Annotated in this window: 52 protein-coding genes (1 of these 52 cut by a window edge); 21 read left to right on the top strand and 31 right to left on the bottom strand. The window is 64.5% G+C overall.

Annotated features, from left to right (window positions below):
* The 5 genes from AC5P9W_RS13470 to AC5P9W_RS13450 all read right to left on the bottom strand — a co-directional run.
* On the bottom strand, positions 1–920 hold the 5' portion of the coding sequence (locus AC5P9W_RS13470; RefSeq protein WP_021202860.1) for a glycosyltransferase family 4 protein. 187 nt of this gene lie to the left of the window's left edge; the window shows 920 of its 1107 coding nt (coding positions 1–920); the start codon lies at positions 918–920; its stop codon lies beyond the left edge, outside the window.
* A gap of 58 nt (positions 921–978) precedes the next feature.
* The gene (locus tag AC5P9W_RS13465) at positions 979–2418 is read right to left on the bottom strand and encodes a lipopolysaccharide biosynthesis protein (protein ID WP_193743836.1); all 1440 of its coding nucleotides are present in this window, start codon (positions 2416–2418) and stop codon (positions 979–981) included.
* A gap of 92 nt (positions 2419–2510) precedes the next feature.
* Positions 2511–4721: a polysaccharide biosynthesis tyrosine autokinase gene (locus tag AC5P9W_RS13460; RefSeq protein ID WP_021202862.1), complete on the bottom strand. Its 2211-nt coding sequence runs from the start codon at positions 4719–4721 to the stop codon at positions 2511–2513.
* Between the two features lie 58 nt (positions 4722–4779).
* Complete coding sequence (locus AC5P9W_RS13455) at positions 4780–5214, bottom strand: low molecular weight protein-tyrosine-phosphatase (protein ID WP_031269871.1); 435 nt, start codon at positions 5212–5214, stop codon at positions 4780–4782.
* A 152-nt stretch (positions 5215–5366) separates the two neighbouring features.
* A complete protein-coding gene (locus AC5P9W_RS13450; RefSeq protein WP_021202864.1) occupies positions 5367–6734 on the bottom strand; it encodes an undecaprenyl-phosphate glucose phosphotransferase in 1368 nt (455 codons plus the stop codon).
* Between the two features lie 514 nt (positions 6735–7248).
* Between AC5P9W_RS13450 and amaB the strand changes: the two genes are divergently transcribed.
* The 7 genes from amaB (at position 7249) to AC5P9W_RS13415 (ending at position 13906) form a co-directional block, all read left to right on the top strand.
* Positions 7249–8781, top strand: coding sequence for an L-piperidine-6-carboxylate dehydrogenase (amaB, locus tag AC5P9W_RS13445; RefSeq protein WP_019661365.1), 1533 nt, complete (start codon positions 7249–7251; stop codon positions 8779–8781).
* A 40-nt stretch (positions 8782–8821) separates the two neighbouring features.
* Positions 8822–9631, top strand: coding sequence for an SDR family NAD(P)-dependent oxidoreductase (locus tag AC5P9W_RS13440; protein WP_134735664.1), 810 nt, complete (start codon positions 8822–8824; stop codon positions 9629–9631).
* Positions 9632–9792: 161 nt separating this feature from the next.
* Complete coding sequence (locus tag AC5P9W_RS13435) at positions 9793–10077, top strand: DUF4190 domain-containing protein (RefSeq protein WP_019661363.1); 285 nt, start codon at positions 9793–9795, stop codon at positions 10075–10077.
* A 4-nt stretch (positions 10078–10081) separates the two neighbouring features.
* Entirely contained in the window at positions 10082–10852 is a 771-nt protein-coding gene (locus AC5P9W_RS13430) for a class I SAM-dependent methyltransferase (RefSeq protein ID WP_180832247.1), read from the top strand.
* Between the two features lie 8 nt (positions 10853–10860).
* Complete coding sequence (locus AC5P9W_RS13425) at positions 10861–11916, top strand: quinone-dependent dihydroorotate dehydrogenase (RefSeq protein ID WP_049483210.1); 1056 nt, start codon at positions 10861–10863, stop codon at positions 11914–11916.
* Positions 11917–11924: 8 nt separating this feature from the next.
* The gene (gene murB / locus AC5P9W_RS13420) at positions 11925–12986 is read left to right on the top strand and encodes a UDP-N-acetylmuramate dehydrogenase (protein ID WP_180832249.1); all 1062 of its coding nucleotides are present in this window, start codon (positions 11925–11927) and stop codon (positions 12984–12986) included.
* Positions 12987–13018: 32 nt separating this feature from the next.
* Positions 13019–13906, top strand: coding sequence for a DMT family transporter (locus AC5P9W_RS13415; protein ID WP_019661359.1), 888 nt, complete (start codon positions 13019–13021; stop codon positions 13904–13906).
* 118 nt (positions 13907–14024) lie between these two features.
* Here AC5P9W_RS13415 and AC5P9W_RS13410 read toward each other — a convergent pair whose 3' ends face one another.
* The 3 genes from AC5P9W_RS13410 to AC5P9W_RS13400 all read right to left on the bottom strand — a co-directional run bounded on the left by AC5P9W_RS13410 (position 14025) and on the right by AC5P9W_RS13400 (position 16750).
* Positions 14025–15029 carry an aminoglycoside phosphotransferase family protein gene (locus tag AC5P9W_RS13410; RefSeq protein WP_019661358.1) on the bottom strand — a complete coding sequence of 335 codons (1005 nt, stop codon included), beginning with the start codon at positions 15027–15029 and terminating at the stop codon, positions 14025–14027.
* 99 nt (positions 15030–15128) lie between these two features.
* Positions 15129–16163 (bottom strand): DUF418 domain-containing protein, encoded by a 1035-nt coding sequence (locus tag AC5P9W_RS13405; protein ID WP_111103731.1) that lies wholly within the window; start codon positions 16161–16163, stop codon positions 15129–15131.
* Positions 16160–16750: a TetR/AcrR family transcriptional regulator gene (locus tag AC5P9W_RS13400; RefSeq protein ID WP_206621813.1), complete on the bottom strand. Its 591-nt coding sequence runs from the start codon at positions 16748–16750 to the stop codon at positions 16160–16162. The genes AC5P9W_RS13405 and AC5P9W_RS13400 overlap by 4 nt, the downstream gene beginning before the upstream one ends.
* A gap of 142 nt (positions 16751–16892) precedes the next feature.
* On the opposite strand from AC5P9W_RS13400, the gene AC5P9W_RS13395 reads away from it, so the two are divergent.
* A complete protein-coding gene (locus AC5P9W_RS13395; RefSeq protein ID WP_188249773.1) occupies positions 16893–17318 on the top strand; it encodes a DoxX family protein in 426 nt (141 codons plus the stop codon).
* On the opposite strand, the gene AC5P9W_RS13390 is transcribed toward AC5P9W_RS13395, so the two are convergent.
* Positions 17291–18094 carry an APH(3')-II family aminoglycoside O-phosphotransferase gene (locus AC5P9W_RS13390; RefSeq protein ID WP_111103743.1) on the bottom strand — a complete coding sequence of 268 codons (804 nt, stop codon included), beginning with the start codon at positions 18092–18094 and terminating at the stop codon, positions 17291–17293. The genes AC5P9W_RS13395 and AC5P9W_RS13390 overlap by 28 nt on opposite strands.
* 90 nt (positions 18095–18184) lie before the next feature.
* Between AC5P9W_RS13390 and AC5P9W_RS13385 the strand changes: the two genes are divergently transcribed.
* The gene (locus AC5P9W_RS13385) at positions 18185–18901 is read left to right on the top strand and encodes an SDR family NAD(P)-dependent oxidoreductase (protein ID WP_005413133.1); all 717 of its coding nucleotides are present in this window, start codon (positions 18185–18187) and stop codon (positions 18899–18901) included.
* 96 nt (positions 18902–18997) lie between these two features.
* Complete coding sequence (locus AC5P9W_RS13380; RefSeq protein WP_495219313.1) at positions 18998–20944, top strand: EAL domain-containing protein; 1947 nt, start codon at positions 18998–19000, stop codon at positions 20942–20944.
* Here the strand turns inward: AC5P9W_RS13380 and AC5P9W_RS13375 are convergent.
* Positions 20941–21552, bottom strand: a complete 612-nt coding sequence (locus AC5P9W_RS13375) for a TetR/AcrR family transcriptional regulator (protein ID WP_021202877.1) — start codon at positions 21550–21552, stop codon at positions 20941–20943. The two genes, AC5P9W_RS13380 and AC5P9W_RS13375, sit on opposite strands and share 4 nt — an antisense overlap.
* 104 nt (positions 21553–21656) lie before the next feature.
* Here AC5P9W_RS13375 and AC5P9W_RS13370 point away from each other — a divergent pair, with 104 nt between their 5' ends.
* The gene (locus AC5P9W_RS13370) at positions 21657–22733 is read left to right on the top strand and encodes an MBL fold metallo-hydrolase (RefSeq protein WP_456115607.1); all 1077 of its coding nucleotides are present in this window, start codon (positions 21657–21659) and stop codon (positions 22731–22733) included.
* Between the two features lie 165 nt (positions 22734–22898).
* Positions 22899–26018, top strand: a complete 3120-nt coding sequence (locus AC5P9W_RS13365; RefSeq protein WP_495219312.1) for a discoidin domain-containing protein — start codon at positions 22899–22901, stop codon at positions 26016–26018.
* Positions 26019–26077: 59 nt separating this feature from the next.
* Here the strand turns inward: AC5P9W_RS13365 and AC5P9W_RS13360 are convergent, their stop codons facing one another.
* The 9 genes from AC5P9W_RS13360 to AC5P9W_RS13320 all read right to left on the bottom strand — a co-directional run bounded on the left by AC5P9W_RS13360 (position 26078) and on the right by AC5P9W_RS13320 (position 36735).
* Positions 26078–27055, bottom strand: coding sequence for an ABC transporter substrate-binding protein (locus tag AC5P9W_RS13360; protein ID WP_111103763.1), 978 nt, complete (start codon positions 27053–27055; stop codon positions 26078–26080).
* Positions 27056–27071: 16 nt separating this feature from the next.
* Positions 27072–28817, bottom strand: coding sequence for an amino acid ABC transporter permease/ATP-binding protein (locus tag AC5P9W_RS13355; protein WP_456115605.1), 1746 nt, complete (start codon positions 28815–28817; stop codon positions 27072–27074).
* Positions 28814–29365 (bottom strand): GNAT family N-acetyltransferase, encoded by a 552-nt coding sequence (locus AC5P9W_RS13350; RefSeq protein WP_021202883.1) that lies wholly within the window; start codon positions 29363–29365, stop codon positions 28814–28816. Before AC5P9W_RS13350 ends, AC5P9W_RS13355 begins: the two co-directional genes overlap by 4 nt.
* The gene (locus AC5P9W_RS13345) at positions 29362–30582 is read right to left on the bottom strand and encodes a M20 aminoacylase family protein (RefSeq protein WP_456115604.1); all 1221 of its coding nucleotides are present in this window, start codon (positions 30580–30582) and stop codon (positions 29362–29364) included. Before AC5P9W_RS13345 ends, AC5P9W_RS13350 begins: the two co-directional genes overlap by 4 nt.
* A 4-nt stretch (positions 30583–30586) precedes the next feature.
* Positions 30587–31930: an LLM class flavin-dependent oxidoreductase gene (locus tag AC5P9W_RS13340; RefSeq protein ID WP_227854321.1), complete on the bottom strand. Its 1344-nt coding sequence runs from the start codon at positions 31928–31930 to the stop codon at positions 30587–30589.
* 18 nt (positions 31931–31948) lie between these two features.
* Positions 31949–32926 (bottom strand): MsnO8 family LLM class oxidoreductase, encoded by a 978-nt coding sequence (locus tag AC5P9W_RS13335; protein ID WP_206621825.1) that lies wholly within the window; start codon positions 32924–32926, stop codon positions 31949–31951.
* A 14-nt stretch (positions 32927–32940) separates the two neighbouring features.
* Complete coding sequence (locus AC5P9W_RS13330) at positions 32941–33303, bottom strand: DUF3088 family protein (protein WP_346474552.1); 363 nt, start codon at positions 33301–33303, stop codon at positions 32941–32943.
* A 157-nt stretch (positions 33304–33460) separates the two neighbouring features.
* Entirely contained in the window at positions 33461–34042 is a 582-nt protein-coding gene (gene msuE / locus AC5P9W_RS13325; RefSeq protein ID WP_346474553.1) for an FMN reductase, read from the bottom strand.
* A gap of 116 nt (positions 34043–34158) precedes the next feature.
* Positions 34159–36735 (bottom strand): TonB-dependent receptor plug domain-containing protein, encoded by a 2577-nt coding sequence (locus AC5P9W_RS13320; RefSeq protein WP_495219311.1) that lies wholly within the window; start codon positions 36733–36735, stop codon positions 34159–34161.
* A gap of 337 nt (positions 36736–37072) precedes the next feature.
* On the opposite strand from AC5P9W_RS13320, the gene ftrA reads away from it, so the two are divergent.
* The 3 genes from ftrA (at position 37073) to AC5P9W_RS13305 (ending at position 39178) form a co-directional block, all read left to right on the top strand.
* A complete protein-coding gene (gene ftrA / locus AC5P9W_RS13315; protein ID WP_495219310.1) occupies positions 37073–38074 on the top strand; it encodes a transcriptional regulator FtrA in 1002 nt (333 codons plus the stop codon).
* 95 nt (positions 38075–38169) lie between these two features.
* Complete coding sequence (locus AC5P9W_RS13310) at positions 38170–38613, top strand: BLUF domain-containing protein (RefSeq protein ID WP_495219309.1); 444 nt, start codon at positions 38170–38172, stop codon at positions 38611–38613.
* A 97-nt stretch (positions 38614–38710) separates the two neighbouring features.
* Positions 38711–39178 (top strand): chemotaxis protein CheW, encoded by a 468-nt coding sequence (locus tag AC5P9W_RS13305; protein WP_495219308.1) that lies wholly within the window; start codon positions 38711–38713, stop codon positions 39176–39178.
* A gap of 11 nt (positions 39179–39189) precedes the next feature.
* Here AC5P9W_RS13305 and AC5P9W_RS13300 read toward each other — a convergent pair whose 3' ends face one another.
* Positions 39190–39690 carry a hypothetical protein gene (locus AC5P9W_RS13300; protein WP_495219307.1) on the bottom strand — a complete coding sequence of 167 codons (501 nt, stop codon included), beginning with the start codon at positions 39688–39690 and terminating at the stop codon, positions 39190–39192.
* A gap of 92 nt (positions 39691–39782) precedes the next feature.
* Complete coding sequence (locus AC5P9W_RS13295) at positions 39783–40370, bottom strand: TetR/AcrR family transcriptional regulator (protein ID WP_495219306.1); 588 nt, start codon at positions 40368–40370, stop codon at positions 39783–39785.
* Between the two features lie 233 nt (positions 40371–40603).
* Here AC5P9W_RS13295 and AC5P9W_RS13290 point away from each other — a divergent pair, with 233 nt between their 5' ends.
* From AC5P9W_RS13290 to AC5P9W_RS13275, 4 genes are all read left to right on the top strand, one after another.
* Positions 40604–41059: an SRPBCC family protein gene (locus AC5P9W_RS13290; protein ID WP_495219305.1), complete on the top strand. Its 456-nt coding sequence runs from the start codon at positions 40604–40606 to the stop codon at positions 41057–41059.
* 11 nt (positions 41060–41070) lie between these two features.
* On the top strand, positions 41071–41385 hold the full coding sequence (locus AC5P9W_RS13285; RefSeq protein WP_005416268.1) for an ArsR/SmtB family transcription factor: 315 nt from the start codon (positions 41071–41073) through the stop codon (positions 41383–41385).
* 2 nt (positions 41386–41387) lie between these two features.
* Positions 41388–41846, top strand: coding sequence for an SRPBCC family protein (locus tag AC5P9W_RS13280; RefSeq protein ID WP_180877269.1), 459 nt, complete (start codon positions 41388–41390; stop codon positions 41844–41846).
* A 109-nt stretch (positions 41847–41955) separates the two neighbouring features.
* A complete protein-coding gene (locus AC5P9W_RS13275; RefSeq protein WP_495219304.1) occupies positions 41956–42327 on the top strand; it encodes a DUF4180 domain-containing protein in 372 nt (123 codons plus the stop codon).
* Here the strand turns inward: AC5P9W_RS13275 and AC5P9W_RS13270 are convergent.
* The 4 genes from AC5P9W_RS13270 to AC5P9W_RS13255 all read right to left on the bottom strand — a co-directional run bounded on the left by AC5P9W_RS13270 (position 42324) and on the right by AC5P9W_RS13255 (position 46700).
* Positions 42324–43106 (bottom strand): 3-hydroxybutyrate dehydrogenase, encoded by a 783-nt coding sequence (locus AC5P9W_RS13270; protein WP_495219303.1) that lies wholly within the window; start codon positions 43104–43106, stop codon positions 42324–42326. The genes AC5P9W_RS13275 and AC5P9W_RS13270 overlap by 4 nt on opposite strands.
* A 1365-nt stretch (positions 43107–44471) precedes the next feature.
* A complete protein-coding gene (locus AC5P9W_RS13265) occupies positions 44472–44951 on the bottom strand; it encodes a hypothetical protein (RefSeq protein ID WP_258392452.1) in 480 nt (159 codons plus the stop codon).
* A gap of 79 nt (positions 44952–45030) precedes the next feature.
* On the bottom strand, positions 45031–45762 hold the full coding sequence (locus AC5P9W_RS13260) for a hypothetical protein (protein WP_495219325.1): 732 nt from the start codon (positions 45760–45762) through the stop codon (positions 45031–45033).
* A 98-nt stretch (positions 45763–45860) separates the two neighbouring features.
* The gene (locus tag AC5P9W_RS13255) at positions 45861–46700 is read right to left on the bottom strand and encodes a type 1 glutamine amidotransferase domain-containing protein (RefSeq protein ID WP_495219302.1); all 840 of its coding nucleotides are present in this window, start codon (positions 46698–46700) and stop codon (positions 45861–45863) included.
* Between the two features lie 96 nt (positions 46701–46796).
* Here AC5P9W_RS13255 and AC5P9W_RS13250 point away from each other — a divergent pair, with 96 nt between their 5' ends.
* Both AC5P9W_RS13250 and AC5P9W_RS13245 read left to right on the top strand, forming a co-directional pair.
* Positions 46797–47714, top strand: a complete 918-nt coding sequence (locus tag AC5P9W_RS13250; protein WP_495219301.1) for a LysR family transcriptional regulator — start codon at positions 46797–46799, stop codon at positions 47712–47714.
* Positions 47715–48264: 550 nt separating this feature from the next.
* A complete protein-coding gene (locus tag AC5P9W_RS13245; protein WP_159360045.1) occupies positions 48265–48621 on the top strand; it encodes a hypothetical protein in 357 nt (118 codons plus the stop codon).
* A 139-nt stretch (positions 48622–48760) separates the two neighbouring features.
* Here AC5P9W_RS13245 and AC5P9W_RS13240 read toward each other — a convergent pair whose 3' ends face one another.
* From AC5P9W_RS13240 to guaB, 6 genes are all read right to left on the bottom strand, one after another.
* Positions 48761–49702: a 5'-nucleotidase gene (locus tag AC5P9W_RS13240; protein WP_100053213.1), complete on the bottom strand. Its 942-nt coding sequence runs from the start codon at positions 49700–49702 to the stop codon at positions 48761–48763.
* A gap of 283 nt (positions 49703–49985) precedes the next feature.
* Entirely contained in the window at positions 49986–51140 is a 1155-nt protein-coding gene (locus AC5P9W_RS13235; RefSeq protein WP_495219300.1) for a Shedu immune nuclease family protein, read from the bottom strand.
* Positions 51141–51214: 74 nt separating this feature from the next.
* Complete coding sequence (locus tag AC5P9W_RS13230; RefSeq protein WP_495219299.1) at positions 51215–51541, bottom strand: hypothetical protein; 327 nt, start codon at positions 51539–51541, stop codon at positions 51215–51217.
* Between the two features lie 108 nt (positions 51542–51649).
* Entirely contained in the window at positions 51650–52201 is a 552-nt protein-coding gene (locus tag AC5P9W_RS13225) for a hypothetical protein (RefSeq protein WP_071305778.1), read from the bottom strand.
* Between the two features lie 1088 nt (positions 52202–53289).
* A complete protein-coding gene (gene guaA, locus AC5P9W_RS13220) occupies positions 53290–54855 on the bottom strand; it encodes a glutamine-hydrolyzing GMP synthase (protein WP_099474709.1) in 1566 nt (521 codons plus the stop codon).
* Between the two features lie 111 nt (positions 54856–54966).
* On the bottom strand, positions 54967–56424 hold the full coding sequence (gene guaB / locus AC5P9W_RS13215; protein ID WP_005416248.1) for an IMP dehydrogenase: 1458 nt from the start codon (positions 56422–56424) through the stop codon (positions 54967–54969).
* Positions 56425–56842 lie beyond the last annotated feature (418 nt).

The raw sequence follows: 56842 nt of genomic DNA, 5'->3' as shown, positions 1-56842 counted from the left end.
AATCCATCCTGTCCATGCTGCACAATTTCGGTCAGGCCCCCATGCGCGGCCGCAATCACCGGCTTACCATACGAGAACCCCTCGATTGCCACCCGCCCGAACGGCTCGGGACTGGTGGAGGGAACGACCACGTAATGGCACCAGCGATAGTGCTCCGAGGGGTCCTCGCAGAAGCCGAAGAACTCGCAGGTCACGCCATCTGGCAGCGAACGGGCGATGTGATGGAGCTCTTCCACCAGATGTACCTGCGCATCGATCGCCGACCCGACGATTCTCAGCCGGATGCGCCTCTGACTGCGCAGCAAGGCCTGGAGAAGGAACTTCTGTCCCTTCCAGGCATTGATGCGGCCGATCATCAGCAACCGTACCCCATCATCCCCGCCAAGCTCCTGCGTGCATGCCGCAGGACCAGGAACGCCGTTGTAGACGACAGTGCCGGGCAGGCCAATGGCAAGCCGGGTTGCCTGCGAGTTGTACACGACCTCCACACCAGACAGCCTGATCAACACGCGAAAGAAGGCAAGCTCCTTGCGCCCGGGGATTTCCCGGACATGCAGAATTCGGCGTGCGCGGCGCGTGGACAGCGCGCATGCCAGCAGGGCAGACGCACAGACCAGGGTGTTCACATAGATCACATCGGCGCCACGGAAGCGATGCAGAAGGCGCCGGGTAGCAGCCAGCAGCCCCGCAGCGAACGTGAGAGGCCTGCGCAGCAGGCTTCTTCTCAGGTAACCTTCGGATTCGAAGTGCACCGAGCCACCGGCCTCTGAAATACGAGCCGCCAATGGCCCATGCTCGGGAAGAATGACTTCAACCTCCGCAGGCGTCGGCGCGTGTTGGACAATCGCCTCGACGGCGGCCAGGAAGCTCCGGTCAGAGCCGTACAACTCGGCACTCTGGTGTACGCAGACAATCTTCATGAGTGTGGTCCAGGAACGTCCATGTAGTGAGATCGCATCGGCAGGAACATGCTGCCCGCTAGGCCGCCTTCGTGGCGCGCCTGAAGACACTCAATGCGGAGAGCGCCCGTCGCCGCCACTCCCGGGAGAATGCAAGCGCCAGAACTACGTACCATGCTGCCGATGCCATGATGGCGAGCGTCAGCGAGACCGCGTCCTGCGCGAAATCTCCGTACCGCATGTACAGTTCGAGCGTGCCTCCCATGATCAGCGCCGCAATGAGTGGTGGGATCATCGGCTGAGTCACCTCAGACGGGCGGGCCCCCAGCACCCGCGCGCAGACCAGCATGACGGGAATGAAGTTGAGCAGGTTGGCCAGCAGATACAGTGCGGCCATCACCACGACGCCGTGCGTGATGCCCAACGCGAAGGCGCCTACCTGCAGCATTGCGCCGATCACTCCAAGGTGAAGCAGTGTCCTGGTGCGACGCGCGGCCATCAGAACCACACCGGTGACGCTCATGACCGACTGCAGCAGGGCGGTGGGAGCGAACCAGGCAAGCAGCTGCACCGCCAGATTCCAGCCTTCGCCAAAAGCCAACCTGATGAACGGCTCGCGTAGTACGTACAACCCGACCATCATGGGAGCGACGACCAGAGTGATTCCGCCTACCGCGATCTGATAGACCTCAACCCTGCCCCTGCGATCTGACTGGAGACGCGAAAGGACCGGAAGAAGCGATCGCGAGACCACCAGCGTGATGCTCTGCAACGGGAAAAGCATCAGCCTATAGGCCAGCGAGTAGTTTCCCAGCACGGTCGAGGAATAGAAGCGCCCGACAAGGATGCTGTCCAGATTGCGCGACAAGTAGTTGACCAGATTGAAGCCGAGCACGCCCGAGCCGAACTCGGCCAACCCGCGGTACCCGAGCCCGCGCGAGGCAGTCGGCCGCCATTCCGAGGCAAGCCAAAGCTGGACACTGGTTGCAATCGAAACGAACGCGAGCTGGACAACGAGACTCCAGGCACCTGCACCCGCCAGCGCGGACACTAGTCCGAGCGCCCCACCCACTAGGTTGCTGCTTCCTTCGATGCGGGCAATCGTGCGGAAATGCCCTGCTCGCTCAAGCAAGGCCTGGTGGACGATTCCACAGCCCGCAATGGGAAAGCTCAGTGACAGCACCGCGAGCAATGGCGCCAGCCCTGGGGCAGAGAAGTACGTAGCGAGCGGAACGGCTGCGAGCAGCACCAGCAGGCACACCAGGCTCCCGGCAACGAGCGAGACGCGGAAGGCCGCGTCAATGTCGCCATTGCCAAGATCCTGCTTCTGGATGATCGCCGCGCCCAGACCCATGTCACGGAACATCAGCGAAAAATTGACCACCACCGTTGCCATCGCCACAACGCCGTACTCGCCCGGCTCAAGCAGCCGCGCGAGCATGAAGACGACAACGAACTGTGCGCAGAGCTTGGAGATCTGCGCCAGTGATGTCCACTTCAGATTGTGACCAAGCTTCATGGAAAGATCGTTCGGGGCGTGTTCGGTTATGCCCTCCTGCCAATTGCAGATCATGGGCTCGAGGCGCGTCCAGGCACCTGCCGTTCCGGCAGTTACTCGGTCGACTTGTACTCGTAGTAACCGTAGCTGTAGTAGCCGGTTGCGCGCTTCTGTACCGCATTGAAGATCGCACCACGGATGACCGCGCCGTTCTGCTCGAACCGCTTCCTGGCCAGTGCGATTTCCTTCTGCTGGTTCAGACCGAATCGGGCCACCAGCAGCGACGTTCCCGCCTGGGCGGCGAGGATGGCTGCGTCGGTGACAGCCAGGATCGGCGGCGTATCCACGATGACCAGGTCATAGCGGGAGGAGACTTCCTCCAGCAGTCGCGTCATGTTCGGATGCATCAGCAACTCGGACGGATTGGGTGGAACCTCACCGCGGGCGATGAAATCCAGACCATCGACAGGACCAAAGGAGCGGATGGCATCGCTGATCTGTGCCGCACCGACGATTACCTCGGACAGGCCTGGCGTCTGAGTGACGCCGAAGGCCCTGTGCATGGTGCCCTTGCGCATGTCGGCATCGATAATCAGTACGCGCTGACCGGACTGGGCAACGACCGTGGCCAAGTTCGTAGAAACGAACGTCTTGCCGGCGTTCGGGCTCGCGCCTGAGATCAGTACGATGTTGTTCTTGGCTTCCAATCGCGCGAAGTGGAGACTCGTCCGCAGGCTGCGCAGCGCTTCGATGGCCAGATCCGCAGGATCCTTTACGGCCAGTAGGTGCAGATTGCCATCCTGCCGGAACTTGCCACGGACAGAGTCCTTGGCCTGGTTCTCGCTCGCGGGGATGGAGGCGTACACCGGGATGCCCAGTTCCTCGATCAGGCCTGGATCCTCGATGCCACGGTTAATCATCTGGCGCAACAGAATCGCAAGCACAGCCAGCAGGAAACCAGCGCATGCGCCGATCAACGCGATTACCTTCCTCTTCGGCTTGACGGGCGTGCTGTCATCAACACGTGCAGCATCCACGATGCGTACATTGCCAACCGTGCCCGCCCGCGCCACATCCAGCTGCTGGGCCTGGCTCAACATGACGGTGTACATCTCGTTTGCAACCGTAAGATCTCTGGTCAGTCGCAACAGCTCCTGCTGTGCCTTGGGAAGCTGTTTCACTTCACCTTGGAAGCCGTTCTTCCTGGCCTCAAGGTCACCGATCTGACGCATCAGCGCCTGATAGGCCGGATGGTCACGGGTAAACTTGCGATCCATCTCTGCCTGCTGCAGCCGCAACTGCTGGATACTGGTCTCAACGGCCACCCCCTGATCAAGAAGACCCTTCGTCTGCAGAGAGAGGTCCACCGAGTTCTCGCGCATCTGGAACTCGCTCAACGCCTTCTGCGAAGTTTCCACCTGCATCCGGATGCCGGGCAATTGCTCCTTCACGAAGCTCAGCTGGGCCGATGCCTCGGCAGAATTCCGCTCTACGTTCTGGCGAACATAGGCTAGCGCAACCTGATGCAGGAATGCCTCCGCCGCCACAGGGTCGCGATTCTCGTAGAAGAGGCCCAGGATGCCCGAATCCTTGCCGATCTCGGCAACACCGATTCGCTCCTGCAACTCATTGATGACGGCCAGCTGGCGCCGCTTCATCACCGTGAAACGCATTCCCGGGTTAGCGCGCAGTGCGGCGACCTCCAGAGTCACTCCCCTTGCTTTTGCAGGCTGTCCCAGCTGACCGCCAAGGATCTTCTCACCGTCTGGGCCCAGCAGCTCGAACGCACCTTTTTCGCCGGCGACCAACGTCAGCGCTTCTTCAACCAGTCCGCGTGGCACGTCAAGACGGTGAATCTGAAGAGTATCCCCACCCCAACCATAACGGCTCAGCCCAAGAATCGGCGACGCCAGGCCAGCAGGATCGACCGCCTCGGCGCGACGTGCGAGAAATCCACCAATCAACGGAAAACGCTTCGGAGCAATCTCGATATCCAGCTTCAGCGCATCGACGGCACTGCCGACAACCGCCCGTGACTTGATCAAGGCGATTTCAGTAGTGGCCTCGCCGGATCCGGATCCGAGTCCCAGGGATTTGCTCAGATCGGTCAAACCTGGAATCGACGGCATCTTCGATTCCACCTGGATCACCGCGTCAGCCCGATAGATCGGAGCAGCAAGCAGGGCGTAGGCTGCGGCCACCGCAAAGAACAGCAGCGTGCTTGCCAGAATCCACCAGCGATGATCGAGAAGTGTTCCCAGAAGCTGTCGCAGATCGAGCTCGTCGCTTCCGTCTTCCTGGGTGGTGCGGGAATTGGTTTTCATTCTTTCTATTCAGTTATGCGATTTGCCGGACGGCGACACATACAGGTGCGGGCAGCAATCAAAGATGACGCGCCCAGCTCTCCACACCCTCGGCCATCAACTTGTAGACATGCTCAAACGCCGGGCGTTGCTGGCGGTACGGATCGGGAATCTCCCGATCCTGCTGCCACTTGCCCAGCAGGAAGGTTTTCCCGGACGCCTGCGGCGCGATCTCGGCGATGCGGCGCACGTGCTTGCGCTCCATGGTCAGCACCAGATCAGCGGCCCCCAGGATGGCGTCATCGATCTGGCGCGCGCGATGAGCCAGGCCATCCATGCCCTGCTCAACCAGCAGCTCCTGCGCCGTGGCATCAATGCCATGCCCAACCAGCGCGCCGAGACCAGCGGAGGACACCTGGATCCCCTTGCCCTTGACCGCCTGACGCAGCATCACTTCTGCGGAGGGGCTGCGACAGATGTTGCCGACACATACAAATAGAACGTTCTTGAACACTGATCTGGATCCTGTGGCATTCCTTGCGGCGCACGCGACCAGAACATCCGGAGTCGGCGGCAGCCGCACAGCATACCTTACAAACGCATTACAGGCGATGAAATCACCAACAGATTCATGGGATTACGTCGCAGTTTCAGAAATCGACCATCCTAGTACGCCGACTTCTGCCCCAGCACCTTCAACGCCGTCAGCACGATGATCCGCACGTCCAGCGTCGGGCTCCAGCGTCGGATGTAGTCGATGTCGTACTGGACGCGCTTCTTCATCGAGCGCAGCTCCGGGGTCTCGCCGCGCAACCCGTGCACCTGCGCCCAGCCAGTAATCCCCGGCTTGACGTAGTGGCGGTGCATGTAGCGTTCGATCACCCGCTCGTAGTGATTGTTGTGCTGGATCGCGTGCGGCCGCGGCCCCACCACCGACATGTTCCCACCCAGGACATTGAAGAACTGCGGCAGTTCATCCAGGCTGCTGCGACGCAGGAAGGCGCCAAACCGGGTGACGCGTGGATCACCGCGCGTTGCCTGGGTGATCTGCCCCTCCCCCTCCGCGTGCACACGCATGGAGCGGAACTTGAGCATCCAGAACTCTTTACCGCCAAGGCCATGACGCTTCTGGCGGAACAACACCGGCCCCGGCGAACTCAGCTTCACGCCGATGGCCAGCACGGCAAACAACGGCGCCAGCAGGATCACCGCCGCACCCGCGACGACAATGTCCTCGACCCGCTTGAACACGCGGAACCGATGATCCACCAAGCCTTGACGTACGCCGATCATCGGCACATCACCCACTTGGTGCAGACCGGGGTTGAGCGCCCCCAGGCCCGTGGTATCAGGGATCAGACGCACAGGCACCGGAAATCGCTCGATCTGCTTGAGCATGTCCCTGACCGCGGCGGCATCCCCCATCGGCATCGACACCCAGACCTGATCGAATTCGCCGCGGTGCTGATCCATGTACTGCGGAACCTCAGCCAGCAAGCCCAGTCGGCGCGGCGCATCACCGCCACGGCGGGTGGCGATATCGCCTGCACCGGCGAAGTAGCCAATGACTTCCTTGCCCAGCTCCGGCTTGCCACGCAGCAGGCGGTGCAGTTTCAGGGCCGGGGCGCGAAGTCCGACCAGCAGGACCCGCTCGCGGTCCATCCCACGCGAGCGCAGCCGATGCAACTGCACCCTCAGCAGCACACGCAGCGCCGCCATCGATCCCAGGCCAAAGGCATACCAGCCAATCAGCCACGTCGACGGCACCACATCGGCAAGCCCGACCAGGACGACGTAGAGCGAGAACAACGCAAAGGTGGCAGACCACGCCAACAACAGCAGCCAGAGGTCGGCCAGCAACCCGCGCATCCGCCAGTTCCGATACAGCGGCGCGACAGAGAAGCAGACGATGGCGCTGAGAATCACCGCACCGAACACGATTCGCTGGGAGGAATCCGGCACTGCCGCGCCATACAGAACGATGTGGGAGAGCACCGCCATACCCGGCAGCAGCAGCAGATCGCCCAGCCGCAACCCCAACTCCAGAGCAGCCCGGGCTTCGACGCGGCGGCGGCCTACCCGATTCCGCTCTGCGGAAAGATCTTCTACTGATCCATGTAGCAACGCACTTCTCCATTCTCGGCTCGGCGGGACGCGGAATTGCCATGCATCCACGTGCATGGACTCCCCAGCCAGCACGGAATCATCGAGGTTGTGTCAATCAAATGTGGACGAATTGTGAATGAAGATTGAGCCAAAAGATAGAAATTTCGACAGAGTGCGCGCCCACCCAATCACCCCAAAATAGCACTAACGTGCTGAAATGATTAATGAATTTTCATTTGTCAATTTGAATCAACATGCGTCATTTCGCGTCAATAAAGGAACGCGATTGCGCGCCTCATGTCGGTCCGCTGGCGCCGGGGGGCCACCCCGCACCGCACCAAAGCCCAACCACCACCCTCTGCTACCATCGGCGGTTCTGTTCATCGCGTCCCCCACCTGCCCGCGATGGCGCCAAACAACGTAACGAAACACAGGAGTCTGCATGTCTTCCGAGCTGCTCAAGTCCCTTGGCCTGGACGCGATCAACGCTGGCACGTACCTGGGCAACGGGGAGTGGTCGAGCGCGACCAGTGGTGAGCTGATCACCCCGGTCAACCCGACCACCGGCGAGCCGATCGCACAGGTCCGCGCGACCACCGAGGCCGAGTACGAGACCGTCGTCGCCCGCGCGCAGGAAGCCTTCAAGGTCTGGCGCACCACGCCTGCCCCGCGCCGCGGTGAGGCCGTGCGCCTGTGCGGCGAAGCGCTGCGCAGGCACAAGGATGCGCTGGGTTCGCTGGTCGCCCTGGAAATGGGCAAGAGCAAGCCGGAAGGCGACGGCGAAGTGCAGGAGATGATCGACATCGCCGATTTCGCCGTGGGCCAGAGCCGCATGCTGTACGGCTACACCATGCATTCCGAGCGCCCCGGCCACCGCATGTACGAGCAGTACCACCCGCTGGGCCTGGTCGGCATCATCTCGGCCTTCAACTTCCCGGTGGCGGTGTGGAGCTGGAACTCGTTCCTGGCGGCCATCTGTGGCGACGTGTGCATCTGGAAGCCGTCCAACAAGACGCCGCTGACCGCCATCGCCTCGCTGAAGATCTGCAACGAGGCCCTGCGCGAAGCCGGTTTCCCGGACATCTTCTTCCTCATCAACGATGCCGGCACCGCGCTGTCGGAGAAGATGGTCGATGACCGTCGCGTGCCGCTGATCAGCTTCACCGGCTCGACCCAGGTCGGCCGCACCGTCAACGAGAAGGTTGCGCGCCGCCTTGGCCGCTGCCTGCTGGAACTGGGCGGCAACAACGCCATCATCCTGGACGAAACCGCCGACCTGAAGCTGGCCGTGCCGGGCATCGTGTTCGGTGCGGTCGGCACCGCCGGCCAGCGCTGCACCACCACCCGCCGCCTGATCGTGCACCGCTCGATCTACGCCGACGTACTGGCCACCCTGGTCAAGGCTTACAAGCAGGTGGAAGGCAAGATCGGCGACCCGACCGATGCCGCCAACCTGATGGGCCCGCTGAACAGCGAAGGCGCCGTACAGCAGTTCCTCGATGCCATCGCCCAGGCCAAGGCCGCCGGCGGCACCATCGAAACCGGCGGCACCCGCATCGATCGACCGGGTAACTTCGTACTGCCCGCCATCGTCTCCGGTCTGAAGAACAGCGACGCCGTGGTCCAGCACGAGACCTTCGCGCCGATCCTGTACGTGATGCCGTACGACACCCTCGACGAAGCCATCGAGATGCAGAACGGCGTGCCGCAGGGCCTGTCGTCCTCGATCTTCACCCAGAACCTGAAGACCGCCGAGAAGTTCCTGTCGGCGGCCGGCAGCGACTGCGGCATCGCCAACATCAACATCGGCACGTCCGGTGCGGAGATCGGCGGTGCCTTCGGTGGCGAGAAGGACACCGGCGGTGGCCGCGAGTCCGGTTCGGATGCGTGGAAGGTCTACATGCGCCGCCAGACCAACACCATCAACTATTCGGACTCGCTGCCGCTGGCCCAGGGCATCAAGTTCGACCTGTAACGCAATCTGTAGTGCGGGGCCATGCCCGGCAGGATGCGCCATGAACACCGCAGGAAATGCAGCCGAGCATGGCTCGGCGCTACAGGGTGGCAAGCCGGTGATTGATTTCACCGGCCGCCGCGTGCTCATCGCCGGCGGCAGCAAGGGCATCGGCCGTGAAATGGCGCTGGCATTTGCCGGCGCCGGTGCGCAGGTCTCGGCCTGCGCCCGCGGCCAGGCCGGCCTGGATGCCCTGCGTGCCGATGCACGGGCGCAGGGCTTCGAACTGCACGCGTTCTCTACCGATCTGGCCGATCCCGGCCAGATCCAGGCCTGGCTGCAGGCCGCCGCCGATGCCCTCGGCGGTATCGATGTACTGGTCAACAACGCCACCGGCTATGGCATGGCCGATGACGAGGACGGCTGGGCCGCCAGCCTGCAGATCGACCTGATGGCGGCGGTACGGGCCTCGCGCCTGGCACTGCCGTGGCTGCGCGCATCCAGCGATGCCTGCATCCTCAACCTGTCCTCGATCGCCGCCCAGCAGCCGCGTCCCGGTGGCGCGCCCTACGCTGCCGCCAAGGCCGCGCTGTCGCACTACACCACCTCGCAGGCACTGGCGCTGGCCAAGGACCGGATCCGGGTCAATGCCATCGCCCCGGGCTCGATCGAGTTCGATGACGGCCTGTGGGATCGCCGCCGCACCGAAGATCCCGCCCTGTACCACGGCACCCTGGCGAAGATCCCGTTCGGCCGCTTCGGCCACCCGCGCGAGATCGCCGACGCTGCCCTGTTCCTGTGCTCGCCGCTGGCGCGCTGGATCACCGGTCATGTGCTCAACGTGGATGGCGGCCAGGTGTTGATGGGCTGAATCTGTAGAGACGAGCCCATGCTCGGCTTGCGCGCAAGACGCGGTCGATCCCGCATCAGCCCAAGGGGGCAGCCGAGCATGGGCTCGGCTCTACAGGGCACTGCCCATGGGATTGCCCGGGCAGACGCACTATCATGTGCACACTGCCAAGGAGGACCCCGATGAGCGTGGCACCCCGACAGACAAGCGCCCTGGCCGTGGTCAGCCTGGTCATGGGCATCGCCAGCTGGACCGTCCTGCCCTTCGTGGCCAGCATCGTGGCCATCATCACCGGCCACATGGCCCGCGCCGAAATCCGGCGCCGCCCGCTTGAACTGGAAGGCGATGGCATGGCCGTTACCGGCCTTGTGCTGGGCTGGGTCATGGTCGGCGCCGTGCTTGCCGCCATCCTGGTCTTCATCCTGTTCTTCGGCGGCCTGGCATGGCTGGCGGCAGTGTCGAAGTGACGCCATGACTGCCTCCGACAGCACTGAACGCTTCAGCAGCCGCGTCGCCGACTACGTCCGCTACCGGCCCGATTACCCGCCCGCCCTGTTGGAGTGGCTGCATGGCCCGATGGGCGTCAGCCACGAGGCCGTGGTCGCCGACATCGGCGCCGGCACCGGTATTTCCAGTCGCCTGTTCCTGGCCAGCGGCCATCCAGTAGTCGCGGTTGAACCCAACGCCGCCATGCGGGGCGCGGCCGAGGAATGGCTGGCACCGCAGTACCCGCAGTTCCGTGCGGTGGACGGCCGCGCCGAGGCCACCACACTGGACGATGCCAGCATCGATCTGGTCAGCGTCGCGCAGGCCTTCCACTGGTTCGACACCGTGGCGGTGCGCGCCGAGTGGCAGCGCATCCTGCGCCCGGGTGGCCTGGCACTGATCTACTGGAACTCGCGCCTGCTCGATGCCAGCCCGTTCCTGGTCGGCTACGAGCAGCTGCTGCTGGACTACGGCACCGACTACACCGCCGTTGCCGAGCGCTACCAGGACGACGCCACCATGCAGGCCTGGTTCGGCCCCGGTCTGCGCGGCATGGTGGAGCTGCCGAACGTGCAACATCTGGATTTCGACGCCCTGCGCGGGCGCCTGCTCTCCTCCTCCTACGCCCCGCAAGCCGGTCATCCGCGCCATGCGCCGATGATCGCCGCCCTGCAGGACCTGTTCGCCGCCCACGCGGTCGACGGCCAGGTTGCTTTTGAATATCGAACCCGAGCCTTCCTTGGCACGCTGGACTGAACCGACGCATGTATTCGCTTGCCCGCCCCTTCCTGTTCTCGCTCGACGCCGAGCGCGCCCACGGCCTCGGCCTGTCCGCACTGGACCTGGCCTATCGCACCGGCACCACGCCGCTGCTGGCCGCACGCATCGCGCCGATGCCGAGCACCGTGTTCGGGCTGACCTTCCCCAATCCGGTCGGCCTGGCCGCCGGCCTGGACAAGAATGGCGAGCACATCGATGCATTGTTCGCGCTGGGTTTCGGCTTCGTCGAGATCGGCACCATCACCCCGCGTCCGCAGGCCGGCAATCCGCAGCCGCGCCTGTTCCGCCTGCCGGCGCACAACGCAATCATCAACCGCATGGGCTTCAACAATGCGGGCGTGGACGCGCTGGTGCGCAACGTCGAACGCGCGCGCAACCGTCGCGGCCTGCTCGGCATCAACATCGGCAAGAACAAGGACACCCCCAACGAACAGGCGGTGGACGATTACATCGCCTGCCTGGACAAGGTCTATCCGCTGGCCGACTACATCACCGTCAACATCTCCTCGCCCAACACCGCCGGCCTGCGTGAGCTGCAGGAAGAAACCGCGCTGCGCCAACTGGTCAGCCAGCTGCGTGACCGCCAGGAAGCCCTGGCCGCGCAGCATGGTCGCCGCGTGCCGATGCTGGTGAAGGTGGCACCGGACCTGAGCGAGCGCGACATCGATGCCGCCGCCCGCGTGCTCGGCGAGCTGCAGGTGGACGGCGTGATCGCCACCAATACCACCATCGACCACAGCAAGGTGGCCGGCGATCCGCTGGCCAACGAAGCCGGCGGCCTGTCCGGCGCGCCGGTGCTGGAGCAGTCCACGCTGGTACTGCGCCGCCTGCGTTCGCGCCTGCCCGAATCGGTCCCGCTGGTCGGCGTCGGCGGCATCCTGTCCGGTGCCGATGCGGTGGCCAAGATGGCCGCAGGCGCGGCGCTGGTGCAGTGCTACAGCGGCTTGATCTTCCGTGGCCCGGCGTTGGTCTCTGAATGCGTGGAGGCGATCCGTCGCCGCCGCGAAGCGCCGAGCCGCGGCGCGGTGGCCCCACTGTGAGCGCGCCCATGGATACCGTCGACGGCAACGCCCCGCTGCGCTGGACGCTCACCCGCAATGCGCCGCTGCAGGCGCTGAACACCTTCCACGTGCAGGCCAGCGCCACGCAGCTGCTGGAACTGCACGATGCCGCACTGCTGCCGGACGTGCTGGCGCTGCCCGAGGTGGCCAGCGGCCCGCTGCTGGTGCTGGGCAGCGGCAGCAACGTACTGATCGCCGAAGACCTGCCTGGCACCGTGCTGGTGTTCGGCAACCGGGACATCAGCTTCCTGGAGCACCGCGCCGACCATGCGGTGATCCGCGCCGGCGCTGGCGTGTCCTGGCATGGCCTGGTGATGTGGTCCCTGCAGGAAGGCCTGTCCGGCCTGGAGAACCTGGCGCTGATTCCCGGCACGGCCGGTGCCGCGCCGATCCAGAACATCGGTGCCTATGGCGCGCAGGTCGGCGAGTTCATCCAGGCCGTTGAAGCCTGGGACTGCCAGGAGCAGGCCTGGGTGCGGCTGGACAACGAACAGTGTGGCTTCGCCTACCGCGACAGCGTTTTCAAGCAGCAACCCGATCGCTACCTGATCACCGCCATCGAGCTCAGGCTGCCGCTGCTGCACGACCTGCGCATGGACTACGCCGGCATCCGTGAGGAACTGCGGGCACAGGGCGTGGAGCTGCCCAGTGCCGTGGACGTGGCCAATGCGGTGATCGCGATCCGCCGCCGCAAGCTGCCCGATCCGGATGTGCTGGGCAACGCCGGCAGCTTCTTCAAGAACCCGGTACTGCCACTGGAACAGGTGGACGTACTGCTGCAGCACTTCCCCGAGCTGCCGGTGTTCCCGGCCGAACAGGACGACAAGCGCAAGGTCTCTGCGGCCTGGATGATCGAGTCCTGCGGCTGGAAGGGCTTCCGCGAAGGCGATGCCGGCGTCGCGCCGAGCCACGCGCTGGTGCTGGTCAATTACGGCAACGCCACCGGTGCTGAGCTGCTGGCGCTGGCGCGACGCATCTCGGCCTCGGTGCTGGAAAAGTTCGGCGTGCCGATCGAACCGGAGCCCCGCCTGCTCGGCGCACAGTGGTGAACACCCCCGCCCTCTCCCCCAGCGCCACCCCGATGCGGGCGGCGCTGCTGATGCTCGGCAGCACGATGGCATTCGGCCTGATGGCCGTCGCCATCCGCTACGCCACCCGGTACGTACCAACCCAGGAAGTGGCGTTCTTTCGCAATGCCTTTGGCCTGCTCGCGTTGCTGCCGATGCTGCTGCGCCCCGGCCATGCACCACTGAAAACGCAGCAGCTGCCGCGTTATTTCGTGCGCAGTGCGATTGGCCTGGGTTCGATGCTGTGCGCATTCTGGGCACTGGGCCATCTGCCACTGGCGCAGGCGGTTTCCCTCTCGTACTCCACGCCGTTGTTCGTCACCATCGCCGCCGTGCTGTGGCTGGGCGAGACCGTGCGTGTACGCCGCTGGGCTGCGGTGGTGGTTGGATTCATCGGTGTGCTGGTGATCGTGCGCCCCGGTACCGCCGGCTTCACCGCGGGCAGCCTGGTAGCGGTGGCAGCCGCCGTGCTCAGCTCATTGGTGGCGATCCAGATCAAGCAGCTGACCCGTGTCGACAGCGCTGACACCGTGGTGCTCTACACCTACGTGTTCTGGGTGCCGCTGTCGCTGGTCCCGGCACTGTTCGTCTGGGTCTGGCCCTCCGGCATGGCGTGGCTGTGGCTGCTGGCCACCGGCGTGCTCGGCACCGTCGGCCAGCTGTTGTGGACCCGCGCGCTACGGCTGGGCGAAGTCTCCGCCCTGACCCCGATCAGCTTCCTGCAGCTGCCACTGGTAACGCTGTTCGGCTGGCTGCTGTTCAACGAAACGGTGGACCGCTGGACGATCATCGGTGCCGGCATCATCCTCGCCGCCAACGCCTACATCGCCCACCGCGAAGCCGTGCTGTCACGCCGCGCTGCAAGCGCGGCGGCCTCTGCAGCGGCCAAGCCCGCCGAGTAGATCCACGCCACACGTGGATGACGCTGCACTCCTCTGTAGAGCCGAGCCTACGCTCGGCTGCTCTTCGCGCCTCCACCGTTGACTGAGCGCGCAGGGTTCATCCACGCATGGCGTGGATCTACAGTGCGCGATACACCCGCTCCGCCGCATCGAACACATTGCCCGGCGCGAACTGCTCGCCCAGATAGTGCAACGACTGCCGGCGCAACTGCGGCGAACGCTCCTCGCCATCGCTGCCCAACAGCACCTGCTGGAACTCGATCAGGTCCTGCAGGATGCGCCAATGCCGGTACCAGGCGATCCAGCGCGGATCGCCGCGGTCGCTGCCGTAGCCCTCCTCGAAGCCCAGCGGATTCTCGCGCCCCCAGCGCCCACCAACCGCCGCACCAATGAACATCAGGTCGCGCTCGCGCGGGGCCAGCGAAAGGCCGTCCCAATCGATCAGGTGCAGGCCCCCGTCATTGCCCATCAGCAGGTTGCCGGCATGCAGGTCGGTGTGACACAGATGCAGATCTACCGGTACGTCCTGCAATGCCACGAGCAGCTCCCGTGCCTGCGCATGCAGCGCCGCGATGCGCGCATGCTGCTGGTCCCATACCGAAACAAATGCGCGGCCCAGCCCGTCCTTCGCGGCCGCCAGGCCTTCGCCGGCCAGCCATTGACCGACCGTCTCCAGCGCCGCGGTTTCCAGCCGTACGATCGGCAGCGCCTGCTGCAGTTGCGCTGGCAGTTGCGCGCCGTGCAGGCGCCGCAGTACCTCGCCCAACCGCTTCCACTGCGTGCGGCTCAACGCCGCCTCGAATCCGGACTGCCCTTCCACATAAGGGAACAGGGTGAACTGCAGCCCCCACCGCTGTACCGATGCGCCGCCGGTCAATGCTGGCCACGGCGCAACGATCTCATCGATACCCAGCGTGCCGCGCAGCCAATGCAGGCTGTCCCACACCGCTGGGGCGACCTGGTAGGTGCGGCATTTCAACCACCACTGCCCGTGCCGCGCATCGACGCGATACACGCTGGCATTGGCGTCGGCACCCACCGGGCGTGGCACCACGGCGGTGGCAGTGATGCCATAGGATTGTTGCAGGACTTCGCCGAGATGCTGCGCCGAAGCGAATGACATGGATGCAAGCGGAAAGTATTGCCTGCTGCCACTATCGCAGATGCATCCGCCGCGACACAGACATGTCCGTCACAACATCAGCTCGCCGCGACCAGAGAACTAGCCTGCGATGCGTCGCATCACCATCTCCAGGGGGCCGCGTGCGAACTGCCACGACCACAGCCAGGCCGCGCCGGTCGCCAGCATCAGGAACAGCATCGCCCACAGCAGCACCGATGCGAGCGACGCGCTGCCATCGAGCAGGCCCAAGCTTTCCAGCGTGCCCATGCCCAGCAGGATGTGGCCCACGTACAGGGTCAGGGTCATGCGTCCGGCCGCGATGAACGGCTCCAGCCAGTCCCCGGGTTGCACACGCGTCAGCCACAGGCAGGCGGCAATGACACTGCAGGCCGCACCCGCACCCGTGAGCACATAAGCCGGTCCCGGCGGCATCGGCTGCGTTCCCAGCCACACCTGCCAAGGCGTTCCCTGCGCAAGCTGCTGCACGCCATGGCCGGCCGCGATCAGCAGCAGCCCCAGCACCAGCAATGCTCGCTGCACCCGCGGTTGCGACAGCTGAAGGCGTGCCAGCAGCATCCCCAGCAGGAAGAAGCACAGCCACGGCAGCAGCGGATGGAAGCCGTTGAACAACAGGTTGCGGGCCGCGCCCGGCCATTGCCACAGGTCGGCGTATTCCAGCGTCTGCCAGTTCCATCCCTGGCTGTAGTCCCAGCGCAGCAACGCCCAGAACGAACACGCCGCCAGGCCCACGATGCTGGCCAGCAACACCCGCGGCGACGCACGCAGCCACACCACCGCCAACGCGAAATACACCGCGTAGTAGTGCAGGATATCGGCCGGGAACAGAGTCAGGTTGAGCAGGCCCAGCACCATCAGGAACAGCGCGCGCCTCCAGGTCTGCACGCTGGCCGGCCACCACCCCTGCCGCTGCGTGGCCAGCACCAGGCCAAGACCGGCCAGAGTGACGAACGTCGCCGAGGCTTTGCCTTCCAGCAGATGGAAGAACCCTGCCAACCAACTCTCACCCTCTGCCGGCACGGCCATCGCCAGGCGGAAGTTGACCAGCACCATGCCGGCCAGGGCCAGGTAGCGCGCCAGATCAAGGCCGTGCAATCGCCGGTCAACGGCACTCATGCGCGTGCCCCGAGCAGCAGCGCGAGCAGGCCAAGATCCAGCGAGGCCTCATCGATGCCATCGGCTTCGCCCAGCCCCCGACGCAGCGCATCGCTTTCAATGGCATCCAGCAGCACCTGCGCCTGCAATGCCGGGGCCAGCACGGGACGCCGACGTTCGCGCCGTGCCACCTGCTGCAGGGCTTCGGCCAGGGTCGCCTGCAATTGCCTGCGATTGGCCGCAAATGCCTCGGCCACGGCCGGATTGCGTGCGCTCTCGGCCAGCACTTCGACGGCAAGCGTCGCCCATTCCGGCTGGCGGCACAGTGCGTGGAAGTCCTGAAGGAAACTCAGTACCTGTGCGCGCTCGCCTTCGGACGCGGCCAGTCGACGCAGCAACGGTGCCAGTTCTTCGCTCTCGGCCACTGCCACTGCAAGGATGATCGCTTCCTTGCCCGGGAAGTGGTTGTAGAGGTTGCCCAGGCTGACGCCAGCCGCCTGCGCGATGTCACGCATGCTGGTCTGGTGGAATCCCTTGGCGAGGAAGCACCGCAGGGCCGCCTGCAGGATCAGGGTCACGCGCTGCTCGTTGCGGTCGATTCGGCTCATGCCACAATCATGAACGAACGTTCGTCCATTTTGTAGATGTCGACCTGGCCACCATCGGACTCCGTTCAGCCGGCCTTGACCTCAACTGCGGTTGAGGCCCGATGCTGCGCGACCTGTTCCATGCCCAACCCGGAGTTCCTGCATGCCACGGATGATCACCACCCTGCTCGACAGCCGCGTGCTGTGGTTCCTCGCCCGGCTGCTGCTGGCCGTGGTGTTCCTGTCCTCGGGCCTGGCCAAGCTGCTGGCGTGGGACAACAGCGTGGCCGAAATGCAGGCCGCCGGGCTGCAGCCGCCTGTGCTGTTCAACCTCGCCAGCGCGGTGGTGCTGCTGGGCGGCGTACTGTGCCTGCTGCTAGATCGCCTGCTCTGGCTGGGCAGCGGCGCGCTGGCAGTGTTCATGCTGCTGACCATCGCCGTCGTGCATACCTTCTGGACCAAGCATGGCGCGGAACAGCAGCTGGCCCTGTTCTTCGCGCTGGAACACTTGAGCGTGGTCGGTGGCCTGATCTGCGCGGCCATCGCCAGCCATGCGCGGGCTCAAAAGAACTCGTCGAGCAACCGGTAGAACGCCAGCCGACGCTCGTCGGCCAACGCGCCGTAGCGCTGGAACAACGGCGCCACCCAACGCGTGTCGCCGAAGTTGTGGACCAGGCTGCGCGCGGCCAGCGCCAGGTCCTGGTAGCGGTCCGCCACGCCCAGCCGCCCACAGTCGATGAACCCGCTGAAACGCCCCTCGGCCACCATCAGATTCGGAAGGCAGGCATCGCCATGGCAGATCACCAGATCTTCATGATCGGGACGGGTGCTGCACAGTTCAGCGAAGACCTGCTGTGGACTCTGGCCCAGGCGCTCATCATCGAAATCATCGGCATCCACCAGGCTCGCTTCGACGCGGGCCTGCGCGGCCTCCAGGCGCGAGGCCAGTCGCTGGTCGAACGGGCAGGCTGCCACCGGCAACGCATGCAGCCCGCGCAGCGCGTCGGCCAGCAGTTCCACCAACTGCTGCGGCGCGAGTTCCGGCGACGAAGCCAGGTCGCGGCCGGGCAGCGCGCTCATCAGCAACCAGCGCCGGCCCGCTTCTTCGGCGGTGGCAATTACCGTTGGCGCCGGTTGTCCCTGTTCCTGCAGCCAGCGCAGGCGCGCGATCTCATCGCCCAGCTCACTGAAGGCGTCGATCACTTCCGACTTCAGGAAGGCGTCAGCCTGCCCGGGACGATGCACCCGCGCGACATCCGCACGAGACACGCCGATCGACTGCCGCTCGATGTGCGCATCGGCCAACGCTTCCTGCCACGCCCGCGGCAGCGGCAGGCCATCAGTGAAGGGATCGGGTGCTCCCATGTCGGGATGCTCCTGTTGCTGGGGACCCTACGGATTCTCGCCGATCCCGAAGCACACCGCCCAGCAGAGCGCGCAATGGAAGGAAGCTACATGAAATTGATGGTCATCGGCGCCAGCAGGGGCCTCGGTCGGGCGTTCGTGGAAGGCCTGTGCAGTGCGGGCGACACCGTCATCGGCGTTTCGCGCAGCCGTCCGCGCGATCTTGAATGCCCCGAGGGCGTCACCCTGCAGTGGATCGAAGCCGATCTGTCCCAACCCACCCTGGCTGCCAATCACATCGCAGCGCAGGCACCGGCCGATCTGGATGTGCTGATCCACAACCTGGGCATCTGGGAAGAGACCGCCTTCAGCGACGAGTACGCCTTCCTCGACGAGAGCGATGCCGCGCTCACCCAACTGGTCGACGTCAACATCACCGCCACCTTGGTGCTGCTGCAGCGCCTGCTGCCGCGAGTGCTCGGCGCACCACGCCCACAGCTGGTGCTGACCGGATCAACCTCGGCACTGCCGCGCAGTGGCCGCCCGGAAGTGGCGTTCGGCGCGTCCAAGTTCGCACTCAACGGCATCGCCGATGCACTGCGCGAGGGCTTCCGCGATCGCCGTCTGGCGGTGACCAGCCTGCAGCTGGGCTACCTCAACACCGACGATGCACTGTCGGTGCCGGTTGCAGAGGCCGCAGCGCGCGGCGACGGCGAATTAGTGCCCGTGCATGACGTCGTTGCGATGGTGCGCGCGTTGCTGCAGTTGTCACCGTCCGGCTTCGTGCGCGAACTGGTGCTGCCGGCCATCGCCGACCCGCGCTACTGACTGCAGAGGCCTCGGCCCGGGGCCCTTGGTGGCCGCTCGGGCGCCTGTGGTTTACCCTGCTCCTCACTGGCCGTCGGTCACAGGCGGGAACCTGCTATGGATGCGCTTTCACGGGTCTCGGCCCAGGTCCTGGACAGCGGCCTGCCCAGCCTGCCGCTGTACCTGCTGCAGGCCACGGCGGTGATCGGCATGATCGGCGTGCTGCTGATCGCCACCCGTCGCGCTGGCCATGCCATTGAAGGCCGCCGCCTGTACGTGGGCGTGGCGCTGGGCCTGATCTACCTGTTCAACGCCTGGTTCGTAGCCCGCTACACCCAGGGCGTGGTCAAGCTGCACCTCGGCTTCGACATCCTGCTGGTCAGCGGACTGCTCGGCGGCTGGCGCGGCGGCCTGGCCTGCCTGGGTGCCAGCCTGCTGGCCCGCTACCAGTTCGCCGGCACCCAGTATTTTCTGCCGGCCGGCCTCGAGGCCACGCTGCAGATGCTGGCAGGCGTCTGGCTGCGCAGGCGCCTGCACCCGCGCATGCTCAATGAACTCTCGCTGCGCATGATCCTGCAGGCCTGGGGCGTGCGTATCGTCGTCACTGCGTTGGGCCTGGCACTGGGCGTCGCAATCATCGGCGCCAATCAGCTACCCGTGGAGGAGTTGGCAATCCAGCGCCTGCTGGCACTGCCGCTGTCACTGCTGATGCTGGGCGCGGTGTTCGCACTGGTCTACAACGATGCGCAGATCGATGCACAGCGTCAGCGCGAACACGCCTGGCTGCGCATCGATCCGATCAGCGGCCTGCCCAACATGCGTGCGCTGGGCGAACGTCTGCAGCAGTACTGGCGAGACAACGACGGCCTCGGCAAGGCCTGCCTGATCGTGGCCGAGATGGGCAACCTGCGCGATCTGCGCCTGCGCTACGGTCCGCTGCAGGAAAGCGGCCTGTGGCAGCGCGACAGCACCGAAGAAGTACATCGGCTGCTGCCATCGCTGCCGACCGGGCAACTGGACATCTACCAGTTCGGCGATGCCGCGCTGGCGATCCTGGTGCGCGACCTGTCCTTGTCCGAACTACGTACGCAACCGCAGATCACCGAGCTGGCCAGCAACCTGGCCGAACGGGTGGGCCGCGATTGGCCGGGTTTCCGCCCGTTGTTCCGTTGCGCGGTAGTCGAACTCAAGCCCCCCACCGATACACACGACGGTCACCTGCCGTTCCGGGCGATCACCCTGACGATGAGTGCGATCGAATCGGGCGTCGTGTTCTTCGACGACCCGATCCAGCGCGACAGCGAGATCGACGCCCTGATCGAAGTCGCTCTCGAACGCTGGCTGCAGCAGGGCGATGCACCGCTGTGCTACCAGCCCAAGCATCGCCTGCAGGACCGCCAGTTGGTCGGCGCCGAAGCGCTGCTGCGCATGCGCGATGGCGAAGGCCGGCCGATTGCACCGATGCGGGTGATCTCGCTGCTGCGCCGGCAGGGCCGGCTGGCAGACCTGGAATGGGCCACACTGCAGTCGGCGGTGCACTTCCTGCAGCACTTCCGGCAGGACGGCGCGGCGCTGACCATCGCAGTCAATGTGTCAGCCGAATCCCTGCGCCTGCCCGACTTCGGCCTGCGCCTGCAGGAGCTGCTACAACTGCATGACATCCCCGGTCCGATGCTGCGCCTGGAGATCGTCGAATGGACCGAAATCGTCGAGCGCGACGTGGTCGATGCCAACATCACGCAGCTGCTGGCAGCCGGGGTCACCCTGTCGCTGGATGATTTCGGCGCCGGCTATTCAACCCTGATCCTGCTTTCGCAGCTGGCCATCGCCGAGGTCAAGATCGAGCAGGCACTGATCGCCACGCTGTCCGACGCCAAGTCACAGTCGATCGTGCGCTTCATCGTCGAGGTCGCGCACCGCTGCGGCGCGATCGTGGTGGCCGAAGGTACCGAAACCCTGGCGCAGGAGCAGAAGCTGCGAGCCCTGGGCGTGGATGTCGGCCAGGGCTATCTGTACTCGGCGGCGCTGCCGGCCGACGAGTTCCGTCGCTTCGCCGCCAGCTAGACCGCGTAGAAGCCCAGGAACATCGCAACCGCCGATTCGGCCACGCGCGCACGTTCCTGCGCGGTCAGCGGTGGCTGCCCCATCGTGACCTGCGGCCAGAACGCAAAGCTCTTCACCAGGCCGTGCAACTGGTGGCCGGCAAAGTCCGGATCCACCTCGCGCAGGCGGCCATCGGCAATTGCTGCGCGGATCCAGGCACTCTCGCCACTTTCCTTCTCGCCCATGCGGCAGACGATGGCCTGCGCCCGCTCCGGTGAGTGGATGACCTCGGCCATCGCCACCCGTGCCAGGTCGATGAAGTTGGCATCGCTGAGAAGTTCCAGCTTCTGGCCCAGCAACTGCAGCAGCTGCGCCTGCAACGGCTGGTCCGCGCGATACGGCAGTGCGTCGCTGGCCACGCTGCGTTCCCACAGCTCCTCCAGGATCATCGAGAACAGCGCTTCCTTGCTCGGGAAGTGGTTGTAGACGGTGCGCTTGGAGACCCCGGCCACCTCGGCGATGCGGTCCATGCTGGTCGCCTCGTAGCCCGATGCACGGAACTCCTCCACCGCCGCGCGCACGATAGCCTCGCGTTTGCGGTCGGTCAGGCGTTGCGGGGCACGGGGCATGGCAGAAACCGGATAACTGAACGGATGCGCACATTTTACACCGTACAGTGTACTTTTGAAAAACACGAAACTACACTGTGCAGTGTACTCAGCGGACGTCACCCATGAAGCGCCTGCTCCTTGTCCTCCTGCTTGGAATCCTCGCTGTGACCGCCTACACCTTCTGCAAGTCCTGGTCCCTCCCCGACTTCCCCGATTCGCCGCAGTACCGTGATGGCAAGTTCCGCAATGCCCTGCCCCGTCCGGCGATGGGCCTGCGCGACGGTGCGGAGATCTGGTGGACGTTCCTGTTCAACAAGCCCAAGGGCACCGTCCCGGCCCACCCCATTCCGGTGCAGCCGCTGGACCGCGCCACGCTGGACGCCGCGCCGGACCGCAGCCTGTTCCGGCTGGGGCACTCCACGATCCTGCTGAAGCTGCGTGGCCAGTACTGGCTGACCGATCCGGTGTTCTCCGAGCGCGCCTCGCCGGTGCAGTGGATGGGCCCGGCCCGCTTCCATGCGCCACCGATCAGCATCGACGCGCTGCCGCCGATAGCCGGTGTGATCCTCTCGCACAACCACTATGACCATCTCGACCATGCCGCGGTAATGCAGCTGGCCGGCAAGACCGCGCGCTTCATCGCCCCGCTCGGCGTCGGCGATCAGCTGATTGCCTGGGGTGTGGACGCCAGCAAGGTCGAACAGCTGGACTGGTGGCAATCGACCGAGGCCAGCGGCCTGCGCCTGACCGCCACCCCGGGCCAGCACTTCTCCGGCCGCGGCCTGGGCGACAGCGACCGCAGCCTGTGGGCGTCGTGGGTGATCCAGGACGGTGACTTCCGCATCTTCTTCAGCGGCGACACCGGCTACTTCGACGGCTTCAAGGCCATCGGCGAAAAGTATGGCCCGTTCGACCTGACCATGATCGAGACCGGTGCCTATGATCCGCGCTGGCCGTTCGTGCACATGCAGCCGGAACAGACGCTCCAGGCGCACCTGGACCTGCGCGGCAAGTGGCTGCTGCCGATCCACAACGGCACCTTCGATCTGGCCCTGCACGCATGGCAGCAGCCGTTCGAGCGGATCACCGCCTTGGCCGCGGCGAAGAACGTGCCGGTGGCCACGCCGATGATGGGCGAAGCGCTGGACATGCAGGCGCCGCAGGCGGGCACGCGCTGGTGGGAGACGGTGGAGTTGTAGCGTGCGGTGCGCTTGACCTGCCGGAAACCATGTAGAGCCGAGCCATGCTCGGCTGCGTCAACCACAGAAGCGGCCTGCGACGCTGCAGTGCGTCATGTAACCGATTACATCCCTTGCTAGCGTAGCGCTCGCCCGATACCGGCCGAACCTGCGAGGCTGTACGTAATGACATTGCGCGCCGAACGCTCCAAGGTTGCCCGCTCAGCCATTCCGTGGCTTACTGCCGCCACCCTGATACTGGCCGCCCTCGCCGCCGCCGCACAGGCACAGCCCCTTCCCCCGCGCAGCCAATGGCAGGCCAGCAGTTCCTCGCAGCAGGTGCCGGCGATGGCGATCAGCCACCTGATCGACGGCGACCCGAAGACCGTCACCGGCGGCGCCTTCAGCCCCGGCCACTGGTTCCAGATCGATCTGGGCACGCCAACCCTGCTGGCTGGCGCACGACTCACCTGGGATGTCTCCAACCCGGAAGGCTATTCACTGCAGACCTCAATGGATGGTACGCAGTGGCAGACCGCGTACACGATGGCCGATTCACTGGGCGATGTGGAAACGCTGTACTTCGCGCCGCGGCAGGCGCGCTATCTACGACTGGCCAGTCCGCAGCGCACCTCCGACTGGGGTGTGTCGATCTTCGAGATGGAGCCGCTGGACAGCACGCTCAGCGCACGCATCGCCGATGTCGATGCAACACAGGCAGCCGCGCTCTGGCAAGGCGGCGGCACCATTGCGGTTCCGACCGGAAAAGGTGGATCCCATGCGCTCGAGATCACGCTGCCGCAGGCTCAATCCACGGCTGGCCTGGTGGTCGACTGGGCCGATGGCGCGCGCGGCGCTGCACGACTGCAGGCGCAGGATGCACAGGGCCGCTGGCAGGACGTCGCACACGATGCACAGGCGGCCAATCATCGGCAAAGCTGGCTGGCTGCTGACACGGCACAACCCCTGCGTGCGTTCCGGCTGAGCGTGGACGGCCCCGCACCGCAGGTCGCGCGACTGCGCCTGCTCGGGCCAAAGGCGGTAATGACGCCGATGAAGCGATACCAGATCACCGCCAGCGGCGCTCAGCGCGCATTGTTCCCGGCATCGCTGCAGATGCAGCAGACCTACTGGACCGCCGTCGGTGTGCACGCAGGACGACAGAAATCGATCTTCGACGAATACGGCAATCTGGAAGCCTTCAAGGGCGCGCCGCTGGTGCAGCCGATCTGGCGTGGCGCTGACGGGCGTGCCGCTGGCGCGGCAGGACAGCCGATACAGCACGCGTTGCGGGATGGCTGGAAGCCGATGCCCTCCGCCACCTGGTCACCGCAGCCCGGCCTGGAGCTGCGCAGCGAGGTTTTCGCCATCGAGCGCGACGGCCAGCCGGTAACGTTCTTGCGGCATCGCCTGCACAACACGGGCAGCGCCAGGATCGAAGGCACGCTCAGCCTGGTCGTGCGCCCGATGCAGATGAATCCGCCGTGGCAGAACGGCGGGCTGTCACCGATCCGCGATGTGACCATCGATGGGCAGGCGGTGCGCATCAATGGACGCACGCTGCTGCAGTCGCTCACGCCGGTGGCTGCGTCCGGCGCGGCGCCGTTTGGCAGGGATGGCGCAACGGAAATCACCGCGACCCTCGCTGCCGGCCAGCTGCCCTCCACGCAACAGGCGCGCGACGACGAGGGTCTTGCCTCGGCTGCGTTGAACTACCGCGTATCACTGGCACCGGGGGCCAGCGATGCCATCGTGGTCGCGTTCCCGCTGGGTACTACCGCCGCCGATACCAAGGGCGCACTGACCGAAGCGCCTGCGCTCGATCTGGCCACGCTGCCCCGCGATGCCAATGCGGCGTTCGATTCCCTGGCCACGCAGGCCTCCGCGGACTGGCAGGCACGGCTGGGCCAGGTCGGCCTGCGCCTGCCCGATCCCTCACTGGTCGACATGCTGCGTGCGCAGGCCGCCTACATGCTGATCAACCAGACCGGCCCGGCCATGCAGCCCGGCCCGCGCAACTACAACCGCTCCTTCATCCGCGACGGCATGGCCACCTCGGCGGTGCTGCTGCGCATGGGTGAAGCCAAGGTCGCGCGCGACTATCTGGGCTGGTACAGCGAACACGGCGTGCATGCCAACGGCCTGGTCTCGCCGATCCTCAACGACGATGGCAGCGTCAACACCGGTTTCGGTTCGGATATCGAGTACGACAGCCAGGGCCAGTACGTGGCGCTGGTGGCCGATGTCGCGCGCCTCGATGGCGGACCCGAATCGGTACGTGCCTATCTGCCGAAAGTGAAGGCAGCGCTGCGCTTCCTGCAGGAACTGCGCGAACGCACGCTGGCGCCCGGCTACAAGGCCGACCAGCCAGCGCCGGAGCGCTTCGCGGGCATTCTTGCGCCGTCGATCAGCCATGAGGGTTATCCGTCTCCCACCCACAGCTACTGGGACGACTATTGGGGCCTGAAGGGCTGGCACGACGGCGCGTGGCTGGCCGAATCGCTGGGCGACCACGAGACCGCAGTGTGGGCACGCGAACAGTACAAACTGCTTTACGACGCGCTGCACGCCTCGATCCGGGCGACGATGGCGTGGAAGGGCATCGACTTCATTCCCTCCTCGGCCGACCTGGGCGATGGCGATCCCACCGGCGTATCGATCGCGCTGGACCCCACCGGGGCGCAGAGCGTACTGCCCGCAGAAGCCTTGCGTACCACCTTCGCCCGCTATCTCGATGACGTGCGCAAGCGCAGCCAGCCCGGTGCGCTGTATGCCTACACGCCGTACGAGATCCGCAACGTGCTGAGCTATGTGCACCTGGGCCAGCCGCAGGTGGCCGATGAGCTGCTGCAGGGGCTTCTGCATGATCGGCGCCCGCTTGAGTGGCAGGTGCTGGCTGAGGTCGTGCACTCACGCCTACGTTTTCCGCGTTACCTGGGCGACATGCCGCATACCTGGATTGGTGCCGAGTACGGCCGCACGCTGTTCGGCATGCTGATGCGCGAAGACGATGATGCCCTCTCACTGCTGCCGGGCACGCCACCGTCTTGGGTGGCTGGCGATGGGTTGGCGGTCGAACGCCTGCCGACAGCGTATGGCACGTTGCAGATGCAGGCGCGGCAGCGCGACGGGGTGCTGACGGTGGCGCTTGGTGAGGGGCTGCGCAGCGGGACGACGGTGAAGGTCTGGTGGCCGGAGCGCACCATGCCGAAGACCGTGCGTGTGGATGGGCGTAGCGTTTCCGACTTCGATGCCGAGGGTGTGCGGTTGTCGAAACCGTTCCGGACACTGGAGGCGCGTTGGTAAAGCAGCCGAGCATGGCTCGGCTCTACAAAAGCGGAAGTCGCGCCGGGCCACGCCCGGTGTCATTGCAACGTTGGCAACCCCGGCGGATTGGTCTGCGACTGTGGCACGGCTTCCTCGGCCACATTCCAGCGTGCCAGCGCCTGCGCGTAGGTGCCGCTGCCGATCTGGGTGTTCAGCGCCTGCGTCACCGCGTCGGCCAGGCCGCTGCCCTTGCGCGTGGTCACCGAGATCGCTGCGGCATTCGGCCAGCCGCCAGGGAACAGGCCCACGCGCCGCACCTTGCCGTCGCGCGCCGAATAGGCGCCGGTAGCATTGGGCTCGAACGATACATCGGCGCGGCCGGTGATCACCGCCAATCGGCCGACCACCGCGTCATCGAAGTACTGGTATTCCACGGGCTTCAATCCCGCCGCGATGTTCTGCTGGTCCCACTGGCGCAGGATCTGGTCCTGGTTGGTGCTGGCACCGACCACCACCTTCAGCCCGGCCACATCGGCGGGCTTTTCGATTTTCTGGATGGGCCCGTCGCTGCGCGTGTAGATGCCCAGCAGGTCGTAACGGTAGCTGGAGAAATCGAACTTCTTCTTGCGTTCCTCGGTGACCGTCACGTTCGACAGCACCGCATCGTACTTGCCTGACTCCAGCCCCAGCGGCCAGTCGGCCCAGGCCACCGGCACGATCACCAGCTTCAGGCCCAAAGCATCCGCGATCAGCCGCGCGATGTCCGGTTCGATGCCGACCACGCCCTTGCTGTCGGCGCCGTAGTCGGCCAGCGGTAGCTGCCCCGGGTGGGTCGCCACGGTGAATGCGCCCGGCGTGACGAAGCGGTAGCCCGCAGGAATCAAGGCCTGCGCCTTCGGGTCGAGCGTGCCCTTCAGCACGGCGGTGTTGGTGCCGGCCAGGCTGGCCGCGGCCACAGCGGCAGCCTCCGGGGCCTGGCGCGCGCGCGAGTAGACGATGCCGGCGATGCCGATGACCAGCACGCCCACGATCAACAGGGTGCTGCGCGAGGGACGACGCGGTACTGCAGGGCTCATGATGTTCCTTCCGGGGTTACAGGGTCTTGGCCAGGAAATCGGCGGTGCGTTGCTGGCGCGGGCGCTCGAACAGGGCCTCCGGCGTGCCCTGCTCGATCACCCGCCCCTGGTCCATCATCACCACGTGGTCGGCCACGCGGCGGGCGAAGCTCAGCTCATGGGTGACGATCACCAGCGTGGTACCCGAACGGGCCAGTTCCTCGATCACGCTCAGCACCTCCGCCACCAGTTCCGGGTCCAGCGCCGACGTGGGTTCGTCAAACAGCAGCACCTTCGGCTGCAGCGCCAGCGCGCGGGCAATCGCGATGCGCTGCTGCTGGCCACCGGACAGCTGGCGCGGGAACGCATCGGCCTTGTCGGCCAGGCCGACCCGCTCCAGCAGCGTGCGCGCCTGCCGCTCGGCCTGCGCACGCGGCACGCCGCGCACCGCGATTGGCGCCTCGATGATGTTCTCCAATGCGGTCAGGTGCGGGAACAGGTTGAAGCCCTGGAACACCATGCCCACCTCGGCACGCCGACGGCGGATCTCGCGCTCGGGAAGTTCGTACAACGTGTCACCCTCGCGGCGGTAACCGATCAGCTGGCCGCCGACGGTCACGTAACCACTGTCCGCGCGTTCCAGGTGGTTGATCAACCGCAGCAGCGTGGATTTCCCGGCACCGGACGGGCCGATCAGCACCGTCACGCTGCCGGCGCGCAGGTCCAGGTTCACGTCTTCCAGCACCGGCTGATCGCCGAACACCTTGCCCACGCCATGCAGCGATACCGCCGCACCCTCGCCCGCTTCGACCTGGGTGGCGATGCGCGGGCGGTTGGCCACGCGCGGCGCAGCATCACTGGATGTCCGCACCGGTGACGACACCCGCGACACCGAGCGCTCGCGCTGCAGCTGGCCGCGCGCGAAGCGCTGTTCCACGCGCCGCTGCAGCAGCGACAACACGGTCAGGATCACCAGGTACCAGACCGTGGCCACCATCAGCAGCGGCACCACTTCCAGGTTGCGCCGATAGATCACCTGCACGGTGTAGAACAGCTCAGGCAGCGCCAGCACATAGACCACCGAGGTGCTCTTGGCCAGGCCGATCACATCGTTGAACGCGGCCGGCAGGATCGAGCGCATTGCCTGCGGCAGGATGATGCGGCGCACCTGGCGGACCCGCGGCAGGCCAAGCGCGGCCGAGGCCTCGTATTGGCCGTGGTCGACCGAAAGAATGCCACCGCGGATCACCTCGGCCGAGAACGCTGCCTGGTTCAGGGTCAGGCCCAGCACCGCGGCGGTGAACACACCGATCAGCTGTGTCGTCGGGTACGAGAACAGGCTGATGCCGGTGAACGGCACGCCCAGTTCGATGGTGCTGTACAGGTAGCCCAGGTTGTTCAGCAACAACAACAGCACCAGCAACGGGATCGAACGGAACAACCACACATAGCCCCACGACACCGCCGACAGCAGCGGCGAACCAGAGACGCGTGCCAGCGCGAGCAGCGTACCCAGCGCGAAACCGAGGCCGGTGCCAAGCGCGGTCAGCAGCAGCGTGCGACCCAGGCCTTCCAGCACCGGGCGTGCGAAGAACCACTCGGCAAAAGTGCCCCAGCCCCAGCGCGGATTGCCCAGCACGGACTGCAGCCCGATCAGGATCAGCGCCAGCGCCAGCACCGTGCCGAACACCTGCAGCGGATGCCGGGCCGGCACGATCTTCAGTGCCGGTCCGGGCGCCGGACGAGCGGCGATGCCCTCCAGCGCGGTCGACGGTGTGCTCATGCGTGGGCTCCGTGCAGCAGTGCCTGTGCAGCGGTAACGACAGGCGTCGTCGCCCGCAGGTGCTTTTCGAACGGCAGATGCGCAACGGTTTCCGGGTCGGCCTCCAGATCGAACAACGCGGTGTAGCCGTGGCTCAGGTACAGGCCAACAGCTTCCGGCTGGCGGAAGCCGGTCGTCAGGAACACCCTCCGGTACCCTTGCCGCGCCGCCTGCTCTTCCAGCTCCTGCAGCACGCGCCGCGCAATGCCCTGGCGACGCAGCCCGGGCAGTGTCCAGATGCGCTTGAATTCGGCGGTATCCGGATCGCGGTGCGGCATGAACGCACCGCCGGAAATCGCCACCCCGTCGCGCAGCAGCAGCACGAACGCCCCTACCGGTGCGGCGAAGGCCTGCGCCGGGTAGCGCTGCAGCTCCTCGCGGGCGCTGCCGCCGATGCGGCGACGCACGTCGGCGTAGCGACTGTCGTATTCCTGCTCCAGGCCGTCGAACAACGGCCGCGCCAGCGGGTCATCGACCGAGGTATAGAGGAAGCGTTCGTCGTGGCTCATGTCGCGTCCTTCACCAGGTAATCTTCGGCCAGTCGCGCCCACAGGCTGGCGGCGGGGGCAATGGCCGCGTCGTTGAACACATAGCGCGGGCTATGCAGCGGAGCGCTGTCACCGTTACCCACGAACACGAAGCTGCCCGGTCGTGCCTGCAGCAGGAAGGCGAAATCCTCGCTGGCCGTGCGCGGTGCGAAGTCGGGCACCACCTGTGCGGCGCCGAAGCCCTGCACGGCCACCTCGCGGATGTAGGCGGTCTGCTGCGGATGGTTGATCACACTGGGGAAGCCGCGCGGGAATTCGATCTCGGCGCGCGCACCGAACGCGGCGGCGGTCTGTTCGGCAATCTCGGTGACCCGGCGCCGCAGGGTATCGCGCACCTCCGGTAGATAGGCGCGCACGGTCAGCTTCAGCTCGACCACGTCCGGAATCACGTTGGCGGCCTGCCCGCCGTGGATCGAACCGACGGTCACCACCCCCATCTGCCGCGGATCGACATTGCGCGACACCACGCTCTGCAGCGCGGCGACGATGTGCGCCGCCGCCAGGATCGGGTCGACGCTGCCCTGCGGTTCGGCACCATGTCCGCCCTTGCCGATCACCTTCAGCCGCGCCCAGTCCACCGATGCCATCGCCGGACCATCGACGAAGCCGAAGTGGCCGACCGGTACGCCGGGCCAGTTGTGCAGCCCATAGATCGCATCCACCGGGAAGCGCTCGAACAGGCCGTCGGCAATCATCTTCGATGCACCCGAGCCGGTTTCCTCGGCTGGCTGGAACACCAACTGCAAGGTCCCGTCGATATTGCCGTGATGGGCCAGGTAATGCGCCGCAGACAGCAGGATGGCGGTGTGACCATCATGACCGCAGGCATGCATCAGGCCGTCGGTCTGGCTGGCGTAGGCCAGCCCCGAGTCTTCGTGGATCGGCAAGGCATCGATGTCCGCACGCAGCCCCAGCCGACGGCCGCCCTGCCCACGCTGCAACGTGCCGACCACGCCGGTGCCGCCGAGACCGGTGGTCACCTCATAGCCCCATTGCTGCAGCAACTCGGCCACACGGGCGCTGGTGCGGTGCTCCTCGAAGGCCAGCTCCGGGTGGCGGTGCAGGTCATGGCGGATCGCGATGGCGGCCTCGGCGCGTGCTGCAATTTCCGGCAGCACGCCGATGGACGCGGAATCCAGCCGGGCATGGCCCGGCGCTACCGAGTTCTCTCCGCTCATCGCCCTACCCCGCCTTCCGCGCCGGCTCGGCGTCGGTCGAATAGCGGCTGGCCTTGTACGGCAGGCCCAGATGCTCGCGCAGGGTCTGTCCTTCCAGCTCGCGCTGGTGGTAGCCGCGCGCCTGCAGGATCGGCAGCACCTGGGTCACGAAATCGTCCAGGCCTTCGCGCTGCGCGGCGAATCCAAGAATGAAACCGTCGCTGGCACCGGCGTCGAACCAGCGGATCAGCTCATCGGCCACGTGCTCCGGCGTGCCGATGAAGTTTGGTCGCGGGCTCACCGCTTCCAACGCCACCTGGCGCAGGCTCAGGCCCTTCTCACGCGCATCCTGCTTGATGCGGTCGGTGGTGGAACGGAACGAATTGCTGCCGATGTCACCCAGCTCCGGGAACGGTGCATCCGGGTCGTACTGGCTGAAGTCGTGGTGATCGAAGAAGCGCCCCAGGTACGCCAGTGCATCCTCCAGCGTGGCCAACGCGGCAATCGCCTGGTACTTGGCCTCGGCCTCCTCGGCAGTGCGGCCGACGATGGGGCCGATGCCCGGGAAGATCTTCACGTCATTGCCGCTGCGGCCGTGGGCGATCGCCGAGTTCTTCACCTTCTGGGTGAACGCGCGGGTTTCTTCCAGCGACGGCGAATGGGTGAACACCGCATCGGCGTACTTCCCGGCCAGCGCGATGCCATCATCGGAAGAACCCGCCTGGAAAATCACCGGCTGGCCCTGTGGCGAGCGCTGGATGTTGAGCGGGCCTTCCACCTGGAAGAAGCGGCCCTTGTGGTCGAGGCGGCGGAATTTCTCCGGTGCGAAGAAGGTGCCGCTGTCGCGCTCACGCACGAAGGCGTCGTCATCCCACGAATCCCACAGCCCCTGTACCACCTCCAGATATTCGTCGGCGATCTGGTAGCGCAGCGCATGCTCCGGGTGCGGCCGGCCATAGTTGCGACCCGAACCTTCCAACGGCGAGGTCACCACGTTCCAGCCAGCACGACCACCACTGAGCAGATCCAGCGAAGCGAACTGGCGGGCGACAGTGAACGGGTCGCTGTACGAGGTCGACAGCGTGCCCGCCAGGCCGATCTTCTTCGTTGCCGTGGCCAGCGCCGAGAGCAGCGAGATCGGCTCGAAGCGGTTGAGGAAGTGCGGGATGGACTTTTCGTTGATGTACAGGCCGTCGGCAACGAAGCCGAAGGCGATGCCGTTTTCCTCGGCAGTGCGCGCGATGTCGATGTAGAACTGCAGGTTGACGCTGGCATCGGCCGGGTTGGACGGATGCTTCCAGGCATGCATGTGGCTGCCGGGGCCCTGCAGCATGATGCCGAACGGAATGTGGCGCGGGGTGGTGCTCATGGGAATCGCTCCTGCAGGTCAGGCCACCGCCGCGCGCGGCGCGGGCGACAGCAGTTCAAGGGATGTCAGGCGTGCGTCGAGGTCGGCCACCGGCGCATCGAGGATGAACTCGCCCACGCCGAAACGCCGGTGCAACGCATCCAGTTCGCCGCGCACGTGCTGCGCATCACCGGACAGCACGCTGGGGCGCGTCTCCTCGATGCGGAAGTCGGCCACCCCCACCTGGTGCGCGTACTCGGCAGCTGCCTCGGCGCTGGGCAGGTTCACCGCCTGCCCGGGACCGAGGTGCAGCTTGTAGACGCGCAGCGCACCGATATGGCGCGAAGCGGCTTCCGCAGTCGGTGCGGCGAAGGCCACCGTGGCCAGCAGCGGCGGCTGCGAGGCGACGCTGCGGTAGGCGTCGAACGCGGCCTCGATGTGCTTCGGGTCACCGTCGAAGTGCGCGGCGTAGACGAAGCGCCAGCCCAGCTCGGCCGCCTGCCGTGCACTCTGCGGGCTGGCACCGAGCAGGAAGCGCTCCGGCGCCTGCTGCGGAATCGGCCGCGCCAGCACATCGGCTTCGGCGCCGGACAGATAGCCCTCAAGATCGCGCAGTTGCTGGTCGAAGTCGGCGAACGCCGGGCGCCCGGCCGCCAGCGCGGCAGTCGACGCTGGCAGGCCGCCCGGCGCCTTGCCCACGCCCAGATCCACGCGCCCTGGCGCCAACGCTGCCAGCAGGTTGAAGTTCTCCGCCACCTTGTACGGCGCGTAGTGGCGCAGCATCACCCCGCCGCTGCCGACACGGATGCGCCGGGTCTGCGCCAGCACCCACGCCGCAAGCACCTCCGGTGCGGGACTCGCCAACGTCGGCGCGGCGTGGTGCTCGGCAAACCAGTAGCGGTGATAGCCCAGCTGTTCGGCGCGCTGCGCCAGCTGCAGGCTGTTGCGCAGCGCCTGCTCCGGCGAGGCGCCTTCGGCCACCGGGCTCTTGTCCAACACGCTGATCTGATAGCTCATGGTCGCGTCCTCGCTCAGGGATGGGCCACGGGGATGCCGAGCAACCCGTTCAGCGCGGCCAGGATCGGCTCGGCACCGGAGATGTACTGGCGGTCCTGGTGCACGCCACTCGCGAGGTCACTGCGCACGCCCTGCGGCAGCACCAGCTTCGGCAGCGACTGGTCCTGCTCGCCGATCTCGGCGATCACCTCCCGGCGCGGCTGTGCGAAACCGATGCGGCGCACGTCCAGCTGCGCGTCCAGGCCGTCGATGCTCGACAGCGCACCCTCCAGCAACAGGCTGTGCCGGCAGAAGAAGCGCTGGCCGGGAATCTGTCCGTCCTCGAACTCACGGTCGAGCAGGAACAGGATGGGCTTGTCGGTTGCGTCCAGACTCACGGGGTCGTCCTCATCGGGGGGCGGCAATGCGATGCCGCTTCGATATCGATGCTAGAGATGACGGCGGTCGGCACGGCGATGCCAGGCGACAATCGGCGGTCAGATCCGGCCATGCAGATGCGCCTTGGCCATAAGCAAAGCGCCGCCGGTTATGCCGTCAGGCGATGCGTCGCAGCGGCGCCGCTACCGCCAGCGCCTGCGTAGCCAGATGGCCGGCCGCCCGCTCGGTCGCCAGCGCGATCCGCGCCTGCAAGGCCACACTGGTGATGTGCTCGCCATCGAAGTCGGCAGGCGTGGCATACACCCCGATCGGCAGCGTGTGCGCCTGCAGGAAGCTGAACAATGGCCGCAGCTGGTGGTCGATCACCAGCGCATGGCGCTCGCTGCCGCCGGTCGCTGCCAGCAATACCGGCGTATCCACCAGCGCTTCCAGCCCGATGAAGTCGACCAGGTGCTTGAACAGTCCCGGATACGATCCCCGATAGACCGGCGCAGCCACTACCAGCAGCCCGGCCGCCTCGATCGTCTGCAGCGCCTGCTCCACGGCGGGCTCCACTTCGTCGCGCGACAGCGACTGCCCCAGCGAACGCGCGATCGGCGCCAGCTCCACCAGCTCCACGCTGGCATGCACCCGCTGCTGCAACGACGCCAACAAGTGCCGCACCAGCAGCAACGTGCGCGACGTCGCCGAGCTGGTCGGTGACCCCACCACTGCCACCACCTTCAATGCAGAAGACATGAACTGCTCCTCGATGATGCCGAACTACGTCCGGCCGCCTTTCGCCTTGTGTAGAGCCGAGCCATGCTCGGCTGCTTTCGCCTTTGTGGAGTCGAGCCATGCTCGACTGCTCCAGATCAGAACCGGTAATTGATCCGCCCGTACCAGAACGCCCCGATGCGGCTCAGCACGTCGCCCGAATCCCAGGTCGTCTCGATGCTCGCCACATCGGTGGCACTGCGCGCGTACTCCGGCACCTTGCGGGTGCGCTTGTCGAACACGTTGTTGATGCCCAGCGCCGCACTCCAGCCCGCACCCAGTTCCACGCCACCGGAGAGATTGGTCACCAGCACCGGCGGCTGTTTGTACTCCACGCCGTTGTTCAGGCGCTTGATCGGGCCGTAGTAGGTGAAGTCGACGTTCGAGCGCCAGCGCCCGTTCTGCCAGCCCAACCCCGCCACCTGCGTGTAGCTGGGCGTACGGAAGCGCAGCGCGTACTCGCTGCTCTTGGTCAACAGGTTGATGTTCGGCAGCCCCTGCAGCGCCGCCGGAATGTCGCTGACCTTCTGGATGCTGGTGCGCCCCACGTTGGCCGCATAGCTCCAGCGCAGCTTGCCCCACACGGTTTCCTGGTTGGCCTCCAGGGTCAGCTCGACACCGCGTGTGCGGGTATTGCCCACGTTGGTGAAGTAGCTGGCATAGAACGCATCACCCGGCAGGATGCTGATGCCGGCCGAACCCAGCAGCGCATCGATGGTGTTCTTCTGCGCCGCAGTCAGCACCGTGCCGCTGTTGTCGGTGATGCGCGCTGGATCCTGCGCGTTGTAGCCGATCTGGCTGGACTGGCCGAGCTGGCCACGGATGTCGATCTGGTAGGCATCCACGGCCAGGTGGAACGCCGGGCTCGGGTCCCAGGTCACGCCCAGGCTGTAGTTGGTGGCTTTCTCGGGCTTCAGCGGCGTCGCACCCAGCGCAACCGCCGCCGGCGAAGACACCTGCGCCACCAGCGTGGTGCCGCACGGGCAGCTGCCGGTGGCCTGGTAGTACTGCGCGCCCAGGCTGGGCGCGTGGAAACCGTTGCTGACCGTGGCACGCACGCCCAGCGCGTCGGTGAAGTCGAAGCGCGTGGTCAGGCGGCCGGTGGAGACACTGCCGAAGTCGGAGTGATCTTCCCAGCGCGCGGCCGCATCCAGATACCAGCGCGAGGTGATGTTGGTGGCCGCGCCCACATAGACCGCCTTGCTGTTGCGGGTAGCCTTCACCGCGTCCGCAGTGGAATAGCCGACGAAGGCCGCAGCACCAAAGCCGGTATACGACTCCCACTGCCCCGCCCCACGTTCGTACTGTTCGTGCTGGTACTCGGCACCTGCGCTCACTTCCAGCGGCGAGGCGAACGCAGCCACCTCGAAGCCACGGCGCAGGTCGAGGTTGGCGATACCCTGCTGGTAGTCCAGCTTGCCGTCGTAGAAGTCGGTAGGCGAACCGGGGTATGGCAGCGAGTAGTTCACCGAGTTGCGCGTATAGGTGCGCACCGTGCTGCGGTTGCCGGTAAGGCTGGCGTCGTAGTCCCAGCCTGCGATCTGGCCTTTCACGCCCGCGGTGCCGGTGTACTGCTTCTCCTTGGTTTCCAGCACCGGCAGGAAGCCATCGGGAAACACGCTCAGCACGCCTGGAGCCTTGTAAGTGGTGAAGATGGTCGCCGGCAGACGGAAGTTCTGGATCGCCTGCGCGGTGCGGTCACTGGCCGTAGCGTTAGCGTAGAACTGCGCGCTTTCGCCCAGGCCATGGCCCGCATTCACTGCGAAGGCCTTCAGCGCATACGATGGCGAACTGAGGATGGTGTTGGCCTCGGCATCGCGGCTGGCTTCGGCCGGGTTCAGTGATGCGCCGGCCGGCAACCGGTTGTTCGGGCGCAGCGCAACGAGATTGCCGTTGGCATCCACTGCCGGATAGCTCAGGTAGCCATCGATGTAGCGGCGGGTGCGGATCGCATGATGCTGGCGGGTGGTCTCGCCAGACAGGTTGACGAAGCCATCGGCGCCCCACGGCAGCCCCACGTTGGCACGCACGCTGGTGCGCGAGCCATCGCCATCAATGCTCTGCCCGCTTTCCACGGCGAGCTCGCCACCGTGCGCCTGCGATTTCAGGATCACGTTGACCACGCCGGTGATCGCGTCCGAACCATAGATGGCCGACGCGCCATCGCGCAGCACTTCCACGTGGTCGATCGCCGAGACTGGAATCAACGCCAGGTCGGCCCAGGCGTGGCCTGGGAAGCCGCCGCCGTTGGCACCGCTCACATAGGCACTGGCATTGCGGCGCTTTCCGTTCACCAGCACCAGCGTGTAGCCGGGCGACAGGTTGCGCAGCTGGTAGCCACGGATCAGGCTCTCCTGGTCGCTCTGGTAGCCACCAATCTGGCTGAGCGACGGCAGTGCGCGCTGCAGTGCTTCCAGCAGATTGGCCTGGCCGGTGGCGGTGAGGTCTTCGGCGGAGATCACGTCGATCGGCGTGGAACTGTTCTTCACCGTACGCGTACTGGTGCGCGAGCCGGTCACCACCACGGCATCCAGCGTGGACGCGGCCACGTTGGCCGTCGCGGCGGCGGCAGCAGGATCCGCATCGGCTTCAGCCGCATGGCTGGGCGAAGCGGCGAGGATGGCTGTGATCAGGACAGCGAGAGTGCTCAGGACAGGGGCGTGGGCGACAGGCATGGGGGCTCGTGGGGGTGGGCCGGAAACACGCTTCCATTCAAGGGCCTGTTCACCCACCGCGACAGGCGCGATCGCGTCACCCAACCGTCATATCCGGCCAGCCACATGACTGCTGGTAATGAGGTTAGGCAGCCGCAACGGTGCGCGGCTGCCTGTAGAGCCGAGCCCACGCTCGGCTGCTCCTCGCGACGGCGTCAGATGCATCCCCCTGCCGGTATTGAGCCGAGCGTGGGCTCGGCCCTACAAGAGGGGAGCGACCGCTCCATATGCCTCGCCGGCATCACCTCATGCCCGCGCACCACTCAGCGCCATGCATCTGCACCCGTAGCATCAAGCCATGCCCAGCCCACCCGCCGACCCCGCTGCGCCGCTCGTTGCCATCGTCGCCTGCCACGGCCAGGGGCTGTTCGAATTCGGCTGTGCGGTGGGCCTGTTCGCGCCGATAAGACCCGAGCTCGGCGTGGCCTGGTATCGCACCCAGCTGTGCGCGGGTGAGCCCGGTGCGCTGCGCCTGCTTGGCGGAACGCAGGTGCAGCTTCCCTACGACCTCAGCACAGTTGATGACGCCGACATCATCGTCATTCCCGGTTGGCGCGAGCCCAGCGAGCGCCCGCCACAGGCGCTGCTTGATGCACTCATCCGTGCCCACGGCCGTGGCGCGCGCATCGCTTCGATCTGCTCCGGTGCCTTCGTGCTGGCGTGGGCCGGGCTGCTCGATGGCCGCCAGGCCACAACCCACTGGCGCCTCACCGAAGCGCTGGCGCGCGACTTCCCACGCATCGATGTGCGCGAGGACGTGTTGTACGTCGATACCGGCAGCATCATCACCTCGGCCGGCTCGGCCACCGGCATGGACATGATGCTGCACATGGTGCGCAAGGACTACGGCGCGCGCGTGGCCAACCTGGTGGCCGAGCGGCTGGTACTGGCGCCATGGCGTGATGCCGGGCGCAGCCAGCGCGTCAGCCGCGCCATTCCCCATGGCGAGCCCTCGCGTCTGGCAAAACTGATGGAATGGATGCGCCGCAACCTGCGCGAGCCGCACTCGCTGGGCAGTCTTGCCGAGCAGGCCGCGCTCAGCCAGCGCACCCTGCAGCGGCAGTTCCTGGAAGCCACCGGCCTGTCACCCATCGACTGGCTGATCCGCGAGCGCGTGGCATTCGCCCGCGAGCTGCTGGAAACCACTGACCGGCCGCTGCAGTGGATTGCCGAGCAGGCCGGCTTTGGTTCGCAGGAGTCGTTCCGCCGGCACTTCCGCGGCCAGGTGGACGCCAGTCCTACCGAATACCGCAGCCAGCATCGCGGCGGAATTGGCGCGGATCGGCTGGTGGGCTGCTGATCCAACGCATCACTCCCAGGTGATGCGTGAGGAAAGGCTCACGGCAGGCTACGGCGCCCCACGTATAGTGACGGGCGTCACAAGAAGCCCCTTCCATGCTCCACGCATTTGCCTACTCCAGCCACATGTCGGCTGGGCTTTCCGATGAAATCCTCCGGCAGATCGTCTCCTGCTCTGCCACGTTCAACCGTCGCGTGGACGTCACCGGAGCGCTGCTCGTCGACGGTCAGCGGTTTTTCCAGTACGTCGAAGGTCCTCCCGACGGCCTGGAGGCGGTCAAGCGCCGCATCCAGGACAGCCGATCGCATGCTGCCGTCGTTCCGGTACTGGACATGGCCATCAGCGCGCGTGCTGTTCCCTATTGGGCCATGACCCGCATCGAGACCGGGCAGGTCGTGGTGTCCGGCCTGGTCAATGCACGATGGGACGAATTCGGCCATTCCGTTCCGGGCATGGATCAGCTCGTCGGCCTGCTGCGTCCGCACTTTCCGCGCATCGGCCCGCTCAGTGCGCACCATGCGCCCGTCGGATCCAGCTGAACCGCCGCCTTGCGCGCGTAGTCCCACGCGGCCGCGTGCTCCCTGCAGACGTCATCATTCAAGCCGCGTTACCCATCGTTCCTGCCAGATCCACAGCATGCCTGTACCCGCTCAACCTTCAACGCAAACACGTGCCTCGCCCGCCGAGTTGTTCGAGGTCGTCGTCCTTCGTGCAGGCACGGCCCTGTTCGCGATCGACGTCCAGGCTGCCGTGGAAATACGCGGCCCCGAGACCTTCGGCCCTGCAGATCAGCATGGCAGGCGAAACTTGGAGGTACGAGGGCAGCCATTGCCGGTGGCCGACCTGCGCAGGCTCAGCGGGCAACCGGCATTCGATGGCGGCAGCCCAGCCATGCTGTTGATCACCGCCGGCACCGCAACCCTGGCGCTGGCGGTGGATGAAGTGCTGGAAATCGAAACACCGGACGCATCTCCAGACGCAGCCTCGCCGGCGCAGGGTCGACCGTTCAACTTCTGCAGCCGGCACGTTCGGATGGATGCCACACGTTCGGCTGCGCTGATCGAACCGCAGTCGTTGCTGGCTGAAATGGCCATGCGGGACTGAGGTGCCTCTGCTCAAGGGCGCCTGCGAACCGGTTGAGACCGCATGCGCCAGCACTGCGCGGCAAAGCCCAGCACAAACACCGCAGCCAATCCCAGCAGCGTGTGCAGCACCACCGGGGCCATCGGCGCGGCAGCAATCGGATGCGCTGCCGGCACGCGGGTCAGCGTTTCGTTGACGCCGGGCACCAGCGACAACAGGAAACTGAACGACAGCGCGAAGGTCGACAGGTAACGCGCTGCGCGCCCCAGCCAGCGCAGCCGGGCGGCCAGCACGCCGCCGAAGGCGACCAGCAGCACGATCAACCCGAATGCGTGGCCCGGGTTGATCCCGCCCGTACTGGAGACGGTGAACGAGGTGGCCACCGACAGCACCAGCCCGAGCAGGTACAGCTTGCCCGCGCGCGTGGCGGGATCGATTGCGCGATGACGAATGAAGGCATACAGGCCACTCAACACCGGGATCAGGCTGACAGCGGTATGGATCACGCCAAGCGCGGACAGAGGGTGGGACATGGGACATCTCCAGGAACAGAATGAACCTACTAGTAGGTAGGCGTTAGACTCAAAAGGAAGGCCCGCGTCACCGCAGGCCGACCACACATCTCTCAGGACGCCGCGCTCACCCGCGCGATCGCCAACCGTGCCAGTGCCGCGAAGGTCGCCGCGTCACCAAAACCGCGCGCGGCCAGCATCGCGCCATGCACCGACGACATGAACGCCCTGGCCTCGTCCGCAGGGGAACCCTGCAGGCGCAACTGGCCCAGCGCCGCGCCCTTCTCCAGCGTCACCGTCAGCCACCCGCTCAGATCCTCGAAATGCCCGCGTACTTCTTCGGCAATCTCCGCAGGGATCATCGGCGCCTCGGCTGCCAGCATCGCGCAGATGCAGAACGAAGACGTCCCCCCGGCAATACAGCTGGACCAGTACTCCACATAAGCGTTGAGCTCCCGCAGCGGGTCGTCCAGCTGCCGGTCCAGCAGCGCCAGGCCTTCGCGCGCCTCGGCCCGGTACAGTTCAACCACCGTGCGCACCAGGTCCGCCTTGCTGGGGAAGTGGTGATGGATGCTGGCCTTGCTGATGTTCACCCGCGCGGACACGTCGGCGTAGCTGAAGCCGTTGTAGCCACCGGCCTCCAGCAGCGAGCGGGCATGGGCCAGGATCTCCTGGGCCTTGGGCGAGAGCGACTCTTTCATGCCGTCAACCTACTAGTAGGTTGACGCCCTGTCAACTATCCGCGGCCGGGTGGGCAGCATCTGGTAGTGCCGGCCGCTGGCCGGCAACTGCACGCACCCAACTCCACCGGGATGCCGGCCAGCGGCCGGCACTATCGCATCCGGGCGTCCGTGGCCGGTTTTGACATGCAGGTAGTTACCTGCATATAGTCCACTCAAGGGCGGCACCTGCCGGCCCATGCGAGGAACCTGCAATGGTGGATATCGCACACCGGGTCGGCATCAAGGCCCCCGCAAGCCAGGTGTATCAAGCACTGGCCACCCCTGAAGGCGTCGCCGCCTGGTGGGCCGAAGACGCCCATGGCGACTACACCGTCGGCGGCACGGTAAAGGTCCGTTTCACCAATAACGGCCAGGAAATCGGCGCCATGGAAATGCAGCTGGAACAGCTCGTTCCTGGCGAACTGGTGCTCTGGCAGTTCCTGGCCGGCCCCGCCGAATGGATCGGCACGCATGCGCGCTTCGCACTGAAACAGGAAGGCGACTACTGCATCGTGCTGTTCACCCACGAAGGCTGGAAGGAACGCGTCGAGTTCACCTCCCACTGCAGCACCAAGTGGGCGGTGTTCCTGATGAGCCTGAAAGCCCTGCTGGAAACCGGCAAGGGCCAGCCCAACCCGCACGACGTCAGGATCGACAACTGGAACTGAAGACGCCCCGCATGAATGCAGACAAGGTGTTCAAGGCCTTGGCCGACCCCACACGCAGGACGCTGCTGGACCTGCTCTGCGAGGACAACGGCCAGACCCTCGGTCAGCTGTGCGAGCACCTGGACATGGCCCGGCAATCGGTCACCCAGCACCTGGGCCTGCTGGAAGACGCCAACCTGATCAGCACCGTGCGCCGTGGCCGCGAGAAGCTGCACTTCATCAACCCGGTGCCACTGCATGAAGTCTATGAGCGCTGGGTACGCAAGTTCGAGCAGCAGCGCCTGAGCCTGCTGCATGACCTGAAACGCGAACTGGAAGGAGAATGACGATGTCCGCAGAGTCCACCCGCTTCATCCACGTGATCTACATCGCCTCCACGCCACAGAAGGTGTTCGAGGCCATCACCCGCCCCGAGATCGCCCGCCGTTACTGGGGCCACGAGAACATCTCGGACTGGAAGCCCGGCTCGCGCTGGCAGCATGTGCGCGCCAACGAAACGCGCTCGGTCGAGCTGGTCGGCGAGGTGGTGGAAAGTACCCCGCCCTCGCGGCTGGTCATCACCTGGGCCGCCACCTCGCAGGCCGACAACCCGGACGCCTACAGCCGGGTTACCTTCGACATCGTGCCCTACCAGGACATGGTGCGGCTGACGGTTACCCATGAGGAGCTGGAACCCGGCAGTGGCATGGATACCGGCATCCGCCAGGGCTGGCCGATCGTGCTGTCCAGCCTGAAGTCGCTGCTGGAGACGGGCAAGGGGCTGGATGTGTTTGCGAAGCCGAGTTGAGCATCTCGAGCAGCACGATGAGAGCGAAGCCGCACTGACTGCAGGCGGCTTCGCTGTCACGAGCGTACGCGACCATACTCGGCACACAACGCGGATTTCAGGACACCCCATGCCCCCTTCTCTGGAACAGCTCGGCACCATCCGCGTCCTGCGCATCGAGCCGCAGGGCCCCGCACTCGATGCCAACGGCCTGCGCGATCTGGTCGGCGACACCCTTGGGCATCAGGCCGAGTGGATCGCCATTCCGGTGCAGCGCCTCTCTCCGGACTTCTTCGAGTTGCGCTCCGGCATGGCCGGTCAGTGGCTGCAGATGCTGGTGAACTACCGCCTGCGCTTCGCCGTGCTGGGCGATGTCAGCGGCTACCGCGCACAAAGCGAATCGCTGGACGCGTGGATCACCGAGTGCAACCGTGGTCGCGACGGCTGCTTCGTGGCCGATTGGGATGCTCTGCAGACTCGCCTGTCGCCCTCGGCCAGTTAGCGCGCCGTCCAGCCCCCATCCACCGGCAGCGCCGCGCCGGTGATCTGCGCCGCGGCGTCCGACGCCAGGAACACCACCATCTCGCCCAGCTGCTCGGGCGTCACGAACTGCAACGACGGCTGCTTCTCAGCCAGCAGCGCACGCGCAGCGGTCTCCTGATCCGTGCCTTCGCGCTCGGCCAACGCGGTGATCTGCTGCTCGACCAGCGCCGTTCGCACCCAGCCTGGGCAGATCGCGTTTGCGGTGATGCCGGTACCCGCATTCTCAAGCGCGGTCACCTTGGTGAACCCCACCACGCCATGCTTGGCCACCACATAGGCCGACTTGTTCACCGAGCCCACCAGGCCGTGCACCGACGCAATGTTGATGATGCGGCCGGCGCCCTGCTGCTTCATGTGCGGCAACGCCGCCGCCGTGGCATGGAATACGGCCGACAGGTTCAGCGCCAGGATTGCATCCCACTTCTCGACCGGGAACTCCTCGATCGACGCGGTGTGCTGGATGCCCGCGTTGTTCACCAGGATGTCGATGCGGCCCATCTTCGCCACGGCGTGGTCGATCATGCCTCGCACTGCCTCGCCCCGCGACAGGTCCGCGCCATCATGCGCCACCCGTACACCGAACTCAGTTTCGAGTTGGGTACGGATGCGCTCGATTTCCGCCGCGTCGCCGAAGCCATTCAGCACGATGTCGGCACCTTGCCGCGCCAGGGCTATGGCGATGCCAAGACCGATACCACTGGTGGAGCCGGTAACCACCGCAACCTTTCCACTGAACATGGGTGAGCTTCCATTGGGCGTAGGTGGCCAGTGTAGCTTCACCGGCGCGCCCCTTTAAGCGACGCTACCTTGGTCAATCAACGGTTAGAACGCGTTAGGTACCCGCCGAGGGAAGTGTCCAGCGTTCATTCAAAACGGACGGTACACCTCAGAGGGGGCACAGTCGTGGCCTCCTAGCGATACTGTCCGACTCCGACATAGGGCAATGCATCCATGCTTTGCCCGGCGGATCGAAATCGAACAGGTCCGAAAATAGCTTCTGCGGCCGTTCTACTCCCCCCACCTCCAACCGGGCGGAGCGCCTTTCATCCAGCAGATAAATACAAGGACCAACACTACGGCCCACGTGTAAAGCTGAAACGCGATGGGCTCGCGAAATGGAGAGAACAGAAACGGACCCGCCAGCAGCAGGCCGAATGCGACTGCGTACACAAGCCAGCCCTGCCACGCGCACGGCATCCCCCAACCCCATCCGTACTTTTTCCTGGTAAACCAGTACTTCTTGTTGATCATTGCAATCTTCCTCGATGGCCGCCGGTCTCACGTACCTGATCCAAGCATGCTTTGAGCTGTTCGTGAAGACGTCGGTCCAGAATCAAGTCAGTATCCCCTCTGGTTGTGACGAGAACAGAGCTACGGTCCGTGCGCAGCACGAAGACGTTGCGACCGTTCTGCATGCGGAACTTGCCAAGTTCAACGCCCCCTGTGCTGGTCCCAAGTTGCCGGTGAGGCAGCGTGATCCTTGAAGCATCGAAAGCGTCCTGCCACGAGACACTGGAAAGCGGGAGCTGCAGTCGGACAAACGCTGCTGACCCAATCAGCTGGCCATCTGTAACGGCGATGTACGCTGTCCGCACTTGATATACGAGGCCAAAGGCAACTACGACAACAACGGCCAGCGCCGAGCCGAGCGCAATATTCCTGGCTGGCACCCCGCCGGAGCGGGATGCAAACCATATTGCGATCAGAACCACGGCTGCTGCCACGCATATGCCGAGAGGAAGCGCGTAGGCGTGAATCAGGGATACATCCAGCGTCGATCGGCACATCATCAGGAACTACTCCGCAGAGATTGACCGCATGCCATAAACGTAAATCGTCTCGACAATTGTCTCAAATGCGTCTTCGTCACAGGTGACAAGGCCCACGCTTCGCATCGCGCGCAGAAACGAGCGGACCTCGTCCCATGCTACGGGCTTTGCGTGTTCATCGCAGATCATACTTGCACTGCCACGCATGAGAGTGCTTCGGCATCAGATACCGCGCAACAAACGCCCATCTCTCATCGATCACATCGGTCGAACATGGGCTGCCCGCAGTCATGCCATTGCAGTGACACTGTTCATACCGAACTTCAAACACGCTCTAGAAGAGGACGCTCGCTCGATCAACGGTCGCCAGCGGGTTGGCCTTCCGCACCGCCTCCAGAAAGAGCAGGAAGTCGCGGTTGAACAGCGACAGGTTGTTGGTGAACGTCACGCACTTTCTACCCGATGCTCTGCTGAAGCACACCTGCCAGACATAGCGTGAATAGATGACGTCGGACGTTCGTGTGACTGAGGTGATCTGCGAGAGCGGAACCACCGTGGGCACCGGCCCGCGCCGCAGGTAAAAGGACGCCGCATCAAAGAAGTAGTGCTCGCGATCCTCTTTGCCATCCACCATCACCAAGGTCATGGACGTGCCGGAAATCCGGCGCGGGGCATGCAAACGCAGCCCCGACTTCACGGACGAGCGAGCAGTTGCTGACATTCGCCGAAGTGTGAACCAGAGGATCACCAACGGAAGTGCCGCAAGGACAATGAAACCTACGGTCTTCAAAACAGTTTCCAGCGTGCTGGGCACACAGATCTCCAGGATGAATTTTCAGACGATACCCAAGTAGATCCACGCCACGCGTGGATGCTCTGGCTTCAACACCCCATCACTTCCAATGATCCGGCCCCAGGAACGGCAGGCTCAACACAAACACCGGAACCGCCACAGGGATCAACGCCGCGCCCAGCACCTTGCCCGCCGCCGACCCCACACCCGGCTTGTCCTCCCTCTCCGGCAGGATCCGCTGCGCCCGCGCATTGATCGGCTGTGCCAGCTTCCCCTTCTCCGCCAGTGCCGCAGCATCCGGCAACTGCACCCGCTCGCCGTCGCCCTCGAACAGCGCGCTGTAATAGCTGCCGCCCTTCCTTGAAAGATTGCAGGCGCGGTCAAACGCCAGCGCGTAACGGGTCCGGTCCATCGGCAGGTAGTAGCGCGCCCGCTCCTCCACGGCCTTGGCCTCACGCGGGAGCACCTCAATCCGCTCCAGCTTGAACTGCGCGGCCTGTTCCGCCGTCACCTGCTCCGGCCGCAGCAGCAGCGCATAGCTGCCGTGCACCTTGGCCTTGTTGGCCGGGTCGCGCCAGTCTTCATGGAAGTACATCTGCGCGCAGGCCACCGCCTCGCGCAGCGGGCTGTCCATCAGCGCCCGATATTCGCGGAACGGCGCGGCATTGAAGCGCATCGGCGCGTCATAGCGCGGCAGCAGGTACAGCTGTCCGTCTTCGGCCACAAAGGCGCTGGTGACCTCACGGTTCCAGACGTGTTCCTCCGGCCCGCTGGCGCAACCACCCAGCAGGCCAAGGCACAGGGCGGAGAGAATGAAGAAGGACGTTCGCATGTCGTGTTCGAGGGCTTCCCTGGGAAAACGGCCCCGCCCGAAAGGACGAGGCCAGCCCGTCATGGTGCCACGGCACCGCATGCGATGCAGAACATGGCTTACTTCAACCGCTCCACCAACCGCTGCCCCACCTCCAGCGCCGAAGCCGGGTTCTGCCCGGTAATCAGCTCGCGGTCCACCACCACATGCCCCGTCCACGGCGTGGTGTTGCTACTGAACGTCGCACCCGCTCGCTGCAACGCCGTCTGCGGGTAGAACTTCATCTCGCCACCACCCAGCAGCGGCTTGGCCTGCTCTTCTTCCTGGTTGCTGATCACCGTCATCTGGTAGCCGCTGTAGATCCACTTCGGCGTGGCCGGCATCGCACCCGCCTCCAGCTTTGCCACGAAACCATCCGCATCCGGCAGCGTGGACAGCAGCGCGATCGGCCCGTGGCAGACCAGCGCGGTGGTCTTGTTGCGCTGGTGGAAGTCGGCCAGCAGCCGGCCCAGCGCCGGGCTCTTCAGCAGGTCCTGCATCGGCGCGTGGCCACCGGGAATGTAGACCGCATCGAAACGCGCGTAGCCCTGCTGCTCGATGCGCGCCAGGCTGACCACCGGCGAGGCCGTCGGCGAGGTCAGCGCCAGTTTCTCCAGCAAGTCCTTGTGCAGCGTCAGCTGTGCGGCATCGTTGCCGAAGTACGCCGGCGTCACCGAGGACGCATCCACCGTCGGCGCCCGCCCCTGCGGCGTGGCGAAGGTCACCGCGTGGCCCGCGTCCAGCAGCAGCTTCACCGGCTGCATCAGCTCGTTGAGATAGAAGCCGGTGGACAGCACCTTGCCGTCCTTCAGGTCTAAGTGGTCCTCGTCGGACAGCACCACCAGCACGTTGGCGGCATGTACGCCGCTCGCGGCCAGGGTCAGGGCCAGCGCTGCGGCCAGCCGGGTCATCAGGTTCATGGGGAGCTCCTATCGGGGAATGGCGGCCACTTTATTCATCACCCCAGCGGCGATAAATTGGCCCCATCGCAAAACATCTGTTCGCCGGAGAGCCAAATGAGCCGCAAGTTCGACTACCTGGGCGATGTGGAGGTGTTCCTGGCGGTGGTCGAGCACGGCTCGTTCACGGCCGGCGCGGTGGCGCTGTCCACCACGCCCTCGGTGCTGAGCCGCGCGGTCACCCGCCTGGAAGCGCGGCTGGGCCGGCAGCTGCTGCAGCGGACCACCCGCCGCGTGGGCCTGACCGACGCCGGGCGGCTCTATCTGGAACAGGTGCGCACCGCCTTCGGCCTGCTGGACGACGCCGAGCGAGATGTACTGGCCCAGGACGGTGCGCTGGCCGGCCGCGTGCGCCTGAGCGTGCCCACCACCTATGGCCACTACCGGCTGCCGCCCGTGCTGGCGCGCTTTGCGCAGCAGTACCCGCAGGTGCAGGTGGAACTGAACATCACCAACCGCAACGTGGACCTGGTGGCCGAAGGCTTCGACCTGGCCATCCGCCTGGGCCAGCTGCCGGACAGCGGGCTGGTGGGGCGAAAGCTGGAAGACGCGCCGCTGCTGCTGGTGGCCGCGCCGGACTATCTGCAGCGCCACGGCACGCCGCAGACGCTGGACGACCTGCAGCAGCACCTGTGCCTGCCCTTCGTGATGCCACGCACCGGGCGGCTGGCGCCGTGGATCTTCCGCGACGGCGGGCGCGATGTGGACTGGCTGCCGCGTTCGTCCATCGAGACCTCCGACGATGTGCTGGGCGTGGTGTCGCTGGCCGAACAGGGCATCGGCATCTGCCAGAGCTATGCGTTCATCGTGCGCGAGCGGTTGCTGCGTGGGAAGTTGGTGGAAGTGCTGCCGCAACTGCGGGGACGGTCGCGGCCGTTCTCGGTGATCTATGCACCGCATCGGCGGCAGTCGGCGGCGGCGCGGGCGATGATTGAGTTGCTGGTGGGGAATGCGGCTGAGGCTGGCGTCGGTTGAAGCCGGGGGCTTGTTAACGGTGTCGGGATTGAACCGTTTTTCGGGGTGTGCGGCTGATCGGGCGCCGTTGCCTGTCGAGGCGGACTAAGAACCGTTGCAAAGAAGGCTGTCGCGCTATTCGCTTGTGGCATGGGCGATTGCGCCACTTTGATTCGCCATCAGCAGAGCAGCTGCGCGAATGCGTCTGCTGGCGTCGCGTGCTGCACGAAGGGTGCGTGCAACAATAGTTCTTCGCTCTCGGATTCCGCGATTCCTTCGCGAATCTCTATTGGCATTCGAAGCTGCTGCGTAAACACCATGGCGCGCCACCGAAAGCGGGTGGCTCGGGCCTGCAAACCCGAAGAAAGCGATGTCTGTAGTTTGCGCTTGCCCGCCGGCACCGTCCTTAACCGGTGCCGGCGGGCAATCCGTCGGCCTTTTTGGTGGGCGGTACGTGGGGGCTTTCGGGCCCGCCGGTTTATGACATCGCTTCTTCCGGTTTGCAGCCACGCATCGTCCGCCACCTCGCTACGCGGTGGCGCTGTTAAGCACAGCCAAGGAAACCGACGCCGTGAACGAATCCGACACCTTCTCCTCGTACACCGTTGTTGAGCCCATCAACGACGACACTCCCCTGCCCGACCTGAACTCCCTGCTCGGCATCCTCAAGCGCATGCGCGGCTGCGAGGGGGCTGATGGGCACCCTTGGCCGGAAACCGATGTATCGCCCGGCCGACGTGTGAGCCTGGCTAGAAGTGAGCGCGCGATGGTTGGCGCACTGACGGTGCTGGAGCTGCTACACGCGGCAGACCGCTGCCGGGTGGCAGCGGAGCCGGAGCGGCATCTGGATGAGGGGGTGGTGGATGGGTTGTTTCTGGCTTGCCGCGGGCTGGTTGAGTGGGCTTGCCACGAGGTTAGGCCAGAGTGACCTGCTCGATCGGAGCACACTTACGGTAGGGTTGGTCGAGCCTCACTTCGACCAGTGCCGCTCCGAGCCAGTAGCTAACCTTCAACGCCTGAACTAATTCGCGCCGTGATGCGGCGTCGCCTAAAACATCCGCTAGCAATCACTCTTCTCGTTTATTGGTGATGCCGAACGGAATATGTACCGATGGAGCCACCTCGCTGGCCGTTACAAGGTGCCCCGATTGATCATCAAAGAAGATGTGTGGCTGCAGAACGTTCAAGACAAGCTTTTTTTCAACCCCTCCAAGAAAGAATGCATCGTTCGCCATCACTCCCCAACTCTTCAACGTGTTGATAGCCCTCTCATGGGAGGGCGCGTTCCTTGCCGTGACAATAGATACTCGAAGTCGATTTCTATAGGCTGAATCTTCTTTTCGCCTCTCTTCCTCTACCTTTTGAATCTTTGAGATCTTTAGCAAGAAGGTCTTGAGCGGACCACCACCGAGCGGCTCCATAACGTTGGCAGTCTCATGATCGTGGAATTTTAAAACATCCTTGGTGTTCTGCATAACTGTCTCAGCAGTGTCATCAGCAAGTACACCATCAAAGTCAAAGGCGATTCGCAAGGTTTTATCCTGAGGATCATCGATTTTTTTTGAATCCATTACGTAGCCAGCCGGAAACCCCTTGGCGATGGCCTCAACAACATCGCTCTGGTTGGATGAAAGAAATAATGAAATATTCAAAGCTGGAATGTAATCGTATGGAGACAAACCTTGCTGGAAGATCGCACGAGTGATCCCCAAGGCGTGATGCTCGATAGACTTCATCACGCGAAGTCCTGTATCCGGGTCATTACGAGACAGCAGAACGACCTCTATCAATGGTCCAACACCTGCGGGACTCAGATCATTCAGTGACAGCAGACGTTTGATGAATGAAAAAGCAACCCCCTCACTCAACGGATCATTCTTATGAGCTTCCTGATACTGCCGATAATTTTCCTCGCCCTGAGTCCTGAAAATTCGGTCTGACTCGGTCAAATCAAACATAGCACTCGATGCGACACCAACCACCAGCCTGTCTTTCAACTCATATGCCACGATATTCCCCTGTGCGCGCGAGATAACTAATAGACAAACTCACCAATCCGGTTACACGACTCATCCACAAAGCATCGCACACCCTCCGTTTTACAACTCAAATTCAGAGCGGGCAAGTCCGGCAAACAGGCTTGCCACTTCCCTAGACAATCTAAGTACAAGGCCTCAGACCGAATTCACATGAAAGCTCGCGTTGGATCTGGCGCGCCCTCTGATCAGGAGTAGCCGCGTGTAACGATTGAGTAGGGCCGATTCTTAAAGCGACGTCAACTTAGACGAACTGCTAGCCTTCACTGGTGCCCACAATGTGGCGGGCCCGCTCATAGAGTTCATCAAAAGTAATCACCTCCGGCTGATGCAGGTTGCGACGATAAAGCTCGAAGGACCTTAGCTGCCCCTCATTCACACCGTGCTCTCCGGAAAACTGCCCAAGCGTGCCAACAACAACAAAGGATCTCGGTGAGAAATTAAAAGCCTCTTCTGCCGTGGGAAAGCCTTTCTTGTCCGCGAGGCAGAGTCTTCCAAAAATAGTTTCCCCCGCGTATGACACGGTGCCTTGCACCTGTGCCACTGCGCCAGATAGATACTCTGATGGTGCCCAGCAGCCCCTGCGATAATCCGAGGAGGCAAGTAGAGGTGTCCTATGGGTCTTGATTTCCACGAAGCACAGGGTTGAGGCTAGCGCCCGTGTCTTTAGAAGCGCATCTACACGCTTCCCAGGCTGATCGACCTGGTAACCTCGAACCACTTGCTCAAGATTTTTTTCATCAAGCCCCGACGAATAAACATAGCTTAGCCCATATCCAAATATCCACTGATTGGCCTCGAAAAACTGCTGCCACAGCGCCTCATCCTTGCATTTCTTTCTTTTCTTTAGGTCATTGAAGTAGCTTTCGCTCTCTAGAAGTTTGCCAAAGACCTCAAGTTGTCTCTTACGGTATCCAAGCGCCACTAAGTCTCTCTTTGTAACAGAGTGCCGCAAAACCTCCGCGATGAGCTCCTCGTTATCCACCACCAGCTCTTTCGCTTGACGTGACGTAAGTGCGATTTTGCGCAACTCAGCATCTGAGATGTTAACCGAGCTTCCATTTTCCAAGCTAACAGCCTGAATATTGGCGAGAAATTCACAAAAGCGCCCGATCTCCTCGCCGACGAATGAGAAGCCAGCACCATAGGGCATGCCAGTATCCGCAGAGAACTTCTGAATAGTGAGAACGAAAACACCCTTAGTGTCTTCGAGAAATTTCGCCCTGATGTAAGTGGCCGCATCGGGCTTCTGCCGCACGACAACTTCATCCCGCTCTTTGACGTACTCGTATCCATCCTTAGATGCCAGAACTTTCGACGCTATGCGGACTCGACGAGTCTTGTCCCCAAAAGCCGGAAGCGCTGGACTTATGTATGTCTTCCCGGGCTTAGGATGCTGATAGTTGTCCATGATCACCAGAAGATGGGGTGTGAAAGCTGACTCCGAATTCGACCCCGCTGCCAAGCGGATCAGACTAGAATGGACTACGACGCGGCGGTCGAGAAGAACTCACTTATGCGCACCAGGTCGCTTCGGTCTGAAGCATGATTCTGAAGAATCTGCTGCAGCATTTTTGACCCTGATGCCAGCCACTCCTCTACGAGCCGGTCAAATGCCGGCGTGCGCTCAATGTCCGGAGCCAACCGACGGATATAAGCGTCTGAAATGGTCTGGCACTCAACTTCTCGTTGTTTAGCGATTTGACGCACTACCTGAATCCTCACCCTTCGAATTGCGCCTGGCTTATCGGGCTGGTAGCCACCGCGGATTCCTGCGAGAACCCGAAGAACATCCTCGATTTTCTGACTCATTACCACACACCCCCAAGCAACCCATCTAATGTTGGATTTGACTGGAACGCAGAGCCATTGCGCATGGCGAATAATACCAACTCACACACACGCAGAACGACATATTAGTTATAGCACATTGTTCATCTCCGCTCGCTGAGCCCCCCAATCTGCGCAGACTCGCTTTAAGAGTGACACGTATTCCTCCACATCCTGGCGATCGACCGCCACAGGATGAAAGTGCTCCGGAGGCGAATGCGACAAAAGGTTCCGAAGGTTCGCCCACGCCAGCAGCTCGGCAACATCGGCTTCGGGAGTCCGATACTCTTCAGCTGCCATGGCCTCCAGCTTGGCCTTCAATCCGAAGAGCCGCTTTCCCGGTTTTTTGGAAAGGTAGCGCACAACCAAGACTGCCTCGAACATCCCCTGCAGCCGCCACAACGCGAACGACCAGAGAAGATCTTTCTCGAGATGGTTGTAGTAGCGGAGATCAGATGACACCTCGACGTGCGCATCGGCGAACTCAGGAGGGACATCAGCGCCTGAGATCATTTGTTCTACACAGGCATCAGCATAGTCCGAGTATTTCTGAATGAGCCCTACAACTTCATCGAACTCATGGACATTCGGTCCATATAGCCAGTAGTCGTCCTCGGTCAGAACACGAAGGGCATCTCTCATGCGCTCTATCCATTTAATAGACGGACCTGTTGACCCGGTTACGACTCACCCACAAATCACCGCATAGCGGGCTTCCCTTGATACATCTCGCTTTTGGGCCGACCAAGTCAAGCTGACCGGCCAGCAGTGTAGCCGTCACAGCCGCAAGCTCAGCGCTCACCTCAAGCAGGTCAGCCCCCCCAAAAAAAGAAGCTATCTAGCGTGCGGAGCACCCGCGAGAGCCAGCAACATCTTCCGCGTTTCCTTATCAGGGCGGAGCGTCGTTGTCCCGCCATTGGACGTGTAGACATGCACACGCCATGTGAATACCGCCCACCGCGTAATTTGGAATTTGGATGCCAAATCTCTCAACCATCGATTGTCTGGCCCGAGCGGGACGCTCCAACTCCCGGTTTCTCCATCAGCCAATGGCTTCGGAATGCCGTGACCGAACTGATCTTGCACAAGCGCAATGATCCCGTGCCTCTTCCAACGCCAAGCTCCAAAGGTAAATCCAATATTAGTTACTACTGTTGGACGCTGCGAAATATTAGTGACTGAAACTGAAAAAACTTCTACCCGCGGCTGGCCTGGACCGATGATCAAGCGATGTCCAGCGTAGCCGCGAAGCTTTATCTTCTGGGAAGAATGAGCTACGTGCAAGGCAACTACTGCTGCCGCCAACGAGCCGATGCCTGATACCCAATCAGCGATAGATCCCCATTCAACTGCCACAATCATCTCCTCCGAGATTTAAAGCCAAGTCACACCGGCTGGGACTAGTTGGGCTTGCATGCTCAGCGCGGGCTCTGGCCTCCCGCTCCGCCAATGATTCATCCTGATCGGGAGCCCTTCGACGCTCGCTTCCAACCGTGCATGGGCAACCAACAATGAATGGTCAGGGAACTCAAAGAGAAGGCTCGCCCTGAATCATCCCCGCCAGACAGCTGACCTGTCTACAACCCCCTCAATGCCTGCCCCCTCTTGGGGGCCACTGATTCTGGACATGATGCCAGTCCAGCACGACGCGCCAGAAGACTCGCAACGGGGCCCCATAAGCAAACCCCTCAAACAACAAGGGCGCCTCTCGGCGCCCTCATTCTTTCAACTCATTCCCACTCAATAGTAGCCGGCGGCTTCCCCGAGATGTCATAGACAACCCGCGACACCCCCCGCAACTCATTGATGATCCGGTTGCTCACCGTACCCAGGAACTCATACGGCAGATGCGCCCAATGCGCGGTCATGAAGTCGATCGTCTCCACGGCCCTTAGCGCAATCACCCACTCATAAGCCCGCGCGTCGCCCACCACGCCCACCGACTTCACCGGCAGGAACACGGCAAACGCCTGGCTGGTCTTGTCGTACAGGTCCGCCTTGCGCAGCTCATCAATGAAGATGGCATCGGCCTTGGCCAGCAGCTCGGCGTATTCCGGCTTCACTTCGCCCAGGATACGCACGCCCAGGCCCGGGCCCGGGAACGGGTGGCGATAGACCATCGTGCGGGGCAGGCCCAGCTCTACGCCCAGGCGGCGCACTTCGTCCTTGAACAGCTCGCGCAACGGCTCCACCAGGCCCAGCTTCATGTGCTCCGGCAGGCCGCCCACGTTGTGGTGGCTCTTGATCACATGCGCCTTGCCGGTCTTGCTGCCGGCCGACTCGATCACATCCGGGTAGATGGTGCCCTGCGCCAGCCACTTGGCGTTCTTCAGCTTGTTCGACTCTTCGTCGAAGATCTCAACGAACAGGTTGCCGATGATCTTGCGCTTGGCTTCCGGGTCGCTCACGCCTTCCAGTGCGGCGAAGTAACGGTCGGCGGCATTCACGCGCACCACCTTCACACCCATGTGCTCGGCAAACATCGCCATCACCTGGTCGCCTTCCTGCCAGCGCAGCAGGCCGGTATCCACGAACACGCAGGTCAGCTTCTCGCCGATGGCCTTGTGCAGCAGCGCCGCCACCACGGACGAATCGACGCCACCGGACAGGCCCAGGATCACTTCGTCATCGCCCACCTGTTCGCGCACGCGGGCGATCTGGTCGTCGATGATGTTGGCGGCGGTCCACAGGGTCTGGCAGCCGCACACGTCCACCACGAAGCGGCGCAGCAGCGCCTGGCCCTGCAGGGTGTGGGTCACTTCCGGGTGGAACTGCACGCCGTACCAGCGCTTCTCTTCGTTGGCCATGGCGGCCACCGGAATGCGGTCGGTGGTGGCGGTAATGGTGAAGCCCGGCGGTGCAACGGAGACGTGGTCGCCGTGGCTCATCCAGACATTCAGCTTCGGCTCGCCGCCGTGGTCACTCAGGCCCTTGAACAGTGCATCGGGGTTGATCACGTTCACTTCGGCGTGGCCGAACTCGCGCTGATCCGCCGCTTCGGTGGCACCGCCCAACTGCGCAGCCAGGGTCTGCATGCCGTAGCAGATGCCGAAGATCGGCAGGCCGCTGTCGAACACTTCCTGCGGCGCGGCCGGGGCACCCGGCAGCGTGGTCGATTCCGGGCCACCGGACAGGATGATGCCCTTGGCGCCGAACGCGGCGATCTCGGCCGGGTTGTGGTCCCACGCCCAGATTTCGCAGTAGACGCCCAGCTCGCGGATGCGGCGGGCGATCAGCTGCGTGTACTGCGCGCCGAAATCGAGGATGAGGATCTTGTCGTTATGGATGTTGGTCATGGCGCCCCGGCAATGCAGTAGGGAAAACGAGAATCTGAAAGAGAAAATGCGGCGGCAGATAGAGAAAGAGGAACGGGAAGTGCTTCCCCGTTCCTCTTTGCTCGGCCCGCGTCAGGCGCGGTAGTTCGGCGGCTCTTTGGTGATGGTCACGTCGTGGACGTGGCTCTCACGCTGGCCGGCGCCGCTGATCTTCACGAACTTGGGCTTACTGCGCATGTCTTCGATGGTGGCGCAGCCCACGTAGCCCATGGTGGCGCGCAGGCCGCCCATCAGCTGGTGGATGATGCCGCCCACCGGGCCGCGGTACGGCACGCGGCCTTCGATGCCTTCCGGCACCAGCTTGTCGGCGGTGGCGGCGTCCTGGAAGTAGCGGTCCTTCGACCCCTTTTCCATGGCGGCCAGCGAACCCATGCCGCGGTAGCTCTTGTACGAACGGCCCTGGTACAGCTCGGTCTCGCCCGGCGATTCCTCGGTACCGGCCAGCAGGCCACCGACCATGATGGTCGAGGCACCGGCGGCCAGCGCCTTGCCGATGTCGCCCGAGTAACGGATGCCACCGTCGGCGATCAGCGGGATGCGGTCCTGCAGGGCTTCTGCCACCAGGTCGATGGCGGTGACCTGCGGCACGCCGACGCCGGCGACGACGCGGGTGGTGCAGATCGAGCCCGGGCCGATGCCGACCTTGACTGCGTCCGCGCCGCTGTCCAGCAGCGCCAGTGCGGCTTCGCCGGTGCAGATGTTGCCACCGATGACCTGCACGTTCGGGAAGTTCTTCTTGACCCAGCTGACGCGGTCCAGCACGCCCTGCGAGTGGCCATGCGCGGTATCGACCACGATCACGTCCACGCCGGCGGCGACCAGCGCTTCCACGCGGCGATCGGTATCGCCACCCACGCCGACGGCAGCGCCAACCAGCAGGCGGGTCGACAGATCCTTGGCAGCATTCGGGAAGTCGGTGTTCTTCTGGATGTCCTTGACGGTGATCAGGCCACGCAGCTCGAACGAATCATTGACCACCAGCACCTTTTCGATGCGGTTGCGGTGCAGCAGCTGCAGCACTTCGTCGGAGGCGGCGCCTTCCTTGACCGTGATCAGGCGATCCTTCTTGGTCATGATGTGGCGGACCGGATCGTCCAGCTCGGTCTCGAAGCGCATGTCGCGGTGGGTCACGATGCCGGCCAGCTGGCCGTCGCTGCCCACCACCGGCACGCCGGAGATGTTGTGCGCCTGGGTCAGGGCCAGCACGTCACGGATGGTGGTTTCCGGGCCGACGGTGATCGGGTCGCGGATGACACCGGCCTCGAACTTCTTGACCTTGGCCACTTCCGCGGCCTGCTGTTCCAGGCTGAGATTCTTGTGGATGATGCCCATGCCGCCGAGCTGGGCCATGGCGATGGCCAGGCGGGCTTCGGTGACGGTATCCATCGCGGCGGACAGGATCGGAAGCTTCAGCTTCAGGTCTCGGGTCAACCGCGTTTCGAGGTTGACGTCCTTGGGCAGGATGGTCGAGTGGGCGGGGACGAGCGAGACGTCGTCGTAAGTGAGTGCTTCAGCCTGGATGCGCAGCATCGGCATACCCGAGATGTGGGGAAGCGCGACATTTTACCCTGTTTTCGCGCCGCGTGGCAGGGGGTAGATGCGACGCAGTGTCGCGCGGGCGGTGGTCGGTTCAGGAGGGTTTGGAACCTGCCCCGGTGGGTGCGGACCGTTGGTCCGCACTGCCTTCATACACCTGTGCACCGGCATTGTGCCGACCAACGGTCGGCACCCACCTTGAGAGGATCACCCGAGCCAGCCCTGAAGCGCCTTTGGTGGGTGCGGACCGTTGGTCCGCACTGCCTTCATATACCTGTGCACCGGCATTGTGCCGACCAACGGTCGGCACCCACCTTGAGAGGATCACCCGAGCCAGCCCTGAAGCGCCTTTGGTGGGTGCGGACCGTTGGTCCGCACTGCCTTCATATACCTGTGCACCGGCATTGTGCCG

The organism is Stenotrophomonas sp. YJH_SMC_33 (assembly GCF_059372295.1).
The sequence above is the reverse complement of the archived record's forward strand: the minus strand, read 5'-3'. Positions and strand labels throughout refer to the sequence as shown.

What these genes read in the sequence shown, in the direction of transcription:
- AC5P9W_RS13465 (WP_193743836.1), bottom strand. Translation starts at nt 2,418, where the DNA reads ATGAAGCTTGGTCACAATCTGAAGTGGACATCACTGGCGCAGATCTCC.
- AC5P9W_RS13460 (WP_021202862.1), bottom strand. Translation starts at nt 4,721, where the DNA reads ATGAAAACCAATTCCCGCACCACCCAGGAAGACGGAAGCGACGAGCTC.
- amaB (WP_019661365.1), top strand. Translation starts at nt 7,249, where the DNA reads ATGTCTTCCGAGCTGCTCAAGTCCCTTGGCCTGGACGCGATCAACGCT.
- AC5P9W_RS13440 (WP_134735664.1), top strand. Translation starts at nt 8,822, where the DNA reads ATGAACACCGCAGGAAATGCAGCCGAGCATGGCTCGGCGCTACAGGGT.
- AC5P9W_RS13435 (WP_019661363.1), top strand. Translation starts at nt 9,793, where the DNA reads ATGAGCGTGGCACCCCGACAGACAAGCGCCCTGGCCGTGGTCAGCCTG.
- AC5P9W_RS13430 (WP_180832247.1), top strand. Translation starts at nt 10,082, where the DNA reads ATGACTGCCTCCGACAGCACTGAACGCTTCAGCAGCCGCGTCGCCGAC.
- AC5P9W_RS13425 (WP_049483210.1), top strand. Translation starts at nt 10,861, where the DNA reads ATGTATTCGCTTGCCCGCCCCTTCCTGTTCTCGCTCGACGCCGAGCGC.
- murB (WP_180832249.1), top strand. Translation starts at nt 11,925, where the DNA reads ATGGATACCGTCGACGGCAACGCCCCGCTGCGCTGGACGCTCACCCGC.
- AC5P9W_RS13415 (WP_019661359.1), top strand. Translation starts at nt 13,019, where the DNA reads ATGCGGGCGGCGCTGCTGATGCTCGGCAGCACGATGGCATTCGGCCTG.
- AC5P9W_RS13410 (WP_019661358.1), bottom strand. Translation starts at nt 15,029, where the DNA reads ATGTCATTCGCTTCGGCGCAGCATCTCGGCGAAGTCCTGCAACAATCC.
- AC5P9W_RS13405 (WP_111103731.1), bottom strand. Translation starts at nt 16,163, where the DNA reads ATGAGTGCCGTTGACCGGCGATTGCACGGCCTTGATCTGGCGCGCTAC.
- AC5P9W_RS13400 (WP_206621813.1), bottom strand. Translation starts at nt 16,750, where the DNA reads ATGAGCCGAATCGACCGCAACGAGCAGCGCGTGACCCTGATCCTGCAG.
- AC5P9W_RS13395 (WP_188249773.1), top strand. Translation starts at nt 16,893, where the DNA reads ATGCCACGGATGATCACCACCCTGCTCGACAGCCGCGTGCTGTGGTTC.
- AC5P9W_RS13390 (WP_111103743.1), bottom strand. Translation starts at nt 18,094, where the DNA reads ATGGGAGCACCCGATCCCTTCACTGATGGCCTGCCGCTGCCGCGGGCG.
- AC5P9W_RS13385 (WP_005413133.1), top strand. Translation starts at nt 18,185, where the DNA reads ATGAAATTGATGGTCATCGGCGCCAGCAGGGGCCTCGGTCGGGCGTTC.
- AC5P9W_RS13380 (WP_495219313.1), top strand. Translation starts at nt 18,998, where the DNA reads ATGGATGCGCTTTCACGGGTCTCGGCCCAGGTCCTGGACAGCGGCCTG.
- AC5P9W_RS13375 (WP_021202877.1), bottom strand. Translation starts at nt 21,552, where the DNA reads ATGCCCCGTGCCCCGCAACGCCTGACCGACCGCAAACGCGAGGCTATC.
- AC5P9W_RS13370 (WP_456115607.1), top strand. Translation starts at nt 21,657, where the DNA reads ATGAAGCGCCTGCTCCTTGTCCTCCTGCTTGGAATCCTCGCTGTGACC.
- AC5P9W_RS13365 (WP_495219312.1), top strand. Translation starts at nt 22,899, where the DNA reads ATGACATTGCGCGCCGAACGCTCCAAGGTTGCCCGCTCAGCCATTCCG.
- AC5P9W_RS13360 (WP_111103763.1), bottom strand. Translation starts at nt 27,055, where the DNA reads ATGAGCCCTGCAGTACCGCGTCGTCCCTCGCGCAGCACCCTGTTGATC.
- AC5P9W_RS13355 (WP_456115605.1), bottom strand. Translation starts at nt 28,817, where the DNA reads ATGAGCACACCGTCGACCGCGCTGGAGGGCATCGCCGCTCGTCCGGCG.
- AC5P9W_RS13350 (WP_021202883.1), bottom strand. Translation starts at nt 29,365, where the DNA reads ATGAGCCACGACGAACGCTTCCTCTATACCTCGGTCGATGACCCGCTG.
- AC5P9W_RS13345 (WP_456115604.1), bottom strand. Translation starts at nt 30,582, where the DNA reads ATGAGCGGAGAGAACTCGGTAGCGCCGGGCCATGCCCGGCTGGATTCC.
- AC5P9W_RS13340 (WP_227854321.1), bottom strand. Translation starts at nt 31,930, where the DNA reads ATGAGCACCACCCCGCGCCACATTCCGTTCGGCATCATGCTGCAGGGC.
- AC5P9W_RS13335 (WP_206621825.1), bottom strand. Translation starts at nt 32,926, where the DNA reads ATGAGCTATCAGATCAGCGTGTTGGACAAGAGCCCGGTGGCCGAAGGC.
- msuE (WP_346474553.1), bottom strand. Translation starts at nt 34,042, where the DNA reads ATGTCTTCTGCATTGAAGGTGGTGGCAGTGGTGGGGTCACCGACCAGC.
- AC5P9W_RS13320 (WP_495219311.1), bottom strand. Translation starts at nt 36,735, where the DNA reads ATGCCTGTCGCCCACGCCCCTGTCCTGAGCACTCTCGCTGTCCTGATC.
- ftrA (WP_495219310.1), top strand. Translation starts at nt 37,073, where the DNA reads ATGCCCAGCCCACCCGCCGACCCCGCTGCGCCGCTCGTTGCCATCGTC.
- AC5P9W_RS13310 (WP_495219309.1), top strand. Translation starts at nt 38,170, where the DNA reads ATGCTCCACGCATTTGCCTACTCCAGCCACATGTCGGCTGGGCTTTCC.
- AC5P9W_RS13305 (WP_495219308.1), top strand. Translation starts at nt 38,711, where the DNA reads ATGCCTGTACCCGCTCAACCTTCAACGCAAACACGTGCCTCGCCCGCC.
- AC5P9W_RS13300 (WP_495219307.1), bottom strand. Translation starts at nt 39,690, where the DNA reads ATGTCCCACCCTCTGTCCGCGCTTGGCGTGATCCATACCGCTGTCAGC.
- AC5P9W_RS13295 (WP_495219306.1), bottom strand. Translation starts at nt 40,370, where the DNA reads ATGAAAGAGTCGCTCTCGCCCAAGGCCCAGGAGATCCTGGCCCATGCC.
- AC5P9W_RS13290 (WP_495219305.1), top strand. Translation starts at nt 40,604, where the DNA reads ATGGTGGATATCGCACACCGGGTCGGCATCAAGGCCCCCGCAAGCCAG.
- AC5P9W_RS13285 (WP_005416268.1), top strand. Translation starts at nt 41,071, where the DNA reads ATGAATGCAGACAAGGTGTTCAAGGCCTTGGCCGACCCCACACGCAGG.
- AC5P9W_RS13280 (WP_180877269.1), top strand. Translation starts at nt 41,388, where the DNA reads ATGTCCGCAGAGTCCACCCGCTTCATCCACGTGATCTACATCGCCTCC.
- AC5P9W_RS13275 (WP_495219304.1), top strand. Translation starts at nt 41,956, where the DNA reads ATGCCCCCTTCTCTGGAACAGCTCGGCACCATCCGCGTCCTGCGCATC.
- AC5P9W_RS13270 (WP_495219303.1), bottom strand. Translation starts at nt 43,106, where the DNA reads ATGTTCAGTGGAAAGGTTGCGGTGGTTACCGGCTCCACCAGTGGTATC.
- AC5P9W_RS13260 (WP_495219325.1), bottom strand. Translation starts at nt 45,762, where the DNA reads ATGCGAACGTCCTTCTTCATTCTCTCCGCCCTGTGCCTTGGCCTGCTG.
- AC5P9W_RS13255 (WP_495219302.1), bottom strand. Translation starts at nt 46,700, where the DNA reads ATGAACCTGATGACCCGGCTGGCCGCAGCGCTGGCCCTGACCCTGGCC.
- AC5P9W_RS13250 (WP_495219301.1), top strand. Translation starts at nt 46,797, where the DNA reads ATGAGCCGCAAGTTCGACTACCTGGGCGATGTGGAGGTGTTCCTGGCG.
- AC5P9W_RS13235 (WP_495219300.1), bottom strand. Translation starts at nt 51,140, where the DNA reads ATGGACAACTATCAGCATCCTAAGCCCGGGAAGACATACATAAGTCCA.
- AC5P9W_RS13230 (WP_495219299.1), bottom strand. Translation starts at nt 51,541, where the DNA reads ATGAGTCAGAAAATCGAGGATGTTCTTCGGGTTCTCGCAGGAATCCGC.
- AC5P9W_RS13225 (WP_071305778.1), bottom strand. Translation starts at nt 52,201, where the DNA reads ATGAGAGATGCCCTTCGTGTTCTGACCGAGGACGACTACTGGCTATAT.
- guaA (WP_099474709.1), bottom strand. Translation starts at nt 54,855, where the DNA reads ATGACCAACATCCATAACGACAAGATCCTCATCCTCGATTTCGGCGCG.
- guaB (WP_005416248.1), bottom strand. Translation starts at nt 56,424, where the DNA reads ATGCTGCGCATCCAGGCTGAAGCACTCACTTACGACGACGTCTCGCTC.